This is a genomic window from Bacillus sp. NTK071, assembly GCF_017303315.1.
Taxonomy (GTDB): domain Bacteria; phylum Bacillota; class Bacilli; order Bacillales; family Guptibacillaceae; genus Guptibacillus.
This window is the reverse complement of the sequence record NZ_JAFKOI010000005.1, coordinates 1-57,671: the sequence shown is the minus strand read 5'-3', so window position 1 is coordinate 57,671 and position 57,671 is coordinate 1. Positions and strand designations below refer to the sequence as shown.

The following is a 57,671-nucleotide window of genomic DNA, read 5'->3' as shown; positions in this document are numbered from 1 at the left end:
GATGAAAACACCTATTAAGAAAAAGATTTTCTTATAGACAGGGAAAGGTGCTGAATCTTTAAATTTACTTTTCAAAGGTCCTGTAATTAGTAAATATAAAACAGCAATGCCGATGGCTATCGCTAAAATAACGGGACTCCAGAGAGCAGAGAAAGAAAATGTGCTCGATAATTGTTCCCACATCAGGAACACCTCCATATATCTTCATAATACCTGACAGTAAATGAGTAACGTTTTCATCATACCATATGATGCTCGGCCATCCTATCACCTTGAGAGCATATATGATTGATAGGGCTATTACTATTGTAAGAAGGATTGACCTTTAACTCAAGGATGGTAAGGAAGAAAGTGTGAAGGAATCGTGACAGGTAGACATTTATTAAGTTGACAATAAGCGCAAGTTTTTCATACAATGACAGCAGACTTATATATGAATAAGTGTTCATATAATGAAGTGGAGGGGAAGCACATTGGATAACGAGAGACACGACATAACAGAAGAGGCCATGGACCTTGATGAAGAAACGCTTTTCATTGTTTCTCAGACATTTAAAGCACTTGGTGACCCGACACGAATTAGAATTCTAAATTTACTTGCTGATCGAGAATGCGCTGTTAGTGAAATTTCCGACAAATTGCATCTTTCTCAGTCCACGGTATCCCACCAACTTAGGTTTCTAAAAAATTTACGATTGGTTAAATTTAGAAGAGCAGGAACGAGCATATTTTATTCCCCCGATGATCAGCATGTGATGGCACTACTTCATCAAGCAATTCATCACGCATGTCATGACTAGGATGAAGAGTTGTGTGGTAGAATCGTACGGGAACGTTCAATAAAATCATCATCATGTGTTTAAAAACCAGTTATAATTGGGTGTAATTACTGAAAGGGGATCTGCTTCGTGTTAACTAAAATTAAACAGCATAAAACGGAATCCGCTGTTATTTTTCTAGCATTTGTTCTGCCTTTTATAACAATGGTCGTTATTGGGGCATTCTCTATTTATTTATCGTATAGTGGTTAACTGACTTTGTAAGGAAAGGTGGACAGGTAACTATGGATATTGGTTCAATCCTTGTTTATATGTCAACTTTGCTCTTTTTTGTAGTGTTTGGCTTATTTGGATTCTTTTTGTACATGTTGAAAAGAAAAGAAAGGCTGAATGAACAGAATGAGCAGGGGGAGATAAAAAGAAATGAGAAATAAAAATATACGTCTGCTGATCTTCTTACTTGTGCTAAGTGCTGTGTGGGGAGTTATTTATTGGGTATGGGCGTTTAGTAATGGATGAGGTGCCTTTTCGTGACATCGAGAGGGCTTTTTCTAATGTGAAGGAAGGCTAATTGATAAAGGAGAAATTTCAATGGGACATCACCATCATGAGCATAACCATTCTGTCAAAAATATTCGTGTAGCTTTCTTTCTGAATTTTAGCTTCACAATCATTGAAATTATCGGAGGATTGTTGACGAACAGTATGGCAATTCTGTCTGATGCCCTTCATGATCTTGGGGATTCGCTCTCACTAGGTATTTCGTGGTATTTGCAGAAGAAAGCGGATGGGAAAGGCGAAGATAAGAACTTTACCTTTGGATATAAACGGTTTTCATTATTAGGGGCGCTAATTAATAGTATTATACTAATAGGTGGATCGCTATTTATTCTTACACAAGCGGTTCCACGTCTACTAGATCCCGAACCAGTTGAAGCGGGTGGAATGTTAATCCTCGCTATTCTTGGTATAGCGGTGAATGGTATGGCTGTACTTCGTCTTCAACGCGGTAAATCTATGAACGAAAAAGTTGTTACGTGGCACCTTCTTGAAGATGTTCTTGGTTGGGTTGCGGTACTCGTTGTAAGCATTGTGTTATTATTTAAAGATTTACCCATTCTTGATCCGATTTTATCTATCACGATTACTGTGTACGTGCTGTATAACGTCATTCGAAATCTTAAGAAAACGCTTATGATCTTTCTAGAGGCTGTACCAGAAGATATTGATTTCACAGAGGTAAAGAAGAAGATTGCCTCTCTTTCAGGAGTCGTATCAACTCATCATACACACCTATGGTCGCTCGATGGCGAACAAAATGCACTAAGTACTCATATCGTTGTGGAAGACTCATTGTCTCGAGCAGAGGTTATAGCAATTAAACAACAAATTCAGAAATTTGTTGATGAGCTGAACTTACAACACTTAACTATACAAGTTGATTATGTGGACGAAGTTTGTTGCATGGATGATCAGGCTAATAAGAAGCTTCATTGAGGAGGAGTTATGGACTATATTAAACAAATTCGATCATTAGTTGGTAGTCGACCACTTATTTTACCTGGTGTCGCCATTCTTCTTTTTGATGAAAATGATGATAAGCTATTACTTCAAAAGCGGACGGATAATAAGCTTTGGGGCCTAACTGGTGGATATATGGAGCCTGGAGAATCATTTGAAGAAACGGCTCATAGAGAAACGTTTGAAGAACTAGGTGTTTCAATTAAGAACCTTTCATTCAAATCCCTTCTTTCAGGTGAAAGGCTATACTATCAATATCCAAATGGTGATGAGGTGTATAGTGTCATTGCTGTATATTCAGCAAAGTGTGAGAAGGCTGACTTTAAGCTAGATTACGAAGAAGTTTCTGAAGTGAAGTATTTTCATCCGGAAGAGCTTCCGAATGAAATAAACCCTAATCATAGGATAGTACTAGAGGAATTAAGTTATTTAAAGAAACTTTAAAACAAACTGGTAACAAAACAGAAAGATGTATGCAAGACGAAAAGTAAGAACACGCCTGAATCGCTTTGATTCAGGTTTTTTTCGTTCAAGAAATGCTCATAACCAATCCTGTAATCTTGTGGTAACTTTTATGCTTTTAAGATATTGTAGAGGGAGCATATGATTATTTATCTACTGGAGGTCACTGTAATGAGAAAACGTTTACTATTCCTAACAGGTTTACTGAGTATGCTTGTTATCATAGCAGCTTGTGGAAAAGATGTTCCAGACGATCTCGATTGGCAGGTTGAAGATTTTACATACACTGATCACACAAATAGTGAATTTGGACTGAATGACTTGGAAGGCAGCGTTTGGATCGCTAATTTTATTTTCACAAATTGTGAAACGGTTTGTCCGCCAATGACAGCGAATATGTCTCAGCTTCAGGATAAGCTTAAGAAAGCAGATGTAGATGTGGAATTTGTATCATTTTCAGTTGATCCTGAACGTGACACACCTGATGAGTTAGTTGCCTTCTCTGAAAAATTTGATGCTGATCTTTCCAATTGGCATTTTCTAACTGGTTATAGTGGAGATGACATTCAGGAGTTTGCTCAAAACAGTTTTCAAACATTAGCTTTACCTGATCCTAACTCAGACCAGTTTACACATGGAACTTCTTTCTACCTTATTAATAAAGAAGGAGTTGTAGTGAAGAAGTATTCTGGTGTTTCAAATGTTCCTTATGAAGAAATCGTTAGCGATGTGAAAGCACTTCAATAGAGAGAGATCAGTCCTATGAAAAGGGCTGATTTTTATGTTAGGAGGACTTTATGACTTAATCGCTATATTCTCTGTTAAATTGACAAAAAAGGACAGGATTTCTATAATAATCTTTGGAAAGCGATAACAAAATGTTGGTTTATCCTACTAGTATGGGCTTAGTTGCTCCATTGGCAGGGGATATTGCGATCGTAGAAAAAGGTAATTGCTCAATTGGAGTTTACCCGCTTTTTCGATGTGTCCTTATAGACCAGAGAGAAGGAGAGAAGATCATGGCAGACAAGCGTCAAATTACAGTAGCGACCGGAGACGGAATTGGTCCTGAAATTATGGAAGCTACATTGCATATTCTAGAACAGGCCGGTGCTGAAATCGAACCTGAATTTATCGATGTAGGGGAGAAAGTGTACCTAACAGGAAACTCTACAGGTATTCCTCAGGAAGCGTGGGATTCACTCCGTCGCACAAAAGTCCTTTTGAAAGCGCCGATTACAACACCACAGGGGGGCGGCTACAAGAGCTTAAATGTAACGATTCGTACTGCAATGGGTCTTTATGCAAACGTTCGCCCTTGCGTATCCTATCACCCGGTTATTGAGAATAAACATCCTGATATGGATCTTGTCATTGTAAGAGAGAATGAAGAAGATCTTTATTCAGGAATTGAACATCAGCAAACACCAGATGTCGTTCAGAGTTTGAAGCTTATTTCTCGTCCAGGATCTGAGCGCATTATTCGTCACGCCTTTGAGTATGCGAGACAGAACAATCGCAAGAAAGTGTCATGCCTTGTTAAAGACAATATAATGAAGTTAAGTGATGGTCTTTTCCACCAGGTATTTAAAGAAATTGCTGCAGAATATCCTGATATTGAATCGAATAGTTACATTGTTGATATTGGAATGGCACGAATCGCAGATTCTCCAGAAGAATTTGATGTCATTGTTACATTGAATTTGTATGGAGACATTGCATCTGATATTGCAGCACAAATCGCAGGTAGTGTTGGGCTAGCAGGGTCTGCAAATATTGGCGATGAAATTGCAATGTTTGAAGCGATTCACGGAAGTGCTCCTGATATAGCGGGTAAGGGAATTGCTAATCCATCAGGACTCTTGCATGGTGCAATTATGATGCTCGTTCACATTGGCCAGCCTGAAGCGGCAGAGAAAATTCATAACGCATGGTTGAAAACAATTGAGGACGGCGTATTGACTGGTGATATGGCGAAAGGAAAAGAGACTGTTGGAACGAAAGAATTCGCTCATGCGGTCGTTGAAAGACTTGGACAGTTCCCTTCAACTCTTGAGCCTGTCACGTATAGTAAGGAACAAATCGAACAAGCAGAAAAGAATATTCGTCCAAATTACGTTCCAGAGCGTGAACTTGATGGGACAGACGTTTTTCTATTTAACAATACATTAACAATTGATGAACTAGCTGAAAAGCTTGAGCGAGCAGCTGGAAGCAATCATGAATTTGTAATGATGACAAATCGAGGTGTAAAAGTATATCCGAACGGTTTCTCGGAAACGTTCTTATCTGATCACTGGCGGTGTCGTTTCCAACCAGTTAAAGGTGTGAAAGAAACACAGGCAGGAATTAGAGAGTTACTATCACGAATAGAAGGTGAAGAGCTAGACTGGATTAAGATCGAGAACCTATATCGTTTTGACGGTAAGATTGCCTATTCCTTAGCACAAGGTCAATAAAGCAGTAAGCACGCCAATTAGGGCGTGCTTTTTTTGTGTTTTTTTATAACTGAGTAGATCTAAAAGGATAAATTGAAGAATCCTGCAAACACTACAAAAAGAATCACAGATTGCGTGGTGAAAGACTTTGTTTCGATGGTTTAAGAAAACCCAATCTCCGGATAAATTGAGAAATTTACCTGAATTAATTAAGAACTTAAAAGAATCTGGTGATTTTTTTCACTTTGAAAGCAAGCAACATGGTAGTTCCTTCTTTCTTTATTATTTTAAAACGCTTATTCATGAAACCCCTCTCAATGAACATATTTTGAGGTTTCTTTCTCGGGAACCTTTAAATAGCCTGAAAGAAATTAAGGATAAAGTACCTATTACGGGCATCATCATTACAGAAGATCTGAAAATCATTTGTGAAAAAGTAATGACAGGATATGTCATTGTACGTCTAAACGAAAATTCAATCGAATGTGCTCTAATACCATGCCAGGTGAAGAAAGCACGCCCAGTTTCACAACCAGAAGTTGAATTTACTGTAGTAGGTTCAAAAGAAGCTTTTGTAGAATCACTAGATACGAATATGCACCTCGTCAGAAAACGATTGCCGGTACATGAGTTAAAAGCATATGAATTAACACTAGGTAAACTTACAAATACAAAAGTAGTCGTTATGTATTTAGAAGGAATCGCGAACGAAGAGAATGTTAATACAGTAAAACAGCGTCTTGAAGATATCCACGTCGATCAAGTCGTTGATAGTTCGGTTATCATGCAACTTATTTCAGATGATCGAAATTCGCCTTTCCCACAGCTCATCGATACCGAACGACCTGACCGAGTAGTATCCGTTCTATGTGAGGGGAAAGTGGTCATTCTATCTGATGGATCTCCTCAAGCTTTAATTGGTCCTACGACTCTTGTAGAATTCTTCTCTGCTTTTGAAGATTATTTTGTTAACTGGATTGTAGCGTCATCAGCAAGACTCATCCGCCTTTTCGCCATTCTCTTTTCTATTCTAGTTACACCAATATATGTTGCAACGTTAACTTACCATTACGAATTGATTCCAAGTGATTTGCTGAGTACATTAGTTAGCTCAAGACAACGAATTCCACTTCCGCCTATATTAGAAGCGATTTTTCTAGAATTATCAATTGAATTATTAAGAGAAGCGGGAGCACGACTGCCTACAAAGGTTGGTCAGACCATTGGTATTGTTGGAGGTATTGTTATTGGAACGGCATCAGTAGAGGCAGGACTTACAAGTAACGTTCTTCTAATTATTGTTGCACTCTCTGCATTAGCCTCCTTTACAACACCGGTTTATCGAATGAGTAATACGATCCGACTAACACGATTCCCGTTTCTCTTATTTGCACATCTATGGGGACTACTTGGTATTACACTTTGTTTTAGTTTTCTCATTGTTCATCTTCTAAAGTTAAAATCACTTGGCCGTCCGTTTCTTGAGCCACTATATCCACTAAGAGTAAAGGATTTAAAGGACGCCATCATTAGATTACCCCTAAGATTCCAGGGGACAAGACCTATCCAATTACAAACTGAAGATACAAAACGGTTTAACACACGAATACAGAAAGAGAAAAACGATTTCCATGAATAAATTGAGAAGGGAGATGCTCTACATTGTCGGGACCTATAGTAAAAGACCAATATAAGGTATCTCCGTTCTTAGTCTTCTATCTTGTGCATTCTGTTCAAGTAGGAGTTGGTGTGATGGGATTTCAGAGAATCAGCGCTAGAATCGCCGGAAATGATGCTTGGATTTCGGTTTTAGGAGCCGGTTTGAGTATTCATATCGTTATCTTTCTTATTTATAAAATTCTTAATAAAGAAAATGGGGATATTATTTCGTTACACAAGAACCTCTTTGGTAGGTGGATAGGAGGCTTACTAAGCTGGATCGTAATCGGCTATTTTATTGCCATGAGTGTAACTGTTCTCAGAACATATATCGAAGTTATCCAAGTATGGATGTTTCCAGATTTGAATAAATGGTTTTTTGGCAGTGTATTTCTTCTTCTAACTTACTATTGTTTATCTGGTGGATTCCGAGTGGTGGCAGGTATTTCGTTCTTTGGAGTTGTGTTACCATTTTATCTCGTATTAACGATGCTTTTTCCAGTGTTTTATGGTCATTTTCAGGATCTTCTGCCCGTTTTCAACCACTCTGTGAAAGAGATATACGAAGGAGTAAAGGGAGCATCACTTTCTTTTTTAGGATTCACGACGCTCTTTATGTACTATCCATTTATTAAAGAGCCAGAGAAATCTCATCGATGGGCACAGGGAGGCCATTTGTTAACAATTATTATTTATACGGTCGTTATGATTGTAACAACGGCCTATTTTAGTACAGCTCAGTTAGAGAAAACAATTTGGGCCACGCTAACCACTTGGAAAATTGCTGAGATGCCTTTTGTACAGCGGTTTGAGTATATCGGCATTGCTTCATGGGCACTGGTTATCCTTCCTAATCTTTGTATCACTGTTTGGGCAGGTGGTAGGGGCATAAGAAGATTGTTAAAAGTGAGTCAACAGTCAGCAACTGTACCACTATTAATCCTTATTTTGATAGCAAGTAGTCTTTTTGCTAAACGTGAAAACATTGATCTTTTAAATTCCTACACAAGCAAAATAGGTTACTATTTTGTGTACGTTTATGTCCCACTCCTTTTTGTTACACAGTACATCAAAAGTAAAGTGGTGAAAGCAAAATGAGACGTTTACTCTTTTTTTTTCTTTGTCTATTTCTACTAGCCGGATGTGTTCAACAGAGTATTCTAGATGACATTCAAATGATTACAATAGTTGGATATGATGTACCAGAAGATGATGAATCTGATGGTCTCATCAAAGGAATAGCTGTAGCACCACAATACCAAGCGGATGGAAGAATTGATAATACTGTGTTTATTGAGACGGCTGAACTTAGTAAAGAAATAAGAAGTCAGTATAATTCTGAATCCCCAAAACCAATTGTAAGCGGGAAGTTAGAAGTAGGTCTCTTCAGTAGAGAATTGGCAGAAACAGACGGCGTTATTGGGCTTGTTGATACATTACAAAGAGATCCGTCAATCGGATCGAGGGTCTTCCTTGGTGTAGCAAATGGCAATATAGAGGAGATGCTCAGTGCAAACTACGGTAACGTAGATACTGGCACCTATTTTCATGATGTTTTAACACACAATAGTAAGCATGGAATGCTACCAGAAACGAATCTTCATAGCTTCCTTTACTCATATTTCTCAGAGGGAAGCGATCCATTTCTACCTTTGCTTGAAATGGATGGTGATAAGGTAAAGATATCCGGAATTGCACTATTAAATGGAGGTAAAATGGTTGGAGAACTAGACGCAGATAGCTTATTCACATTCAAAATCCTTTCCGAAAGATTTAGTAGCAACGATTCTTTCTCTGTCAAGCTAGGTCCAGGTAAATACGCAGCGATTTACAATATTGCTTCAAAGCGTAAAATTGAGTACAAACGAGCTGGAGCTAATAAAATTCATATAAAAGGTAATGTTCTTGGAGTAATTAAAGAGTATTCTGGGGAAGAATTATCTCCTGAAGCTCTTAATGAAATTAAATTGACCATGGAGAAAGATATAGAAAAGAGAGGGTTAGAAATGATCAAAACCTTTCAGGAATTGGAAATTGATCCTCTAAGTCTTGGTAATGCTGTTAGGAGCAGAACAAGAGGCGAGTTTAATCGTGACCAATGGATAGACGAATATAAGGATATGGACATTTCTTTTGATATGGATGTCAAAATAACAGAGTCCGGAATTATTGAGTAGAATAAAGAATTTAAAAAGGCATCCTAAGATGGATGCCTTTAAGGTTAGTTCATTTCAATCCGTTGTTCAACGGTCTTTGTTAATGCAACAAGCTCTTCAACGACAGTAGTTAGTCGTTCCTTCGCTTTCACATCAATCATATAACCTTTCTCATCAAAGCACGTCGGATCCGCGCAAAATTGATCAGGTAGAACAAGCGCATAAAGTCCACGCATAACGGTTCTCATATTATTCAGAGCGTTAATCCCACCTTTTCCGCCCCCTCCAACAGAGGCTAGAGCTGTAGGCTTATGCTTAAAGTGGCTTCCACCTAGAAAGTCAAGGGCGTTTTTGAGAGCACCGCTCATGCCATTATGATATTCTGGTGAGCAAATGACGAAAGCCTCTGCGTTAGTAGCATGATTCATCAAACGCTGTACTTCTGGATGGTTAAGATCTTCCTTGCTGCCTTTAAAAAGCGGAAGTTCATGAAAACCCGCATCAAATGTTAAGACCTCAATTCCTTTTTCGTCTAGTTGATCCGTAATCGCATTTGTTAAATTACGCGTCATTGATTTTTCTCTTGGACTCCCATTGATTACAAGTATTTTCATAATGAAACTCCTTTCCTGCTACTATTTACTTTCTCAGTTATGACTAAGGTAACTCAGTAGTGATCTTGTTCATCTACTACAAGTATATGTGAAATATGAACTTACCAAATCGTCTGAAGGTACGAATGTAGTCTCATACTTTAGTCTTATGCTTATTCACCAGACCAGTGCTTCTTTGTAGCAAGAAGTGCTGCTTGCGTGCGATCATGAACATTCAACTTTGAAAGAATACTGCTTACATGCGTTTTAACGGTTTTTTCTGTTATATAAAGAGAGGAAGCAATTTCTTTATTACTTTTGCCAAGAGTAATTTCTCTTAATACATCTCTTTCTCTTTTTGTAAGAGCTTCAAAAAGAGTTTCTTCCTCATCCTTCCCTGTCATATGAGACATTAACTGATTAGTAGCCAGAGGGTGAAGGTGACTCTTGCCATTGAATGCAGCTCGAATTGTATATATGAGTTCATCAGGATCGATGTCTTTTAATTGATAGCCTTCTGCACCAGCTCTTATAGCAGGGAGGACATGATCTTGATCAGAAAAACTAGTTAAAATAATGATTTTCATACCTGGATATTTCTGTTTCAGTTGTTTGGTTGCTTCAATCCCATCCATTTCTGGCATAATTAAATCCATTAAAACAACATCTGGTTGTAGTTGTTCTGCGAGTGTCACGGCTTCTAACCCAGTTGAAGCCTCTCCAATGATTTCAATATCCGGTTGTGATTGCAAAAATAACCTTAAACCTTTTCGGACCATAAGATGGTCGTCTGCTAGAAGAAGTTTCATTCCCATCATGTCTCCTCTTTATATTAGGCTGTGTCGTAGACGGTGTTGCTTGAATTGGTTAAATTCCGCTCCAATTAGCTATGTGTGGTTTTTATTCAGAAATTCTTTTAGAACAAACTTCTTCTAGAAAAAGACTTCTATTTAAAATGGAAGAATTACTGTAATTTTGGTTCCTTTATTTACTTCACTCTTTATAGACAAGTGCCCTCCAAGGACATCTGCTCTTTCTCTCATCCCTTTTAATCCAAGTGTGTAACTTCCAACCGTCTCGAGATTAAACCCCTTACCTTTGTCTTCAATGATTAGTGTAGCATTATGGTCATCAATTTTTAGGAAGAGACTGACCTTGTTCACACTTGCATGTTTTTGGACGTTGTTAAGGGATTCCTGTCCAATGCGAAAGAGCGCTTCTTCGATCGGTGCTGGCAGAATCTTAAATCCAGATATATGACAGTTAGGTTTGAGGTCTAAACCAACCGCATATGTTTCGAGAGATGTCATAATCCCAGCTTTCATTCCAACCGGACGAAGTTGCCAGATTAGTGTTTTCATTTCTCGCATAGCTTCCTGAGCCATTTGCTGAATGTCCTTAAGAGCATCGCGTAAGATAGGATTCTCTTCTTGCAAGTCACGCGCTCCTCTTGCTGTCATAGAAAGGGAGAATAGCTTTTGACTAACAGAGTCATGTAAATCTCTTGCTAATCGATTACGTTCTTCTGAGATGATTAGTTCCTGTCGCTTTTCGTTAATTCTAGCGTGTTCAATTGCAAGAGCAGTATGATCAGCTATGGCTTTTAAGACATCGCCTTCACTTTGATTAAAGTCTGTGTTCTTATGGCTTACCGCAAAGAGAATGCCAATGTGATTACCTAGGATTGACACATTTCTAGCAATAATGAAACCTGTTTCTGAGAAGAAGGGGGATTGTTTTGATAGAGATATAGGTTTCTCGAGTTGAACAGCATCGATTAAGTCTTGAAAGTTATCCAATCTATACAACTGGTGGTCTGTTTGTAAATGTCCATCTTCATAAACAGAGTGAACGATAATATGATTCTCTTCTTGCGAACAATAACCAACAATTGGCCACTCAAAGGAAGTGGCAGTTTGCTCCACAATACCATTGATGATGTCCTTACCTTGTTCGCGCTTCCACAATTCTCTTGTTAATGTTTCAAGCTTCGCATAATGTTCAGCTCTTTTTTGCTCGTTTTGATATAATTTTGTTCGTTTAATGGCTGTCCCAATTTGGTAAGCAACCGATTCAAGTAATGTTAATTCTTCTTCATTGAATTGCTCTTTACCTGGAGAGCCGACATTCAATAGTCCAAAAGTTTCACCTGCAGCTGTTAATGGAACGGTTGCATGGTGAGTAAGTCCTTCGGTATCTCCAAGGTCATTCTTTACTGCGTCTTCCAACCGTTTGCATTCTATAATATTAAAAGCTTGATTTAATTTACCATCCCAGTACTTATTTAAACACCAGCAAGTACCTGAGCACATTGGATGTTTATTGTTCATGGAAAGGGCATGTGGAAGCCGTACGTCTGCGGTGCAAGTGAATTCATGTCTACCATCAGATAGAAAAATCCAACCAGTTTGAAGCCCAGTTACGGCTAGAAGTTCTTCAAGAACGGATTGGAGCATAGGCTTCAAATCGCTTGATCGATTTAATGTTTCTGCGATGGTTTTTAGAGTTAATAATTCACGTTCATGCTGCTGATCATTCACATATCATTCCCCCAATATTCAAACAAATCGACCGTGTTTATTATACTATAAACACGGTTATTCTCTAAATACCGTTTATTCTAATAGTAGCATGATGTAGACATTGTGTTTGATTCAACAAATGTATGGAAAAGTTATTAAAAAGGTAGCTTTTGTTTGAAGCGTCGTCATATATAATGAAGTAGAGAATGAAGGGAGGATAAGATGAAAATTAAAGAAAAAGCGACAGAGCTCTCGTCTGTACAACTGATCGTTCTTTTCTATTTAGCGGCAGTAGTTCTATCGACGGTTCTTTTAAGTCTACCAATTGCACACCAGAAGGGCGTTAATTGGAGCTTTATAGATGCTTTGTTTACAGCTGTTAGTGCAATTAGTGTTACAGGCCTTACTGTTGTCTCAACGGCAGACACCTTCAGTACCACTGGAACCTACATATTGGCTTTTGTTCTCCAGTTCGGAGGAATTGGAATCATGACGCTTGGAACGTTCATTTGGCTTATTATGGGTAAGCAAATTGGAATGAAAGAGCGACAGCTTATAAGTACAGACCAGAATCGAGGCACACTTGCTGGTCTCGTTAAGCTCATGAGACAAATACTTGGCTTGATTCTCCTATTTGAAGCAATTGGAACGGTTATTCTAGGTCTATATATGCTTAAATATTATCCCACCTGGCAGGAGTCATTCTTGCAGGGGTTCTTTGCTTCTGTAAGTGCTACTACTAATGCTGGTTTCGACATTACTGGAAATTCACTCATTCCTTACGCAAATGATTATTTTGTCCAAACGATTAATATGATTCTTCTTATACTTGGTGCTATTGGTTTTCCAGTGCTCATTGAGTTAAAGGACTATTTGTTTCAAAGAAAAGAAAAGGTGGCTTATCGGTTTACATTATTCACTAAAGTTACGACGGTTACCTTCTTTTCTCTCGTTGTGATTGGAGCAGCCCTTATCTGGCTTCTTGAGTTGGGTAATTTTATGGAAGGTAAGACGTGGGACCAAGCTTTGTTCTATTCTCTATTTCAATCTGTGACAACACGAAACGGCGGTTTAGCCACCATGGATGTTAGTGAATTTACATTATCTACTCAGCTCGTTCTAAGCTTGCTGATGTTTATAGGTGCTTCACCAAGCAGTGTTGGTGGTGGGATTCGAACGACGACTTTAGCTGTAGCCATTCTAAGCGTTGTTCACTTTGCAAGAGGTAGAAAAAGTGTCAAAGTGTTTGGGAGAGAGCTTCTGAGTGAAGATATTCTAAAGTCTTTTATCGTTATATTTACAGCAACAGCTCTTTGTGGACTGGCAGTCGTTATTCTAGCTGCAACTGAACCTTTTTCATTAACAGCTATCATTTTTGAAGTAACTTCTGCTTTTGGAACGACTGGGTTAACTCTTGGCATAACTTCTGAATTAAGTACAGCTGGTAAATGCGTCATTATTTTCTTAATGTTTGTAGGAAGAATTGGTATCATTTCATTTCTATTAATGTTGCGAGGAAATGTGCATGTCGAGCGATATCACTATCCAAAAGAACAAATTATTACTGGATAATGTATGTTTTATGACAAATGTATCGTTATGAATACGCTTTCACTTATACTGTTATTCTCAACTTGTGCCGGGGTATATCATTATTACTTCAAACTTTGAGGAGGAAGAGATGATGTACAATAAAATCTTAGTGGCATATGATCGTTCTGAAGATAGTGAAAAGGCGCTTCATCAAGCTGTTAAGCTTGCTGAACTGAATCATGCTTCGATTCATTTGGTGCATGTCTCGAAAGAGTCACATAAATTCTCTAATCAGCCTGAGATAAGAATTCCTTACGGGACAGGAAGTATTGGTAATGAAGGCCATGCAGGCGTTCCATCTCCAGTGCATGAATCGGGCAGGGATGGTGCTCTCATTGAAAAAAGTGAGGGAGAAGCAATGGTAAGAGAAGTGAAAGAAACTCTCTATCATATGGGAGTCAATGTTGATTCAGATGTGAGAGTTGGGGATCCAGCTAAAGAAATCGTCGACCTTGCTGTGATGACAGAAGCTGACTTAATTGTTATTGGGAGCAGGGGGCTGAGTGGTATTAAAAAGTGGATGCTTGGTAGTGTTAGTCAAAAAGTAGCTCAGCAGTCTCCATGTCCTGTCTTAATTGTTAAATAAAAAGATTAAGCCCGGTGCACGGTGCAGCCGGGCTTTTTGATGTAGATAAAATAAGAGTTACTACATATTACCAACAGAGTTTTACCGTTAATTCACTACAGTTATCCCCATTACCAGCAGTAAGGTCAATTCGAATCGCATCCGGAGTGTAAGCTGTATGAAAGGAAGATGCCACACCTGCACGTCGAATAACCTTTTCCATATGCGAATGATCATTCTTTTGTGCTGCATCTTTTAACTCATGTGCAAAGTTAGTGTCCTGTTGAATTTTTTCAAGAAGTTTACGTGCTTCACTCATGAGTTGACAGGAAGTATTGGCAGATCTTTGAAAGCGAGTTACTTCTATAGGTGGATAACGCAAGAACGGATAGACGGGAGGATAAGAATAATAGGGAATCCAATTAAGTCTGTATTGATCGTTATACATCTTTGTTCCTCCCAAAAACATGATATTAATACCGTATGGGTTTCGTGGTGAAAAGTGTATATGAGAGGATGATTTGAGAAATCCATTTCAAACAGGTTACAATAGCAGGGAAGCCGTTTTTGAAGGGGTAGGGCCATTTGAAGAAATATATCATTTTTACCATTAGCTTAATTTGTTTTTATTTTATTGTAAATTTACTTATGAGTGCTATCGTAAATACAGTATTCCAGTCTGGATGGTTGGGAGCATGGAGTAAAGGCCAACAGCTGACCGAAAGTTTAACCTTTGGTCTGCTCTACAATCCAATTGATTTAATCAGTTTAATCATCTCATTTGTAATAAGTTTATTCGTAACATCCAAAGTTAAAGTCTCTTAAACCATGTTCATTGCATGGTTTTTTATTATGTGAACAAATGGATCTCCGTTTGATAGTCCTTTACTCTCGAATTGAATGAATAGTATGATAAGTTAAAGGGAGAGTAATCAAAGGAGAATGGAATGAAAGCCACTAAGCGAAAGAAACTAGCTATTAAGCTTATACCCGTACTAATTCTATTCGGAGGGTTTCTTTTTTATCTTAATTGGAGTCAGAATAGTGAACCAACCTTTAAGATAAATGAGAATTTCAATGAATTACAAAGTGAATCAGAGGTGTTTAAACAAATCAGTCAAGGACTTACTGGGTCCTATATTCCTTCAGAATATAACTTATTTCTAGATGTCGAACTTGAAAAATTATTAGTGGAAGAACGACGTACCTTGAAGATTGAGAAGGTATGGAGTCAATACGATTTTCTTTTTCTGATCTACAGCATAGATGTTCTACAAGAAGATCAACGTAATGAAGATCTCCCACAATTTACATTTGATGAGCTATCTCTTCATTCAGGAGATAACACCATCTCAATAGAAGTTAATTCAACTTCGGTTATGAGGCCGAATGAAATCTCCAAGGACTACGTATATAAGCACCGCATGTATAGAGGAATAGCTGTTAATATGGCAGGTTCTGAGAAAGCATATGATGATCTGCAACAAGTTTACCAATGGGACAATATTGACCAAATTACGGTTAAGAGGCCAAAGATGTTATATGATTCTTCTAAAGGACAAGCATTCGAGTCCTTTTCTTTTGAAACATCGTTAAATTTACAATATAATCAAACTCTTGAAGTGTTTGATCTTAATAAGACAACGAATATGGACAATAATCTTCAATTGACATGGAAGAAGTTAGAGATGAAAATGGATCGCCTGACTCTTACTTTTCAACTAGAGAAAACGGATGAACCTTTGCAAGGGATAACACTTGCTACAGCTACAAAAGGCAAGGTTATGACGGAACAGTATCATCCAGTAGTGAAGAAAGATGATCATTATGAATTGAGTTTACCGACATTCGAGAGTACTCCTGACACCTTTCAAGTTCAGGTGCGAGCATTAGATTTCATCGATCGTAGTGAACCACTCTCCTATACAATTAGCAATGAAATGATTATGGAGGGACTTTCGTTATCTAAAGGACAAAAGGTAGATGTACTTAAAGAGCTAGGAACAAGAAATGGAATGACCATCTCTTATGCTGGTTTATCGAATGCACTACCTGGTTATGAAGTAGATGAAGGACCGAGCGATGTGTTAGGCATAGTAATTCAACTTGAAGACATTCCTGGAGAGCGGTTTCGGATGTGGTTTAACACTGTAACAAAAGAAATGCAGAACTTAAAGTACAATAAAACTGAGTCGCCTTCAGATTCAGGAGCTTATCCCAATGCTGGGCCACTTATTGAAATCAGCAACGATAAAGGAGAACTAGCAGAGGCTTATGGCAGTTCATCTGAGACGATGCCAGATAAAGAGAGTCAGGCTTTTCATGTGAGGAAAGAGTTCTTCGAGCGGTCGGATGAAATAATAGTGAAGTTGAGTCAGTTTCCAATTCATGAAAAAGTAAAAGCTAATAAAAGTACCTTTAATCTTCGATGAAAGCAGGTGATTGTCTTCATGCTAATAGAAGAAACAGAGAATTATCCATTTGAACTTCTTCTTGAAGCTGATCCATCTATTCGAAAGATAAAAGAATATGTTGAAACGGGAAAGTGTTTTATAGCAGTTGATCAAGAGGTGCAAGGTGTCTATATTTTAATGGAACAAAAACCTAATCAACCAGAAATAATGAACATCGCTGTAAAAGAGGAGAGCAGGGGAAGAGGAATTGGGAAACTGCTCTTGCAGGATGCTTTGAACCGTGCAGAAGAGATGGGTGCTACTTCTGTCGAAATCGGTACAGGTAACTCGAGCATTGCCCAACTTGCCTTGTATCAAAAATGTGGGTTTCGTATGTGCGGTATTATTAAAGGTTTCTTTGATGATTACCCTGAACCAATTGTAGAGGATGGAATTCGTTGTCGAGATATGATTCGTCTTTCTTATCAATTTAGCTAATGTAGAAGCTGCCGATTTAGATTCGGCAGTTTTTTTGATCTAAATGAGCAACCTATGAGAATGATACAATAGAAGATAGAATTACTAAAGGAGTGGCTGAGGTGAAACCCGGTGAACTTACATTAAAATGTAGTATGCTAGAAACAATAATTGATAGCGCTTACGAATGGCTTGTAGTCGTTGACGAAGACGGCATAATCGATTACATGAACAAAACATATTGTGAATTTCTAGATGTGGATCGTGAATCGGTTGTTGGCATGCACGTAACAGATGTGATAGAAAATACTCGCATGCATATTGTCGCAAGGAGTGGAAACATAGAGCTTGCTGATTTACAGTACATTCGTGGAAATTATATGATAGCTAATCGAGTCCCAATTTACCATAACGGTGAATTAATAGGAGCAGTAGGGACTGTTATTTTTCGTGACACAGAACAATGGAAGCAAATGAATACTCACATTAAAGTGCTTCTTTCTGAGTTGGAATATTACCGAAGTGGATCCGCCAAAGAAAATGGAGCTAGCTATTCCCTTTATGACATTGTTGGAACATCTGAACCAATTCGAAGTCTTAAAGAAAAGGTGAAGCAGGTTGCAAGCGGGAATATCTCCGTTCTCATTCGTGGAGAAAGCGGCACGGGAAAAGAGTTGTTTGCCCATAGTATTCATCAACTTAGCGAACGAAGCAATCGCCCATTTATCAAGGTGAATTGCGGTGCCATTCCTGAACAATTGTTGGAGTCAGAGTTGTTTGGTTATGAAGAAGGAGCTTTTACCGGGGCGAAAAAAGGTGGGAAACTTGGGAAGTTTGAGCTTGCGGATACGGGTACAATATTCCTGGATGAAATTGGTGACATGCCAGCAAATATGCAGGTGAAGCTGTTACGTGTATTACAGGATCGAGAAGTAGAGCGAGTAGGTAGTTTGGCAACTAAAAAAGTAGATGTAAGAATTATTGCTGCTACTAATCGTCCATTAGAAGCAATGGTAGAAGAGCGGCGCTTCCGGGAAGATTTGTTTTATCGCATCAATGTGATCCAATTATCAATTCCTCCATTAAGGGAGCGGGTGCAAGATGTTAAGCCATTAGCAGAAACGTTCGTTAGAAATATTTCTGCGAAATCTGGAAAGCGTGTCATTGGTATTGAAAATCATGCAATGCAATTACTTCTTCAACACAATTGGCCTGGAAATGCGCGTGAACTTGAAAATGCTCTTGAGGCATCCGTTCATTTAACTCGAACAGAAACAGTTGATGTTGCTTCCCTCCCAGATTACTTAAAGGAGAACGAAGGACTTGTTACAGGTAATCGTAAGCTTAGGGATATAGTAGAAAAAGCAGAATGTGAAGCGATACGTAAAACCATTATCCAATGTGAGAATGATAAAATTGCTGCAGCAAAGATTCTTGGTATTGGAAAAACAAGCTTATACGATAAAATCAATAAGTATCATTTGTCTTAATATCATTCCAGAAAACCGGAAATCATTCCGGTTTTCTGGAATTTCTTTATTTATAGTAAAAGAATTTGAGAAGTACCTTAAGACCCTAGTAAATGCAATGCGCTATTTCCGGATAAGCGGAATCTGCCAATGCTTCTTTTTATCCAACATTCAGTAACCGCTTACAATTCGTTGGATTTTCTAACATTGGCATGTAACTTGCATCTTAAATAGGAGAAAACAAAAGGGAGTTGTGAAAATGAAAAAACAATTTGTTAATGGATATGAAGCTGTAAAGTCCAGGTCCCCACTCATCCGCCTAACAATTATTTACTAGAATTATTTAACACATGTTTCAATGTGACGAAAGAAAAATTAGTAGTTCGAGAAATGGCAAAAGGGCTTACGTTAGAAGAGATAAAGGATTTAACAGAACCAGATCTCATTGTACTATCATCAATTCGCTATGATCCGTAATAAAAAGGGGGAAAAGTCATGTTAAGTATGATTGGGTTAATTGGTGGGTTACTACTTCTCATCTATCTTACTATGAAAGGTATGAATTTACTTGTTGCAGGACCACTTTGTGCTATCGTGGTAGCTTTACTAAGTGGATTACCACTTTTTCCACAGCTTGTGGAAGAAGGAGCACCTAACTTTGTTGGTAATTATATGGAAGGGTTCTCAGGGTTTGTTGCAGCATGGTTTCCGATGTTCCTACTCGGTGCTATCTTTGGAAAGGTAATGGAGGATAGTGGTGCAGCCGACAGCGTATCGAAATGGGTTGTGGAGAAGCTTGGATTAAAGCAGGCCGTTCTAGCGATCGTACTTGCCTGTGCGATCTTAACTTACGGCGGTGTTAGTCTCTTTGTTGTTGCTTTTTCGGTATATCCAATGGCAGTGAGTTTGTTTAAACAAGCAGATTTACCACGACGGTTTATTCCAGCAACTCTTGCATTTGGTTCTGTTACGTTCACTATGACTTCTGCAGGTTCACCTGAGATTCAGAACTGGATTCCGATCGAATATTTAAATACGAGTCCGTATGCAGGTTGGGAAGTGAGCTTGATTGTTGCTCTATTCATGGCTTTGTTCGGCTACTGGTGGCTGAAACGAATGATTACAAAAGCGGTTGCTAAAGGAGAAAGATTTGAAGGACGAAAGGAAGATCCAGAAATTGAAAATCGTCCGCTCCCACATCCTTTTCTTGGTCTTGTCCCACTAGTAATTGTCTTAATTATTTCATTTATATTCCACGATGACTTAAAGCAATCTGCGCTTATTATTGCATTGCTAGGTGGTATTCTATCGACGTATTTATTAAACAGGAAATACTTTGCTAACTTTGGCCGAGCTGTTTCTGATGGCACACTCGGTGCATTAATTGCAATTGGTAATACGGCTGCAGTTGTTGGCTTTGGAGGCGTTGCCAAAGCAGTTCCTGCATTTGAGACTGCTGTTAATATCATGACAGGTATTCCAGGGAGTCCTTTAATTGGAGGAGCTATTGCTGTTAGTGTGATTGCAGGATTAACAGGATCTGCATCAGGTGGTCAGGTAATTGCTTTACCAATTCTTGCACCTCATTATATTGATGCAGGTGTGAATCCAGAGGCATTGCATCGAACAATTGCGATTTCTTCTGGTGCACTCGACTCTCTACCTCATAATGGTTATGTTGTTACAACGATTCGGGCTATTTGTGGAGAAACGCATCAGGATGCATACGGTGCTGTAGGGGCATTAACAGTCATCGTTCCTCTTCTAGGGCTTGTACTGGCAATCGTGTTATTCAGTCTTGGACTTGGAATTTAAAAAGATGGAGGTTGAACAATTTTGTTAGTTGAGAATAAGGTAGTTGTGATTACTGGAGCAGCAAGTGGAATCGGTAAAGAATTAGCAGCTGTTTTTACGGAAAATGGTGCTCATGTCATTCTAAGCGATTTAGATGAACAGAAAGTAAAGCAGGCAGCTTATGAACTGAATGATAAAGGTAGAAATACGATCGGTATTCGCTGTGATGTTACGAGCGAAAAAGAAGTTGAAGAGTTAGTGTTTCAAACGCTTAATCACTATAATCGAATCGACGTATTCATTAATAATGCAGGGCTTCAACATGTTTCGGACATTGAGTCTTTTCCAACAGACAAATTTGAACTGTTAACAAAGGTGATGCTTGTTGCACCTTTTATAGCCACCAAACTAGTATTTCCAGTTATGAAAAAACAAAAGTTTGGTAGGGTAATTAACATGGCATCGATCAATGGACTTGTTGGTTTTTCTGGTAAAGCGGCATACAACAGTGCGAAGCATGGTGTCATTGGTTTAACAAAGGTAGCAGCACTTGAAGGAGCAGAGCATGGGATTACTGTGAATGCAGTATGTCCAGGGTATGTTGATACGCCACTAGTGCGTGGACAACTTGAAGACCTCGCCTCAACGAGAGATGTTCCGCTAGAAAAGGTACTTGAAGAAGTCATTTATCCACTTGTACCTCAAAAAAGATTACTATCAGTTCAAGAAATAGCAGATTATACGATGTTCTTAGCTAGTGATAAAGCAAAAGGTGTAACTGGGCAGGCGGTTGTGATTGATGGTGGATATACAGCACAATAAACTTGTAAACGCTTTCCTTTTATTTGTAAAATAGAGAAGAATGGAGGGAGAAAGATGAAGGAAGTATTTATTCTAGAAGGCGCCAGAACACCATTCGGAACGTTCGGGGGCTCTCTAAAAGATGTTAGTCCAACAGATTTAGGTGTAGTGGCAAGTAAGGAAGCATTAAAGAAAAGCGGTGTCGAGGCTTCAGAGATCGACCTTTCAGTGATAGGGAATGTAATTCATTCCACTTCGAATGCGTCGTATCTCGCTAGACATATAGCGTTAGGAGCAGGTGTGCCAATTGAAAGTCCAGCACTGACGGTAAATCGTCTATGTGGATCCGGTATGCAGTCCGTAATTTCAGCTGCGCAATCCATCATGATGAATGAAGGAAAAACGGCACTTGCAGGTGGTGCTGATAACATGAGTTTATCTCCTTATGCACTACGAGGTAGTCGTTTTGGAGCAAAAACAGGAGCGCCGAAAATCGACGATATGCTAATGGCAACTTTGACAGATGAGTATACAGGTTTTGGCATGGGAATAACAGGTGAGAATTTAGCTGAAAAATACAACATTTCTCGTGAGGATCAAGATCAATTCGCAGCTGAGAGCCAGCAAAAAGCGGCGCAAGCAAGGGAACAGGGGATTTTTGCTGAAGAGATCGCATCAGTAGAAGTTAATAGTCCTAAAGGAGTTAATCATATTTCGATCGATGAACATATTCGTGAAGGAACAACTGTAGATAAGCTAGCCTCATTGAAACCTGCTTTTAGGAAAGATGGAACGGTAACGGGTGGAAATGCAAGTGGTATTAACGATGGCGCAGCAGCCGTTGTGTTAGCAGGAGAAGACTATGTATCATCTAATAATTGTGCACCCCTTGCGAGAATCGTCTCATGGGGGATAGCTGGTGTAGATCCTTCTATTATGGGAATTGGGCCGGTTCCTGCCATTAAAAAAGCATTGCAGAAAGCGAATATGACTCTTCACGAAATGGACCTTATTGAAGTAAACGAAGCATTCGCAGCTCAGTATTTAGCTGTAGAAAAAGCGCTCGAACTTGATCGCACAAAAGTGAATGTTAATGGTGGAGCGATTGCGCTAGGTCATCCAGTGGGAGCAAGCGGCACACGAGTATTATACACGTTAATTAAAGAATTGAAGCGACGAAATGGAAAGCATGGAGTAGCCTCCCTATGTATAGGTGGCGGGCAAGGAATTGCCATGGTTGTCGAAGTGCTGTAATTAGTCAGAAAACATTTGCAATTATTAGTGACTTTAGTATAATAGACTTAACAAGTATCGGAAAGGGGTTGTGCATTATGGTGAATTTCAATAATCATTTATTGCTAATTGCATATTGTGCACAGTCCGAATTGGTTCTTTGAGGGAAGTAATCTTTCTTATGATTAATAAGGATAAAACCATGGACTGTGCACTCCTGTCCATGGTTTTTTTACATTGCTAGCATGCTAGCATGCGATATCTGTATCGAAAAAGCCGGCTAAACAGTACGGCTCTTTTTATATGGTAAATTACTTATTAATCAGGAGGCTTACAATTGAATTTAATTAATTTAGGTTGGAATTCATTTCATGAAGAAGCGTATCAGGAATTGAAACAGGAAGGTCTTGAAATAGCAAGAGTTAAACTCGAACACAGAGGTTCTTATGAAGTGTCAACAGAGAAGTCAACATATATGGCAGCGCTATCAGGAAAACTTAGATATGACTCAGAGGCACGAGACGATTTGCCAGCGGTGGGAGACTGGGTTCTTATTGCACCGCAGGAAAATCATCGAGCAGTTATTCATTATGTACTACCTAGGAAAAGTAAATTTTCAAGAAAAGTAGCAGGGCATACAACAGAGGAACAAATTATAGCTACAAATATTGACACCGTCTTCCTTGTGAATGCATTGAATCAAGATTTTAATCTTGGTAGAATCGAGCGTTATCTTGTTATGGCGTGGGAGAGTGGGGCTAATCCCGTAATTGTTCTAAGTAAGGCAGATTTAGGTAAGAACATAGAAGAAAAAGTGGAAGCACTGGGTCGGGTTGCAATAGGTGTTCCGGTTCATGTAGTGAGTTCAGCTTCTGATACTGGAGTTGATGAACTTACATCTTATCTTGCGAGCGGAACAACGACTGCTCTACTCGGTTCTTCAGGCGCAGGGAAATCAACACTTATAAATAAATTATATGGAAGTGACGTTCAGACCGTTCAGGATATTAGAGAAGGAGATGGAAAAGGAAGACATACGACAACGAGTAGGGAGCTTATTGTTCTTGAAAGTGGAGGTGTCCTGATCGATACGCCTGGAATGAGGGAATTACAGTTATGGGAAGCAAGCGATATGTCGCATAGCTTTCACGATATTGAAAGTCTGGCACAGGATTGTCATTTCCGAGACTGCAAACATAATGGAGAGCCTGGTTGCGCAGTTGAAGAAGCAATACAGGATAGAAAGCTCGAGCGGAGACGCTTTCAGAACTATCAAAAATTCCAACGGGAACTTTTTTTTCTTGAAAGACAAACAAATAAAAAAGCCCAACTAGAAGAAAAGAAAAAGTGGAAGAAGCTAGCAGGGGATCGTACAAGGCAGCATCGTCGGTAAGTTTGTTAATTCAGGAAGGAGTCGATCAGATGACAGATCAACGTTCTGTATTATATGAATACGCTTCTTTAACGGACTGGCTACAAGAAACAGCAATGAAAATGAGTGAAGAGATATTTTTTAAGCCCATAAAGCCTGGAAAATGGTCTCCTGCTCAGATTATTTATCATATTAGTGCATGGGATGCCTACCTTATGCAGGAAAGAATTCCTTATCTCAGTAGTGAAGCGTCCCTTAAAGGTCTTGCTTTCTCAGTAGAAGAAGTAAACAGCAGTGCTGCAAGACATGCTCATTCTGGTCTTTCTATGGTTGAGCTTATTAATGAAACAGTTAAGGAAAGACAGAGAGTTGTTGACCACCTTAACCAACTGGACAGAAAGCAATGGACTGATACGTTCTACATCGATAAATTCCCCTTATGTCTCACAAGTTATATTAAAGGGTTAATTGAGCATGATGAGCATCATAAACTCCAAATCGAAGTATTTATGAGTGAACAGGGACTTTCGCTATCTCTTAACTCATAATATTGAGGATAGGATAATGTGAGCATAACGTGGAAAGGCTATACGGTGGAGGTGAGAAGAATGGCGAAACATAAAGCAAACCCTACTACAAATAGCCTGGCTTCATCTCAGCCTGAAGGTCAGGGAACTGGAATTGAAATGGGATTACCTAAAGAGTCAGCAAGAAAAAAGAAAAAGAAATAGAGAAAGAAGGCACCGTTACTTTGACGGTGCCTTCTTCATTATTTATTTTCATTAATAAGTTTCTGCGAATTGCATAATGTGCAGGCGATTCAGAACCGCAATGAGACGGCTTGTTCCCTCTAACAGGTCTTCTCTTCTAACATACGAAAGAGGGATTTTCATTCTAACAGCATGTTCTTGTCTATAGAGAAGTAATAAAACGTTGGCTTCTAGTAGTGCATCAAAAACTTCTTGCTGATTAAGGGCTGGAGTGAAATCAAACCAGATTGCTGTCGGGTCTTCTTTATCAAGTATCGTAATGTGATCTTGTAGTGTATTAAGCTTGTGCAGCACTTCGTGTTTTCGCATAGTTAGTTCGTTACTAACTTTTCCGAAATGGGCATTCATTTCGTTCGAGTTCAAAATATTTTCTACTAATTCAAGGAGAATGGGTGGAGGACTTAAACTTAACTGTACTTGAAGGTCTAGCACACGTTCCATGACATTCTCTGGCCCTAATATCCAGCCTATACTTATCCCAGGTGATATACCTGTAATATGTCCAACTTGAAGAACGATTTTACGATCTTGTGCAAGTTCATAATAAGAGAGTAGTTTCTCACTCGAAGATTGCGTGAAAAATGGCGTATCATTTATTTCAAGAATAGGGATTTTCCATTTCTCACAATGAGAAAGAAGTTTTTTTCTTTTCTGAATGGTTGAAGATGTATAGATTGAATGATCGTAAAGTGAACTTGTGATAACTAGTTGTATATTTTCCTTAAGGACCAGCTGATTAGTAAGAGGTCGTTCTGTTGAAAACCAGTTTATTTTAATACCTGAAGCATGCAATATGTTCAGATTGGAATAATTAACGGGTTCTTCCACCGCAATTGTATCTCCTGGATTGAGAAAACATTTCACCGCGATTAGCAAAGCATGCTCAAGACTAGATGTAATCACCATATTATCAGGTGTTACTTCTTCATCCAATAAGTGACAGATCGAATGAGCTACATGTTTAGTAGTAGGAGGGTAACTCTCTGTTCGAGTTGTGAATGGTATCAAGTCATGAGCCGTTCTCGCCAAGCATAAATCAGGTGCTACAGATCCAGAAAGGAAATTAATAAATGATGGTTCATTCATATAATTTGTCACTTTACTGAAAATAGAAGAATTCTCTGCTAGATGATGATTTCTTAGTTTACTCCAGGTAATGGAGTGATCAGGAAGAAGGTCTGTTGCGTCATCACTAACGCGAGTTCCACTCCCCTGTTTAGAAGTTATTAGACCATTGGCACGAAGTTCTGCGTAAGCAGTTGTAACTGTACTACGATTTACGCCGAGCTTCAGTGCAAGATCGCGTTCAGTAGGTAGCAATGTACCGGTTTGTAGAGAACCATTTATAATAGAATTTTCATAGTAATCAACGATTTGCTTGTACAACGGTTTGTTGCTTTCTAGGTTCAGTGTAAATCTCGCCATTGTCCATCACCTCACTTCCTATTATAGACAAATATTTTGAAAATTGTATAAATTATTCAATATATTTACGTTTAATATTATCTTGAACATACAGGTTTTAAGCCATTTGGAGGAGGTTTTTGTAAAAATAGACAAATTGGATGGGTCTTTTTAGTTCAATTGGATGGTTACAGAAACTTTTCTGAAATTTACAATAAGTTTAATCATTCAGAAAATTGTCGATTGTGGGAACCGGTTGCAAACATGGTATACATAAGTTGAGTGACATGACCTCCCTGTTATAAAGCTCACAAAAGGTTCCGTAGTTCGCACACCATTTTCATAATGGACAGTAAAAGGTCAACGTGTCTTTGACCTGAATGGTACAAACAAATAGGGGGTAACACAATGAAGAAAAAGTTTTCACTACTGCTTTCGGTCATCTTGTTGTTAAGCCTTTTCCTTGCTGCGTGTTCAGGTAACTCAAACACATCTAGCAACACGAACAGTGAAGGAGAAGCTGCAAGCGGATCAGATGGTGATAGTTCAAAGGGGTCAGCAGAGCAGGTCTTAAATTTAACGGATACACAAGATATACCAACGATGGATACAACCCAAGCTACAGATCAGGTAGCGTTTAATGTAATCAACCAGGTATTTGAAGGTTTGTACAGATTAGATAAAGATAACAAACCAGTACTTGGTATGGCGGCTGAAGAGCCACAAGTAGAAGAAAAAGACGGTGAAACAGTTTACACATTTAAACTACGTGAAGATGCTAACTGGTCTGATGGTACACCAGTTACAGCAGGTGACTTCGTCTATTCGTGGCAAAAAATTATTCACCCAGATACAATGGGCGGATACGCTTCTATGATGGGTGCTGCTGGTATTAAGAACGGAAATGAAATCGTCACTGAAGGAGATCCGCTTTACGGTAAAGTGGAAGAGCTAGGAGTTAAAGCTGTTGACGATAAGACGCTAGAAGTCGTTGTCACTCAACAGGTTCCTTATTTCTTTGATCTTCTTACATTTGCTTCTTTCTATCCACAACCTCAGAAATTCACTGAAGAACAGGGAGAGGACTACGCTTTAGAAACTGACGCTATGCTTTACAATGGTCCATTTACACTAGCTGAATGGAATCATGGCGACGGTTGGAAGTTAGCGAAGAACGATGGGTATTGGGATGCTGATACTGTTCAGCTTAAAGAAGCGAATTACAAAATTGTTAAAGATGAAGCAACACGTGTAAATCTTTATGAAACTGGTAAGATCGATCGCGCTGGTCTTAGCGCAGACTTCGTAGATCAATTTAAAGACAGAGAAGATTTCTCAACTGTTCTTGATACATCTATTTTCTTCCTTCGTATGAACCAGAAGAACGAAGCGCTAGCGAACAATGATATCCGTAAAGCATTGTTCCTTGCTTATGACCGAGATGGGCTTGTAAACGTATTACTTAACAACGGTTCAGTAGCAGCTCGCTACCTTGTTCCGAAAGATTTCTTAACTCTCGATGGTGAAGATTTCCGTGCACCAGCTCCAGATGGTTATCTTGCTGATAAAACAGCTGAAGATGCAGCGGAATACTGGAAGAAAGGCCTTGAAGCAATTGGTAAAGATAGTGTAGACCTTGAATTCCTTACAACCGACAGTGATCTTGCTTCGAAAATTGCGGAATACGCTAAAGACCAGTTTGAATCCAAGCTTGATGGACTTAATGTGAAAATCAATAAGCAACCATGGAAGCAATTCCTTGATCTCGAGGATTCTGGGGACTATGATATTTCAACTGGTGGATGGGGACCAGACTATCCAGATCCAATGACATATGTGTACATGTTTGAAACTGGCGGAGCATACAACCGTATGGACTACTCAAACGAAAAGTATGACAAGTTAGTTTCTGATGCAAAAACAGAATCTGATGAGCAGAAGCGCTGGGAAATGATGCAAGAAGCAGAGCGTCTTCTAATCGAAGAAGATACAGCGATCATTCCTACTTATCAAGCTGGAAGAGCCATTCTTATGCAGGATTATGTGAAGAACTATTACGTTCATAAGTTTGGAGCTGATTCTTCTCTTAAATGGGTAACGATTGAAAAGTAATACAAGAAAAGCGTGGACCAAATGGTCCGCGCTTTTTTCTATACTTAACTAATCGATTACCGTTAGAGGTTCGGGAGTTTACGATAGTTAGTTTGTTGTTCATATACATAGGCTAAATTAATGAGTTGTGTTTCGCTAAAACCTTTTCCGGTGAACGTAATGCCAAATGGTTTGTTATTTGAAGTAGAACCTGCTGGGACGGTGATAGAAGGATAACCTGCTTTAGCAGGTAGAGTTGAACCATAGCAACCAGTAAATAGCAAGACGTCCAAACGCTCAGTCTCCATGATATGATCAAGTCCTTCTTCTTTTGCGTATTTCAGATCGAAAAGCCTGCTCTTTAGGTAGTCCGAATCACTTAACTGCCCACTCGTTTGATTCGCTTCTACTAAAAGAGGATGACCGTAACGCAAGGCCGTATCTTTATTAGCATTATTGAAAGCAATGATTGATTCAAGTGTCATGTTTGTCGAGTTTGTTTCTTTAGCAAGATAGTTATTGATACCAGATTTAAATTCATGAAGAAGAACCTGGTAGTCATTCTCAAGATCTTCCTGGCGAGCGCTTATTTCTTCTATTTCTACAATAGAACACCCAGCTTTCTTAAGTTTATCAACTGCTCGGTTCATTTGCTCTTGTTCTTCAGGGTGCATGTCATTGTAGTAACCTTTCTTCACGATTCCAATCCTAAACTCTTCAAGTAACGTTTGGAGAAGGTATGGGGTGTAATCATGATAAGAAGGAACATGAAAGGTGGATGGATCTGCTACATCAACCCCAGAAATAACGCCAAGAATGATTGCAGCATCCGTTACGTTACGAGTAATGGGTCCTGCGATATCCTGTGACAGTGATATGGGAATAATCCCTTTCCTGCTAACCGTACCTATTGTGGGTTTTATTCCAACGACAGCATTTGAACTTGCCGGGCTAAGTATTGATCCATTTGTTTCAGTTCCAATCGCAGCTGTAGCGAAGTGGCAGGCAACTGCTGCAGCAGAGCCAGAACTCGATCCTCCAACGTCAAGAGTGCCTGGGCCATAGGGATTAAGAACCTGACCTCCCCTTGAACTATATCCATTGGGCATTGAGTCACTCATGAAGTTCGCCCATTCTGTCATATTCGTTTTACCTAGTATAACTGCTCCTGCCTCACGAAGCTTCTTGACAAGAAAAGCGTCTTCCTTACCAAAAGAATTGGATAGGGCGGAAGAACCCGCACTCGTATGCATATTATCTCCAGTATTGATGTTGTCTTTTAATAGTATTGGAATGCCATGAAGAAGTCCTCTTGATCCCATTTGTTTTCTTTCTCGATCAAGACCTTCTGCAATAAAAAGGGCATCAGGATTCACTTCTAATACAGCGTTTATATGAGAATTGTGTTTTGCAATTTGTTCAAGATAGAAACGAACTAGCTGGTGTGATGTGAGTTCTCCTTTAAACATTGCGTGCTGAAGATCTATAATTGTTGATTGTTCAAGCCACTCTATTGCTAACATGATTAGAAACCTCCTGAACCATTTTGTAATTTATTCTACAAATTATGTCAATTTTCCTTTATTAGAATTGTACTATGACGGTAGAGCTTGGTATATTCCAAATTAGTTAAAGAAAGCATTCAATAAAAAAACCAGAATCTAAGTTAAGATTCTGGCTTTCAGATTATATTGTTCTGGCTTGCCTAACAAACCAGGGTTTTAATTTAATAAAGAAGGCAATAAAGATCCCTGCTACAATTGCACCTTTAATTAGGTTGAATGGTGTAATACCAGTTAACACAAGTGCCTGGCGAGCTGATGCTGACATTTCTTCAAAGCCCATAAACCAGGTATATGCAGGTAAAATAATTAAATAGTTCAACAATCCCATCATTGCTGACATGAGAATAGTTCCGAGTGTAAGTCCCAGTGTTAATCCTTTCTGGGTTTGGTTAAACTTACGGAAAATAAGAGATGTTGGTACGATAAAGAATACTCCCGCAATGAAGTTGGCAAGCTGACCGATCGGAACGCCTGTAAAACTTCCTTGAATACCAAAATGGATAAAATTCTTAATCGCTTCAACAAGAATTCCTGCTACTGGACCATACAGGATGGCCACAAAAAGTGCTGGTATTTCACTGAAATCAATTTGAAGAAAAACAGGAAAACCAGGTAGTGGAAAATCGAGTAACATCAGTAAGTATGAAATACTACTGAACATAGCAACGACGATCATTCGTTGCGTTTTAGATACACTTTTCATTTTGACATTGCTCCCTTTTTTTTCGAACCACCGAAAAAGGAGATGTGGCCCCAGTGCACATAAAAAACCATGAGTATGGGGCTCATGGTTACGGCATGGGGAAATAAGCAAGCACTTTCTTGAAATGAAAGCAACTTACTACTCCACCATCTTCTCCCATCCAGACTATACTGTCGGCTCTGGAATCACACCAGATCCTGCCCAAAATACAGGCTCGCGGGCTTGAGGAATTGCATATCCTTCACCGCCGGTCGGGAATTACGCCCTGCCCCGAAGATAGTTCGCTATAATGTTTACATGTTCATTATAGCGCGGTGGTAGAGATATCTCAATAAAAACATCTTGAAACTAAGCTATTTTATGATAACGCTTTCTTTTTCGTATTTTAAAAAACCTTCTGTTCGCTCGAACAGAAGGTTTTTAGGTAAAGCGCTCTCATGCAACCCTAAAGGGACAGTAAAACCCCCTCTAATGGAAGCTCACTTTATTTCTTTTCAGAAAGCCATGTTGCTACTAACTCAGCTTCTTTTCCTTCGATTACTCCTGCTGGCATTCCGCCGCCTTTTCCATTCTTAATGATACCAAGAATTTCATCTTTGGAATATTTGCCACCAACTGCTTCAAGTGCAGGTCCTGCACCACCACCAAGGTTTTCTCCGTGGCATGAAGCACAATTTTGTGCAAAAATTTGCTCAGCTTCTCCTCCAGCAGAGTCACCGCCTTCTTCAGATTGCTCACTGTGACTACCTTCGCCACCTCCAGCATGTTCTTCGGTTGTGGAAAGCCAATATGTAAAACCTACAACCAAGACAAGGAACAAAATTGTTGCACTTATATATGCGGATGATTTACCCATTCTGTTCACCTCCTGTATCCTCATCTTAATCATACTTTTCACACATCCAATTATCAAATATATTTTGGTTCTACCTTTCTGAAGGATGGAAGGTATTCTATGTTTGCTAGTAAAAAAATCTTCTAATTTGAAGATCCATTTCATAGAAATAGAATATGAAAGAAAGGAATGGTGGGAGGGAATTAGGAATGAAAAGCAACTCAATTAAGTTGTTTAGTGATAGAAGCAGCAATCAAATTAGGGCATTTTCTTTTTTTACGATTATTGGACTAGTTATATTATTTATTCTAGCTGGAATTATTTCATCTTCAGAAACAAAATATCAACTCTCATCTTCTATGATTCATGACTGGATCACGAGTTTTTCTACAGAAGCAATGGTATATGGGATGGGGACTGAAAATCATTATCTGACTCAGGTTTTACCTGAGGAAAGTGAGCCGCCTGCTTTTTCACTCGTTGCGTTCCAGTTCATTACGAGCATTAAACCGGGAGATATTAGAAGTCTGGTTGGCGGAGAGCTACCAGGATTTGCATTATACGATGCGAAAATTCATGTAGCTGGAGAAGGAACAAATTTCACAAACCTACCGGTAGAATCAGCACCGCCACTTAATGAGTTATTGAAAGAGCGTGACGTATCTTCTGATAAGCTTCAAATTCAAGATTCAAAGGATCAGGTAACTCCACCACTTCACACAACGAACGGACGCAAAGTGGCTTTTATCTATCATTCCCACAGTTACGAATCCTATCTTCCGTTACTGGGGCTAGAAGGAGAGAAAAATGCAAATCTAGCTAACGATGGTAAAACGAATATAACACTAGTAGGTAAGATGCTTGGTGAAGAGCTTGAAAACAGAGGAATTGGAACACAGGTGGATGATTCCAACATAGGAGCTCTCTTAAATAAAAAAGGGTGGGAACATGGAAAAGCTTACGATGTATCTAGAACGATCGTTCAATCTGCGATGGGTGGAAATGATGGGTTAGATTTATTTATTGATATTCATCGGGATTCATTAAGAGAGAAAGATACAACAGTGACAATCAATAACAAAGAATATGCTCGTACTGTATTTGTAATAGGAGAAGAAAATCCTAACTATGAGAAAAACCTGGCGTTAGCGAAAGACTTACATGAGGCATTAAAAAAGGAATACCCTGGATTAAGTAGAGGGGTTATTGGTAAGAAAGGGCAGGGAGTGGATGGAATTTACAACCAGGATTTATCTCCTAGTGCATTGTTGATTGAAATTGGTGGCGTTGATAACAATCTAGAACAACTAAGCAGAACGGTAAAAGCTATTGCAGACGTTATGAGCGAAAATTATTGGAGTACACAAAAAGTAAGTAATTAGCCTGTAAAAACGCAATCTAAAGCGCATGTCCACAGGGCATGCGCTTTAAGTTGGTTGTTTATGAAGTGTTAAGAAGCTTGTTGCAAGTCCAACGGCAAAAATAGTTACAGCTGAATACATTGTAGCGTTCAAACCAATGGTCTTTGAGCCGATAATAATAACAAAGCCATCAATAAGGAAAATAATCACTCCAACGTTTAAAGAGAGTACACGTGAAATAAATTGGGCAAGGAGATCTGTTCCACCGGTACTTGTTTCAAATTTAAGCATTAAGCCTATACCAGAACCGACAAATAGTCCACCGAGGATGGCGCTTATGAGTATGGAGAAGGAAAAGGTGTGACGAAGTGGTGAAAGAACATCAATGAAGAAGGAAGATAGTAATAAGCCATGAAGACTGTTGTAGAAATAGGGTCTGAAATAAAAAAATGCAATAATGTAGAGCGGGATACTTAAGCAGATAATCGTTAGTCCTGTCTGGTAACCCCACATGTATTTAATAATTAAACCAATTCCAATCATTCCACCATCTATTAAATGATTCGGAACAAGAAAACCGTTAATGCCAAATCCAACTAGAATACTTCCAAAGAAAACAGCTGTCATTTTCTTATACATAAGATGCTCACCTGCTTGTTCATGGTTGTTCCATATCTATGTATGAAATGTAGCTTTCATAACGCGATCATCATTATTTACTCAATCGTTTGAGATCATATAAAAAGTTATCGTTTGGTAGCAGAAGGCCGGGTGTTTAAATGAATTCATTACTTTCTCTGTACGACATTGGATATTTATATACGTTATCGGCATTTTTACTAGCTCTACTTTCCTTCTACGGAGGGATGTCTGTAATTGTTGTAATAAAAAAAGACAATCTAGTTCATGCGAATAAATTGATTATTTCAAGTGCAATGATTATGGGATTTTCGTTTTATGCGATTAACTTATTAGTGAATTTATCAGTCTCCTCAGCTGGTAGTATTAAGATTTATTTTCTCCATGCTGTTATTTTGATTTTGTTAAGCGCATTAAATAGCTATTTGATTTTACGAAACATTTCACAAAACACAATGAAACATCGTTTTCACTTGAGTAATGGATTGACTTTAGCTACAGGGATTCTAGTTACTTTTTCGGCTGGAAACCTCGTTTACTTTAGGAGAGTTATTTCATTTTATCCATTGCATCTGGTGTTAGCGGTTATTGTTATCACTGGATTCTCTATGTGCCTTGTTCGTTTTTTATATTTAATTAACGTTGAGGAGAAGTTGAATCATGATAAAGGTATGAAATTTGCTGGTGCTCTAGCAGCTGGAACCGCCTTTCTGTGTTTACCATACCTATTATTCTATGGAATGATTGATCAAACGACCTTTTCAAATCCTAACGGAACCTTTGATCCTTATCTCGTTTCGCTTGCCTTTATTCTGATTTGTATAGGAGGACTCATTTATATCCCAGATCGATTAGGAGTCATAAGACAAATGGAGCAGTCAGAGAGACTTGCTAAAAATGAGCAACAGTTTCAATCTCTATTTCATCATAATCCTGATGCTGTGTTCTCAATCAATACAGAAGGAAAGTTTATAAGTGTTAACTATATTGCTTCAGAATACACTGGATACTCGATTTCTGAATTAAAAAAGATGACCTTTGATCAAGTTATATCTCCTAGTGATATAGAACTTGCTAGAGGAATGTTTCATAGGTCTTTACAGGGGGAAGTTCACCAATTCGAAGTGAAAATCCAAACAAAAAAGAAAGATTACAAAGAACTTTATATCTCAACAGTACCGATTATGATTAGTGGTAAGATCGTTGGCGTATATGGGATTGCAAAAGATGTGACAGAAAACAATCGAGCAGAAAAGATGATTCATTATTTAGCTTATCATGATGAGCTTACGGGTCTACCAAACCGTAGGTACTTCAATGAAAAGCTTACTGAACTTCTTAAACGAGAAAAACCTATGCCATTTGCTGTTATGCTCATTGACTTCGATCGATTTAAACGAATTAATGATTTATTTGGTCATGAGTTCGGTGACCGAGTAATTCAAGCAATTGGAAAGCGTCTTGAGCAAGTTCTTAATGACAGGTTTGTGGTTGCTAGATTAGGAGGAGATGAATTTACAATTCTTGTGACTGAAGAAGAACAGTATGTTGCTAGAATTGCAAAGCAGGTTCTAGAGTCATTTCATCAGCCATTACTAATTGATAACCAGGAATGTTTATTAACAGCTAGTATAGGCATATCTCTTTATCCTCATCATGGGAGGGATGCAGCTGAGCTAATGAAGCATGCAGACATGGCCATGTACGATGTGAAGGATAAAACCACTAATAATTTTGCTTTTTATATAGAAGAAATGAGTAACCAGACCCTTCATAAAATCATACTGGAAAACGATCTAAGGAGAGCAATCGATGAAAATGAACTTATTGTTTATTATCAACCAAAAATCAATACTCTTCTAGGCAAGGTAATTGGATTTGAAGCACTTGTAAGGTGGCAGCACCCTAACATTGGATTAATTCCTCCGGATGAATTTATTCAGGCAGCGGAAGAAACAGGGTTAATTATTCCGATAGAAAAGTGGGTAATGAGACAGGCATGTGAACAGTTAAAGCAGTGGCATCTTATTTTTGAGAAAGAGTTAACGGTTGCAGTGAACTTATCACAAAGACATTTCAATCAAGAGGATATTGTCTGTACGATTCATACGATATTAACAGAAGTAGGACTAGAACCGAAATCTCTTGAAATTGAAATTACTGAAAGCATGGCCATGTTTAACGAGGAAGAAACAATTGAAAAGTTACATAAATTAAGGGAGCTAGGACTTGAAATTAGTATGGATGATTTTGGGACAGGATATAGTTCATTAAACTATATGAAGAAACTACCCATCAATCGTTTAAAGATTGATCGATTATTTATTAAAGATATTACAATGAATTCGTGTGACCTTGCAGTAGTAACAACAATTATTTCGATGGCTCGGCATCTTGGTTTAGACATTATAGCAGAAGGAGTGGAAACAGAAGAGCAATTGTCTGTGTTGAAGGGGCTAGAGTGTTATGAAATTCAGGGCTATTTGTATAGTAGACCAGTTCCTGCTAATGAAATAAAACCATTCATGGAAACATATGTTGTTTAATGAGTGGCTTGCATTCAAAAAAAGAGAGTCGATGTGCGAATCCTTTATTGCAGCAAGCATAGCAAGCTTTAAAAGATTGGCTATGTTAATGAACAGTGTGGAGTTTTGGCTCATTCGAGTGAAACTGAGCTTTCACTCGAATGAGCCAAAAACCGAGATATCAACAAGATGAGCTAACATAGCCAAAAGATCAAAAAGGTATATGAGCTACAATATAGTACTAAGGTTTCACCCCTTAACATGATAAGTCAGAAAGGCAGGCCATTGGCCTGCCTTATTTACATGTAGTCACCTAATTATGTAATTATTTTCCAAATACTAATCTCGTAAATACAGTATATCACTATTAAACCTAAAATGTTATTGGGAAATGGTACGCGAAAAAGCTAACTATAACCCTGTGAGTTCTACTATATTTCCCAATACAAACATGAAAAAATCTGTGATAATCTACTAATGTACTAAAAATTCTAATTATTCCGAAACGGAGGAAATGAAAATGAAAAAAGGAATCGCCGTTGTTCTTGCGACTGGTCTTGCATTTGGTTCAGCCCTACCTGCTGCTTCTGCTGCTTCTTCAAAGGATTTAAATCCGGAACAAAAGCAGGCACTAGAAAAAATGGAAATTGTGAAGCAAAATTGGGAAAATGAGCGTAAGGTGCCATCTTTCCTTTCCGGAAAACTATCGGAAAAGAGTGTTAAAACTGAGAAAGCAGTTAAAGAATATCTAAAGTCTAATGAAAGTTTATTTAAAGTAAAAACAAAAGATCTTAAACTTGTAAAGGAATCGACAGATGATCTTGGAATGACGCACTATGAGTATGTTCAAACAGTAAAGGGAGTTGCAATCGACGGAGCGAGATTCATCGTACATACTGATGAAACAGGCGAAGTTGTAGCGGTCAATGGAGATCTTCACCCTGCTGCAGAAGAGAATTTCAAAGGTAATTCGAACGTAAAGCTATCGGAAGACGAAGCTGTTAAAAAAGCTTGGAAGTCAATCGATGTGAAGCCTAAGAATATTGTAGATGAAAATCCTAGCTTCGTAAGAAAATCTGAAGCTACTGACATGACAGAGAAAAGTGAAAAAGTAGTTTATGAAAAAGACGGAAACTACTACATGACCTATAAAGTTCAACTTCAGTTCATCGATCCATATCCTGCAAACTGGCAAATTTTTGTAGACGCACGAGATGGATCGATCGTAGACTCGTATAACGCTGTAACCGAAGGAGCAACAACTGGATATGGTTATGGTGTACTAGGTGATTACAAATCACTAAATACGTACTATTCGAATGGCACGTACTATTTATATGACACAACGAAGCCAATGAGTGGTGTTATCGAAACGAGAACAGCTAATTCCGGATCTTCTCTTCCAGGTAGCTATTCAGTAGATAGCAATAATGCTTTTACTGCAGCATCTCAGGGCGCAGATGTTGATGCAAACTATTATGCTGGTACTGTTTATGATTATTATTACAACACACACAACCGAAACAGCTATGACAACAATGGTGCGACAATACGCTCCACTGTACACTACGGCTCAAACTACAACAATGCATTCTGGAACGGTTCACAAATGGTGTATGGTGATGGAGATGGTACTACATTCGCCCCGCTATCTGGCGCACAAGACGTTGTTGCGCATGAAATTACGCATGCTGTAACGGAAAGAACGGCAGGACTTCAGTATCAAAATCAATCAGGCGCATTGAATGAATCTATGTCCGACGTTTTCGGGTATTTCGTTGAGCCTGGTGACTTCCTTCTCGGTGAGGATGTTTATACGCCTAATAAGTCAGGGGATGCGCTACGAAGCTTATCGAATCCAGAAGCATATGGTCAGCCTTCTCACATGAATGACTACTACAATACTACTTCCGATAACGGCGGTGTTCACACAAACAGTGGAATTCCAAACAAAGCAGCTTATCTAACGATTCAGAGCATTGGTAAAGCAAAAGCTGAGAAGATTTACTACCGCGCGTTATCCGTTTATTTAACACCTACAAGCAACTTTAGTGCAGCTCGTTCTGCTCTTTTGCAGGCAACTACTGATCTTTATGGCACAGGATCAACGTACAATTCAGTTGCAAGTGCTTGGAGTCAAGTTGGCGTCAACTAAATCATATTACTTGGAAGAGTTCCCAACTGGGAGCTCTTCTTTTCTTTTTTACGCGATTTTCCATTCTTATAACATTTTGGTTATAATAGGAGAACAATAAAGAATCGGAGGCAGATTATGGAACATTTAGATATGCATCACATATTCGAACTGGGATTAATTCTGACGATGATAGCAGCTGGTATTACAGCAATCGCCAAAAAGCTAAAACAGCCGTATCCGATTGCACTTGTTATAATTGGAACTTTAATTGGGCTATTGAATATTCCTGTTCTTGAACCACTTAAGATGTTTATTACGGAGGGGGACATTTTTAATTTCGTAATTTTAACGATTTTTCTTCCAGCTTTATTAGGCGAGGCAGCTTTAAAGCTCCCGTTCTCTCATCTCAATGAGAACAAGAAACCAATTATCGCCCTTGCTTTTGGAGGGACATTTCTTTCCTTTATTGTAATCGGGTTTTCTACCCATTATTTGCTCGGTCTTTCGATACCGGTAGCGTTTGTGTTTGCAGCATTAATGAGCGCGACAGATCCAGTTAGTGTTCTGTCTATCTTTAAGAGTATGGGCGTAAATCATAAGCTGTCTACAGTCATTGAAGGCGAGAGTTTGTTTAATGATGGTCTTGCTGTTGTCCTTTTCAAAATATCTGCTTTCTCCCTACTTGCCTATATCGATATGGGATTAGGCGGGCTTACAAGTGGTTCATTTGAATTTATTAAGGTTGTTATTGGAGGAGTACTTGTTGGTGGGGGACTTGGGTATGGGATTTCCATTTTGACCAAGTATTTTGATGATTATCCACTAGAAATTATTTTCAGTATCTTGTTGTTCTATGGATCGTACATAATCGCAGAAAGCATACACGTATCAGGAGTAATTGCTGTCGTAGTAGGTGCCTTAACATTTGGTAACTTTGGATCAAGAGTTGGCATGAGTCCAACGACACGATTGAATATTAATAACTTCTGGGATGTGGCAGCGCTTCTTGCAAACTCCATTGTGTTTCTTATGGTTGGACTCGAAATTACTAGGATTAATTTCGCAGATCAATGGGGCACCATAGGTTTAGCTCTCCTTATCGTTTTAGTCGGAAGAACGATTGCTGTTTATGGTAGTACATTACCAATTAGAAGCCTACCTTGGTCATGGCGCCATGTTCTGAACTGGGGAGGATTAAAAGGATCTCTTTCAATTGCTTTAGCATTGAGTCTACCTAGTGATTTTACTGGAAGAGATACGGTGCTTATTCTAACATTCAGTATTGTTCTTTTCTCTCTAGTTGTACAAGGTTTAACCATTAAACCATTAATTAGTTACTTCGGTTTAAGGGCAAAACATAGCGGTTCAAAAGAGTATGAGGACATTGTGGCAAACTTACATCGACACGAAGCTGGTATTGCCGAAATTAGAAAGCTGAAAACCCAGTTATTCGTGCCAGAACCCGTTTTCTCAGAAATGTTAACAAGTTATCAAAGTGAAATTGATAAGAGCCATACTGAACTTGACCGATTACTAGAGGAGAATCCAGAACTCAAAACGAGTCAATTAATTACACTGAAAAAGCACTCGCTTTATGCACAATACGATAAAATAACTGAACTTGAGCAGGAAGAAATCATCTCTGGCGAAGTTGCTTGGAAGTATAAAGAGATTGTGAATAATGGTCTTTCAAATCTTGAAGAAACAGATGTTGTAAAGGCTTCAAAAAGGACTCACTAAGTTGCTACGATTTGTGGCAGCTTTTTCTTATGAACTGCATATCCTAATAAAGTAAGGGACAAACAACAAAAAGAATATTCCGTTTATTTAAGAATGGTAGGGGTATGGTTTACAGTAAGTAAAGCATTAAGGTATAGTGATTAAAGTCATTTTCATACTGCAAAGAAAATAACTCACAAGGAGGATTTTTGAGGAAAATGCCTTACCTTCAGACCGATCGTCTGACCATTATTCCTTTTTCCTTTGACTTAATCAAAGCAATGGCAAATAAGAAAGAACTAGAAAAACTTCTAAATGTCGATGTTCCAGAAGAATTCGAGAGTGTTCAATTTGAGGAATTCTTGCCTTTTCATTTAAAAGATTCATCTGTTTCAAGAGTGAGTCATACGTGGGAAGGTGTTCTTATTCACACATGTGATGAAAAAGTAATTGGGACGATGGGGTTTAAAAATGTGGAATCGTCAAATAACCTTGAAGTGGGATACCAATTAATACCAGCATATCGAAATAAAGGATACGCTGTTGAAATGGCCAATGCGCTTGTAAATTGGGCGTTCCCAGAAAGAAAAACAGACAAAGTAACTAACGATGAAGTGAATGAAATCATGAAACGATTAGGTTTATCTAGACTTACAGTTGAACCACATATCGTCAAAGATCGAATAGATGAAGAAAAGTTTAAAAAAGAGAATGAATATATGTAAAACCCTACAAATCCTGTAGGGTTTTTTCTTTTATGAACCTTATTCTATGTTTGAAAAATATTGGGGGTTTTGTCGAATGAGTTATGCTATAATTAGCTTGTTTTGTCTCATTTGCAACCAAAAAACAAGATGTAAGGAGATCTAATGGAAATGGTTCCTCGCAAAGAAATTGACCTAAAAGAGGAAAAGCGAGCTAACACATTATTCTTTTTCTTATTCTACTTAACTTTTATATTTTTTGATGTGTACAGGTTCGGTATTAGACCACTTCTAAATCCAGATTCAGAACCTATCTTATTAAGCAGTCTAACCATGATGATTGCGTATATTGTGAGTTATGTTATAACAGCGGCTTTGTTCCCTCTATCGATCTATCTTTCCAAAAAGCAAAAGCCTTTTGTCATAAAGTATTTATACTTCTTTGTTTTCATGGCAGGAGCTCTCACAACTGAAATACTAGAATACTTTGGCACAAAAGACGTATATGCCAGTGGAAGTCCAGTTGAATTAGTCTTTGTTTTATTCTCACCAATTTTTGTAGATAGAACGTACTATTTTGTAATTGTCCTAGGGTTAATATGTAAGTACGCTTTTATGGGGATTTTCACTTTCTCCCCTGAAGTAGCCTTTCCTATCATGCTATTGCTGTTATTCTCAGTAGTGACATTCATCATTCTAAACCGATTTATAAGTTATCTTAACGCAGTAGAGAAATCATACGAACATTCTTCCCATAATGAAAAACTAGCACTTATTGGACGAATTGCGACTGGTGTTACTCATGAAATAAAGAACCCCCTTACTTCGTTGAAAGGGTTCGTACAACTACAGGAAGTTGAACAAAAGTATAATCCAAAGTACTCAAAAATTATGTTACAGGAATTAGATCGATTAAATATTATCGTCAATGACATGATGGTACTTGGTAAACCACAGGCAGTTAAGCTTAAATCACTTGACCTAAGTGGGTGTGTGACATACGTCGTAGAACTGTTCCAACAAGAGGCTGAAAATAAGCAAATAACAATTTATACTCATTTTGAAGAGCAGGGACAGGTGATGGGAGAAGCAGGAAGAATTAAACAAGTTCTGCTTAATATACTTAAAAATGCGATCGAAGCAATGCCTAATGGAGGAGAAATTAGAATTAGACTAGTCAAAGATCAAAAGTGGACAACTGTTCAAATAATCGATAGAGGAATTGGAATACCTGAGAAGGATATACCTAATCTTGAGAAAGCCTTCTACACTACAAAAGAGAATGGAACTGGCCTTGGGCTAATGGTCAGCTATAAAATTATCGAAGAGCATGGAGGCAAGATTAGTGTTGATAGTGAAGTAGGCGTGGGTACTACCTTTTCACTTTGTTTTCCTACTCCCATTTAATAAGGAAAATGACGTAAAAATATCAAATAATATCAAAACTCTCACATATTTGTGTTATGACCCATATCTCTCGTTACAATAGGTTTATAAACAAATCAAAGGGGAGAAAGGGTGACCAGATAATGGGTTACTATGATGAGAATAATAATATGAGAACAAATCGGCAATCGAAAAGAGGGATGAGCTGGTTCCTTCCAAGCACGTTCGGTGCAGTCGTTGGAGCGTCGGTAATGCTTGTCGCAGGCCCGTTTGTTTCAAATATAGAGCAACCATCATCAAATCAAGCAGCTGTAACGACGACAGCAAATGAAGATGTGGCAGCATCAAATGTTTCGTATAACGTTTCTTCAGATATCACTTCAGCTGTTGAAAAAGCGCAGGACGCTGTTGTAAGTATTACAAGCTATCAAGGTGGTTTTTCTCTTGAAGATCCTGCTAACCAGTCAGGTCAGGCCGCTTCTTCAGGTTCTGGTGTCATTTACAAAAAAGAGAACGGCCAAGCCTACGTTGTCACAAACAATCATGTTGTTGAAGGTGCATCTTCTGTAGAAGTAACGTTAAGTAACGAGAAGAAAGTTGAAGCGAAAGTTCTGGGAACAGATCCTTTAATGGATTTAGCTGTTCTTGAGATCGATGGCAAGAAGGTCGAAAAAGTGGCTGAGTTTGGGTCTTCAGATCAACTGAAAACAGGAGAGCCTGCAATTGCAGTAGGTAACCCACTAGGTTTTCTACAAGGATCGGTTACACAAGGAATCATTAGTAATCCGAACCGCTCTATTCCAGTAGATCTTGATCAAAATGGGCAACCGGATTATGAAGCTGATGTAATTCAAACAGATGCTTCTATTAATCCAGGAAACAGCGGTGGCGCTTTAATTAATATTAAAGGACAATTAATCGGAATTAACTCATCAAAAATTGCAGAAGCTTCGGTAGAAGGTATTGGATTCGCCATTCCGATCGATGATGCACAGCCAATTATTAAGCAGCTTGAAGAAACTGGTGAAGTGAAGCGACCAGTCATGGGTATAACACCTGCTTCACTAGCAGAAGTGCCTACACAATATTGGACCGGAACGTTGAATTTACCTAAAGATGTAGAAGCTGGAGTTGTAGTGATGGGAATCTCTCCTAATTCACCCGCTTCAGAGGCGGGATTGAAAGATAGAGACGTTATTGTAAAGTTAGATGATAATGAGATCAATTCTTCTGCCGCGCTTAGAAAGTATCTTTATTCAAGTAAACAAGTAGGCGATGAGATGAACGTAACATTCTATCGTAACGGAAAGCTCCAAACCGTTACAATGACATTAGCAAACCAAAATGGTATATAAGAAAGTAGAAAACCGTCATTTTTGACGGTTTTTTATTTGATTTGCATTTCTTTACTGGCAGGAATTGGAGTTTTTTTGTCCAATTATAGTTAAATACGAATGTGATACGGAAGGAGTACGCTCATGAGTATCTATTTCATTACCGGTTTTCCTGGATTTCTTGCCATTCATCTTGTGGAAGAATTACGAAAGCAGAATTCAAATTCCTTTTATTACCTTCTTGTACAAGAAGGTCAATTAGAAAAAGCACAGCTGGTGAAAGAGGATCTCCAGCTATTAAATGCTCAACTAGTTGAAGGGGATATTTCATTGAGAGGCTTAGGGATTGACCCAGTTAGTAGAGAAGTGATCAATGAAACTGTCACACATGTTTTTCATCTCGCAGCTATTTATGACCTTGCTGTCCCTGCAGACATAGCTTGGCGAACAAATGTAGAAGGAACAAGTCATGTAGTTGAACTATGTGAAGACTTATCAAACCTTAAACGTCTTATATACTTTAGCACTGCTTATGTCTCAGGTAATCGAGAAGAATTGATTTTTGAGCACGAATTAAGCAAGGGTCAAACGTTCAAGAATCACTATGAACATACAAAATATGAAGCAGAAGTCATAGTAGCCGAATCTTCTCTTCCTAAAACAATCGTAAGACCTGGAATTGTAATTGGGAACTCGAAGACAGGAGAAACATCTAAATTCGATGGACCGTATTATATATTACGATTTTTCGATCAAGTTCAAAGGTTACCAATCCCATTCCTTGGTAAAGGAGATGCTTTTGTTAACCTTGTTCCCGTTGATTTTGTGATATCTGCCACAACATATCTTGCTCACTGTGATGAAGCTGAAAACCAAACGTTTCATTTAACGGATCCTGCTCCATATCCTGCCAAAAAGTTATATGAAATGTTTTGTGAGCTTCTACTTCATAAGAAACCATCGTGGGTACTTCCGAAATTCTTTGTTCTAAATGCCTTATCAGTGAAATTACTTCGAAAGCGACTTGATGTGGTGAAAGAAACAATTGATTATTTTGATTGCAATGCTCATTATGACAGTACTTGCTCAAGCGAATTGCTTTCTAGTGTGGGCATTACTTGTCCTGATTTGAAGACTTATATTGAAGAAATCGTTCACTTCTATGTACGTAATCGAATTGATGACGAGAAAAAACAACCAATTCAATAAACAAGCCTCTGGAGCTAAGTCTCCAGAGGCTTGTCTATGTTTAATTGCTTTTGGTCCTGATTCGAGAGTCTTGTAAGCAAATAGAATATTGGTGTATCTAATAATGCAAGCACCATTTTGATAACGAATTGGGATAAGATCATAATCCAAATATTTGGTACAGTACCAATAAAAGCAATGGTGATAAAAATTGTTGTGTCGATCAACTGAGAGCCGAAAGTACTGGCGTTATTTCTAAGCCATTTATGCTTCTTTGCAGTTCGTTCTTTAATTTTTGAGAAAATGTATACATCCACGTGCTGAGATACAAGGTAGGCAACAAGACTAGCTAGAACAAAACGGTAGTTCTGTCCAAGAAGTATCTCATATGCAGCCTGCGTATCGTAGGCAAATGGAGCAACTGGTAGAAGCATACCTAGAAAAATCATGATACTTGCAAAGATTTGAGCTGCAAAGCCATAACGAATGGTACGAGTAGCTTCTTCTTTCCCATAACGCTCATGAATAATATCTGTAAATAGAAACGAAAAGGCGTACATAACGACAGCAGCTGGAATGACAAAACTCCCAATCATTACCACTTTGCCTGCAAGTACATTTGCTATCACGATAGAGGTAGCAAATAGTACATTGAACAGAATAAGACTACGGTCGATGAGTTCACTTTGCATATTAAGAAGTAGCCTTCTCTCGTACAGCGGTTGTTTTAAGTTCGATACCACCTCGAGCAGATTGATACACAGTTATGGTTACTTTCAATGGATCAATAGCATATACCACATCATCAGCAATACGAGCTGCAAGCGTTTCACAGAAACTACCTTCGTCACGATAAGACCAAAGATAAAACTTCAGTGATTTGGATTCAATACATTTTTCATCTGGTACGTAAGAAATTTCCACGCGTCCAAAGTCAGGTTGTCCTGTTTTAGGACAAACAGCTGTAAATTCAAGTGCATTAAATGTAATCTCTTGAACATTCGGTGCATCAAATGCTTCATTTTTAATCACTTCTCTTGCTTGTTCTACACTTTCTGGGCGAGGCATCGGTCCAGAAGATGGTAGCCAAGCTTTATCCATACTATTCATATTTATTCCTCCTTTAGTTTTGTTGAAGCAGGAAGGTTACGAACTGCTGTCATACAACGCTGTCTATTATAACAGAGGCGCTTTACGATGCGAAGAAGGAAGTTCATGTCAAATCATATTCCACCCTTTGGGGGCAGTAAGATCCTCGACCTCCAAGTGTAAGTTTCGCATTGTTAGTTTAGCATTTACCACAAAGGGAAATAGCAAACTAGCTAAGTAAATTACGATAAATATACAGGAGGAATAGTCATGCAAACAACAACAGTTAATCAAGAGAAGAATGGTAAACTCGTAAAAGGTATTCTGGTTGGTGCGATTGTAGGTGGAGCAGTCGCTATGCTTGATTCCACGACACGTAATAACGTGCGTTCAACTGCGGGCAACGTAAAGAGTTCATCAAAAGGCTTCTATACGCGTGTGAAAGAAAATCCAAATGAAGTCAAAGATGACTGGATGGATCGTATTCAATCAGCATCAACTGTATTAAAGGAAGCAATGAATGATGCACAGTCTCTTTACGAGAAAGTAAACGATGAGGTAGTGGAGCAGGTTAATCAGGTCAAGGAAGATTCAACTGAAGTACTTTCCTCTGCGAGAGAAGCGGGAGAAGACTTGAAAGATATTGGAAGTAAAGTAAAAGACGCTGGACATGAAGTATCTGGTGAAGAAGGATATGAGCCAACAAATGTACCTGGAAGTGAAACTAGAACGCCAGGAAGCACCTCGGGCAATCCGAATACAACATTTTAATTAAAAAAGGCGTCCGCTCTAATTATGCGGAAGCCTTTTTTGTATGATGTCATCAACTTTCAATTAATAAATATACGATGCGCCAATAATAATTAAAAGAATAAATAGAACTACGATTAACGCAAAACCTTGACCATACCCACTCATGATATTTCCTCCCGTCAATGTACGTTTCTTCCCTATTAACCTATGTTAAAGAAAGGAAATGCGGAATTAGGCATATGCACATTTTGGGTGGGCCAGGTTAAATTGATTGAATACATGAGCCTGGAAAGTCAGTGAAAATGGCTTCGCAACCAAGTTTTTTTGCTCTTAGAATCTCTTTTTTACCATTAACAGTAAATGCCCGAACAGGAATTCCTCGTTTTTGAGTATGCTCCATTAAATATTCGTCTATTGATTGCCATTCAATGTGAATGCCATGAGCTCCTACTTTCTTTAGATAGTCCCACGGTTCAACTAACTTCTCCATAATCAGAATTGCCGTTTCAAGTTGCGAATCTTTTTGATTTACTTGTTTTACACTATAGTGATTGAACGATGAAATAATACAACGATCTTTAAGTTGATAATGGTTGAGAAGGGCAAGTACTTTGTCTTCAATCCCCTCATAAGATACATAGCCAGTCTTCAGTTCAATGTTCAAAGATAGAGATGTAGAAGTAATCCATTCAAGTACCTCATCTAATGATGGTATAGGTGTTCCTTGAAAACGACTCGAGAAAGCATGACCTGCGTCAAGTCGAATTAAATTCTCGTAAAGATAATCCTTAACCCATCCAACTCCGTTGGTCGTTCGATCAACGCGTTCATCATGGATAACGACTGGTACACCGTCTTTCGTTAATTGTACATCCAGCTCAATACCATTAGCCCCTGCTTTGTTAGCAGCTTGAAAAGAAATTAGCGTATTCTCAGGATGAGTTCCAGATGATCCACGATGTCCAAAGATTGTTAAAGAAGAAGCCATACTTCACCTCTTTTTTTAGACTCTTTTCGTAACCGTTGTTGCAATAAGCGTGGGTTGATTTTCGCTCCTGGATTCACGCTTTCCGCTCCAATTAGGTAAGTGTGTTTTTTTACTTAAAAAGCTTTCTTTTATTTTCTAGTATAGGTTCGTTCTTTTACTATTCGATGATGAAAGTGTGCTTCCTTGTGGATGACTACATTTTTATTTGGCTATGTTAATCGTTTAATTAAAAAATTGGCATTTAAGATGAAGTTTCGCATAGAAGTTTGTATAGATAAAGGGAGGAGGAGACTATTGTAGTGAAATCTAGCGGTTTGCCATTCGCACATTCACATCATTTTAGAGGGCGTATTGAAAACCGTAAGGACCATAACCATTCCATTCTAATCGGTTTTTCGTTTCCCGTGAATGGAAATGGCTATGATCAGCATGTTCATCAAATTGAAGGGTTAACGATTGAGGAAGACGGGCACCAGCATAGGTATAGTGTTCAATCGGGCCCACCAATTCCACTTCATTCAGGAGACCATTTTCATTATTTTGATGGAGAGACTTTTTCTGAAGATAACCATAAACACTTTTTCTCTGGAAGAACAGGTTCGCAGATAGGCAATTATCCTATTGATTGGTAAAAGGCGATGCTAATGCAGCGCCTTTTTGATATATTTTAATTTCCTGTTTATTCTGATAGAACGTAAATGCAAGGGCTGCATGGTGGTATACATTCCTAAAGTTTCTTTAGTATCAGGTGTAAATATCTGGCCGGCGATCTTCGAAAATTGGAATGCGACTTCTAATTGAAGAGATTTCACCTTCGTCAATTGAACCTACGAGGATGGATTCATCGGTTCCTGCTTCAGAAATGATTTTTCCCCATGGATCAATGATTAAGGAATGACCACCGAACGCATTGTCGGGATCTGAGCCTACTCGGTTGCAGGCAATTACATAACACTGGTTTTCGATTGCCCTGCTAATGAGTAGCGCTCGCCAGTGGTCTGTTCGTTGTTTTGGCCATTCAGCAGGTACGAATAAAACCTGTGCACCTTCAATTGCATGAAGGCGAAGCCATTCTGGAAAGCGAATATCATAACAGATGAACCCTGCACACGGAAGATTCTCTAATGTGAAGTGACTCTTTGAATTTCCAGAAACAAGATATTTTTCTTCGTTCATTAGGCGGAAAAGATGCGCCTTGCTATATTCGTGCACAAGCTGGCCATCTCGGTTGAAAACAAGCATAGTGTTTGTAACATCATTGTTTTGCTGTTTCGCGATTGACCCACCAACGATGTTCACTTTATACTCCTTTGCTAGACTCGACAGAAAGGCAATCGACTTTTGGGCGTCTGTATCACCAATTTCATCAAGTCTCGATAAGTCGTATCCCGTCGACCACAATTCTGGTAAAACGATGATATCTGGTTCGCTAGCTACAGCTTCAGATACGAGTTGCTTCACTTTCTCAAAATTCTTCTCAGGACTTCCAAATGCAATATCAAATTGCAACAGAGCAATCTTTTTCATCCCAACGACCTCCTCAAACTTTTAGAAAATTTGCTTTACATGATTGTGTATCCAAGATAACATAAATTACTAGAATTTCACGAAAATTTTAACAGGATGTGATTGACCATGAAACAGTTTCAGGCTTCAGATGCTCTCAAGCGTTTGCCGGAACAATTTTTTGCTAAGCTTGCTGGGAAAGTGAACCGCTATGTTGAGGCAGGATATGACATTATTAATCTAGGACAAGGAAATCCTGATCAGCCTACACCGCCACATATTATCGAATCATTACAGGCTGCTGCTGAAAAGCCTGCTTATCACAAATATCCGCCATTTCGAGGGCAGCCTTTTTTAAAAAAAGCTATAGCCGATTTTTATAAGCGAGAGTTTGATGTCGACCTTGATCCGGAAACAGAAGTAGCAGTCTTATTTGGTGGAAAGGCAGGGCTTGTTGAAGTTAGTCAGTGCTTACTGAACCAAGGAGATGTTGCATTAGTTCCCGATCCAGGCTATCCCGATTACTGGTCTGGCGTATCAATGGCTGAAGCAGATATGCATATGATGCCACTATTAGAGCAAAATGACTTTCTACCAGACTATGGAGCCATACCTGATGAAATACTTGCGAGCGCGAAGCTGATGTTCTTGAATTATCCTAATAACCCCACTGCCGCTCAAGCGACCGAAGCTTTTTTCAATGAGACAGTGGCATTCGCCAACCAGCAAGATTTATGCGTTGTACATGATTTTGCTTATGGGGCGATTGGATTTGATGGGAAACGTCCGATGAGTTTTCTTGAAACTGAAGGAGCAAAGGATATTGGGATTGAAATTTATACGCTTTCGAAGACTTACAACATGGCAGGGTGGCGTGTAGGGTTCGCAGTTGGTAACCCATCTGTTGTTGATAGTATTAATCTTTTGCAGGACCATTTCTATGTTAGTCTGTTTAGTGCGGTTCAAGAGGCAGCTGCAGAGGCGCTACTTGGTTCGCAAGAGTGTGTCGAGGAACTTCGTGCTACATATGAATCGAGACGGAATGTCCTTATTCATGGATTACATGAAATTGGATGGAATGTCACTTCACCATCAGGGTCATTCTTTGCCTGGTTAAAGGTACCTGATCGCTTTACTTCAGAACAATTCGCAGACTATCTATTGGAGAACGTGCAAATCGTAGTCGCACCAGGTAATGGCTTCGGAGAATATGGTGAAGGGTATGTCAGAGTAGGACTACTCACATCTGAAGACCGACTTAAAGAAGCTGTAGAACGAATCAAAACGCTAGATCTTTTTTGAATCAGAAAGTTCAAAAAGAAAAAGTCGTGAAAACCACGGCTTTTTCAATGTTTATCCATTTAGTTGTTTCTAACCAGTGTATTTAAATCATCCCAGCCGAATGCTGTTTCCTTTAATGTTTTACCGCCAATTGTAACCTCTTCTTCTGCAATCCGAATTGGATGTAAATGTTCGTAGAATTGGGCAGCTGGGTTACCATTCAGCACCCAAACAAGCATAGACTGAAACCCTTCCTCTATTAAGTGTTCTGCAACATGAGCAATTAACTGACTACCTGCTCCTTGTCGTTGTGCTTCTTCTAACATGTAAATCGCATAAAGTTCACTGTCATAAGGGTAGTTCGCATTTCTATTTTCCCCACCATTTGCAAAACCTACGATACTATTTTCATAATTTACAACGACAAATATAGTATTTCCTTCTTCTAAGGATTTTCGCCACCGAGCTTCACGAATTTGAATATCTAATGAAGCTAGATAATCATCAGGAATAAGGCGCTGGTATGTCGTTCTCCAACTGTTTACATGAACATTTGCAATTTCGGAAGCATCCTCTACTACAGCTTTTCTTATTTCCATCTTATACCTCCTGATGCGTTAGTATTTCTTAACAAACTCATTTCTAGGTAAAGGGAATGATTCCTCCTAGTCGAATAGGTTAATTATGGATAAATGAAAGGGTGATAGCATGAAGGAGTTTGATATTAAGGTATTTGGAAAAAACGTACATGGTGTCAAATGGGGAGACGCAGCGAACCCCCATGTGCTTTGTCTCCACGGTTTGACTAACAATGCCTTAGGATTTAATGAAATGGCTGAATTTCTTAAAAAGGATTTTCATCTAATGTCTATTGATCTTCCTGGACATGGGAAAACGACTGGTTTTAATGATGAACAATCCTACTTTTATGATTCAATGTCTGATTGGGTTCATAACTTCGTTTCTTGCGTAAGTAATTCTCCAGTATATATTCTTGGTCATTCGTGGGGAGCTGCCATAGCACTCCATTATAGTAAGCGATATCCACACATGGTAAATGGTATCGTCATGCTAGATGGAGGGTATGTTGAACTTTCAGATGATCCATCCACAACACTTGAAGATTTGTTGGAGGAAATGTCCGAATGGGTAAATGGAAATCAATTTAGTTCAATAAAAGAATATGAAGACAAGAAAAGAGTAGAAATTGGTAGATGGAGTAGTGCAATAGAGCAAATGGTTCATGCTGATATGACTATTGAAAATAACCAAGTTAGAATGAAAGCAAGTGAAGAAACAGTACGTGCGATTATGAAGGCAATGTACATGAATCCATTTCGTGAAGTACTGAGCGAAGTAGACGCACCGGTGTACCTCTTGAGAGCAACACAGCCTCCTGAAGCAGAAGCTATAAGAAGCGAAGGTGCCGATCTATTAAGGGCTGAATTAAAAGGTGATTGTCGAATTAGCGCAATACCAGAGACTGGACATGTGCTCCACTGGCAAAAACCTGTTGAAGTCAATCAAGAAGTGAAGAATTGGTTAATTGCTCAGACTACATATCAAGTAGATGTACATAACCCCCGTTAAAAGGGGGTTAAAGTGAAGGGCTTCTTGGGAGAGTAATTGAAACTCTTGTACCTTCTCCATGCTTACTTGTAATTTCTAAATCTCCATTATGCTTATTAATAATTCGTTTACATATGGCAAGGCCGAGTCCGGTTCCATTCTTCTTTGTTGTAAAAAAGGGGGAGCCGAGTTTCGCAAGTTCTGATTCCGTTATTCCTGTTCCGTTATCAATGATGTTAACCATTAATTTATCCTCGAATTCCTTAGCATCAATCCTAATTTCTCCATTAGTATTTTCCTTAGGTATAGCTTCAATGGCGTTTTTAATTAAATTAATGAAAACCTGCTTTAATTGATTGCTTTCACCATATACGTGGGAGAGCATCGGAGAATAGTCTTTTTTTAAGATAATTGATTTCATGTTCGCCTGGCCATTCAGGAGTTCAATGACCTCATCTAACAGCTGATCAAGCATCTCATGAGTGAAATTAGACTTATTAGGTTTCGCTAGAATAAGAAACTCATCAATAATCTGTTCTATTCTATGAAATTCAGAATCCATTACTTGAATGTAGCGCTCAACCTCTATATCCGTATTTTTATTATCTATGAGTTTCAAGAAACCTTTTAATGAAGTTAGTGGATTTCGTAACTCATGAGCAATTCCTGCGGCGAGCTGTCCAACTACAGATAATTTGTCCGATTGAGCAATTTGTTCTTCATTTAATCGTTTTTCAGTAATATCCTTTGCGGCTCCTATAAGTTTTGAAATAGTACCATCTTCTACAATTGGAACTAGCGTTATGTCGAACACTCTATATCCTTGCTTAGGGAAGGAGTATCCTTCTTCAAATCGAATGGTTTTTTTGTGAAAAATCGCTTCTTGAAATCGCTTTATCGCTTGTAGACCTTGATTGACTCCAAGAAATTCTTCTATTCTCCTACCTGAAAGATCATTTTTAGAGGTATTATAATTGGATAAATAAGCTTCGTTCACAGCTTCAATTTCATAATGATGAACATCAACAACACGAATTTGAAAAATGAGGTCTGAAAGATGATGAAAAATTAATTCTATATTCGAAGTAGCTAAGTCATTTCCTTTTTCCATAGAAATCCCCCATTATCTGCTTTTAAATGAGCACTAAATTGGATATTTCTACAGGATATTCATATCCACTCTTAAAAATGTTAGTAAATATGAAAAAAGTGTAGTTTGGTGGCGAAAGACAGGCTTATTTATAAATAGAAGACATTGCTATTGCTTTGGGTATGCTATAGAGTAATTGAGAACACCATTTGCTAAAGAGAGAGGTGCTCTCGAAATGAAAAAAAGGGATTCGGTTTTCTATCTTAGTTTATTTTTATTCTTTTTCCATGCTTCAAACACAATCATAATTAGTTATATGCCTGTCTATTTTCAACATTCTGGTATGTCTGAATCCAAAATCGGCTCCATCCTTGCTATCGGACCACTATCTGCTATTCTCGCCCAGCCATTCTGGGGCTACATTAGCGACAAAACTGGAACGATTAAAAAGGTACTACTAGTTACGTTGATTGGTGTATTTATTGTTAGCGTCTTCCTTCTCACAAGTCAAAGCTACATATTTATATTATTTTCAGCAGCTTTTTTCTATGTTTTCATGTCTCCAACAGGAGCGCTTGGCGATAGCCTTGCTGTCAAAACGGCTGACCGCTTTAATAAGAGTTTTGGAAGTATACGAACTTGGGGATCGATCGGATTCGCTTTCTCCACTCTTCTTATCGGTCAGTTTTTTTCTTTAGCTGGAATTGAATACATCCTACTTCCTTTCTTATTTATGATTACAATTGCATTTTTAACAGCAGTTAAAATTTCAGATGTAAAGACGGATAACAAACCAGTGACTGTGTTGGATGCAATAAGGATAGGTAAGAATCCGAGATTTCTTTTCTTTCTTGCTGCGATCATGTTTTTGACAATTCCTCACAGGGCAAATGATAGTTTTATTGGAATCTATTTAACTGAGCTTGGAGGCAATGAGTCACAAATTGGATTTGCGTGGTTTGTAGCTGTCGCAAGTGAAGCGGTCATTTTTGCTACAAGCCAATATTGGTTTAGAAGATATAATGAAGTAGTTTTTATTTTAATCGCAGGTTTGTTATATACACTAAGATGGATCATCCTTGCTTATGTTACTGGTCCAATAGGAGCAATTCTTATGCAGGTGCTTCATGGTGTTACATTTGGTGTGTTTTACGTTTCGGCCTTCCAGTATGTGACTAAGTTGGTTCCTGCAAATCTGCAAGCTACGGGCCATTTGTTATTTATCTCTGTCTTTTTCGGTTTATCTGGAATATTAGGTTCATTGTTCGGAGGCATAATCTTTGAAGAAGCTTCTGGTTCTGCTTTATATAGCTTGATGGGGTACATGTCTCTAGTTGGATGCGTTGTTATAATTGCTTATATGTTCTTCGATAGGAAAATGTCTAAAACAAAAACAAGTTATGCTTAGAATGAGGGACATCCTCATTCTTTTTTTATTCAAATAGTCAATTACTTCTTACCCAAATTGTTAACAAATGAAACTGGCTTAATTGTGCTCTTAAAAAGAAGAAAAGATGGATACACTAATGAATAGTGAAGTATTCATCAGCAGAACCAATATCTAAACTCATGATGATTAGAAATGGTGAAAAAATGGCGAATTATATTCCATATCTTTTGTTAACAGTTGTAAGTATAGGAGTGCTTATTTCGATTTTTATTAGCACAAAAGACTTATCTTATTTAACGCATTACTTTTTTATCGCTGGCTTAGCCTATGTATTTGAATATATCATTTTAATCCTCTTGGATAGTTATACCTATAAACCTCATCTCCTATCCATTGTAGTATATGACAGCATTTTAGGAGATTTGTCTTCACAAGCCTTTGCGGTCCCGGCTGCAGCTATTCTAGTAACAGCTTATCAAGTACGTTTGAAGGGCATTCTTTCACTTGTCATCCTTTTCATTGGGATTGAGGAGCTTTTTATCAACTTAAACATTTATGACCATAACTGGTGGCGTACGTATTATACGGGAATCTTTCTATTCCTTACATTCGTTCTTGTTAAATCGTTTTATGGACTGATTCTCCACTTTACTTTTATTCGATTTGTTGCGCTATATTTTTCTCTTGTATTTTTTCTTTCTAATGGAATTCTTGTATTGTTCCTAGCCATTCCAGACTTCTACTTTCAGGTAGGATGGTTTGAGAACAGCTTCAGAGATAATATTGCATACTCTACTTTATTAATCTTATGTAAGTCCTTGTTTCTTGTTCTAGCCGTATATATTAGAAGGTACAGTGTAATAGGATTTCTTTTGGTGTTCACTCTTTTTGACTACTACTTAGTTAAAATCGGTACTCTTCATGTGCCTAATGGTTATATTTATCCTATTCTTTTCGTTATTACGTTATCTTCGTACTTTTTCATTATAGCGACAAATAACATTTGGATAAAAAAATTAAATAAAAATGTAATATAATGTAAAGAGGCTTAGTGCTAGGCGTAGAGAACATGGTTTAGTGATGAAACATTAGGAGGCTGAACCATGATCAGTATTTTCAAGGAAAATGAAGAGCGCTATTTAGGTTGGCATCAACTAAATCCCGAGGGATATGTTTTCAATCATTTTAAAGGTTCGGATCCTGGATACAACAAAATTCATACAGCAGATTGTCGGACACTATGGCGAGAGAAAGATCATGGAGCAAGAACGAAAGTAGAGAAAATATGTTCAGATGATCTTGAGGAGCTTTTGAATATGAGTGATGTTATAAGAAAGAACAAAGGGTATTCTTTGTGTAAAATATGTATGAGAGAAGAACAGTTAAAGCGTTTTAGGTCAACTGCTACCTTTCTACATCGTTAATATAGTTAACATCGATTGTCATAAATGGTTTGCTACTACTAGGTTCAAGATTAGGGCATAGGGAGATTTAAAAATGAATTCTATTCAGGTTAAAGGAAAGATTTACGATGACGAAACGCGATGTGAACATTATCATACTCAATTAGATATTATTGCAATCAAGTTCTATTGTTGTAAGGAATATTATCCTTGTATTACATGCCATGAAGAAACTGCGAATCATGAAGTTAAAGTTTGGCCAACGGACAAGTTTAATGAGAAAGCCATAGTATGTGGAAAGTGCAAAACGGAAATGACCGTTCATGAATATCTGTCTTCTGATTCGCAATGTCCCTACTGTAAAGCAAACTTTAATACAGGGTGTAAGCTTCATCAACACTTGTATTTTCATATCCAAAACAAATAAATAATGTTCTTTACTTGTTCTGATGCTTCGATGTATTATTATCTCATTCATAAGAGAGTGAAGGTAGTTCTTTGAAAGCAGAGGGCAATTTGCATAACATTATAAGGTGTAACTTATCTTTGGTAGAGTAATGCAAATTTCAAGGGACAGAGTCTTGTAAAAACACAGCGCCCCTGTGTTTTTTATTTTGTTCTTCTTACTGTTGTATTCGTTATAACATTTAGCAAGTGTACTTAATGTTAAGTGGGCTATTTTAAACGATTCTTTATAAAGGAAGAAGGGCTAAATTTGAAACTTGCCAAACCATTACTGAATCCACCTCGTACTTTACTCTTTCTTTTCCTTATTGTTAGTACGTTAGGGACGATATTGTTAAAGCTTCCACAGGCTACAACTAATTCTGTCACGTGGTTGGACTCTTGGTTCACAGCCATATCAGCTATTACAGTCACTGGCCTTGTCGTTGTGGATACTGGTTCTACTTATACGATGTTTGGTGAAATCGTTATTTTGTTGCTCATTCAAGTTGGTGGTCTGGGAATTATGTCTTTTGCAGTAGTCATATTTATTCTAATTGGAAAGAAAATCGGGGTCTCTCAAAGGTTATTGATTTCTCAGTCACTGAACCAAAAGGGGTTGGGAGGAGTCATTAATCTCGTAAGGAACCTTTTTATCTTCTCTCTATTAATTGAAGTTATTGGAGCAGTCATCCTTTCTGTCAGTTGGATTCCGATCTACGGAGTAGGTAACGGAATATATGCTGCTATCTTTCATTCCATTTCTGCATACAATAATGCCGGCTTCTCAATATGGGCCGATAGTTTATCAGCATATGTAAGTGATCCGGTGGTGAATATAACAATTCCATTACTATTTATTCTTGGGGGAATAGGTTTCACTGTTTTAATAGATCTAAAAGAAAAAAAACACTTCCGGCATTTAAGCTTGCATACAAAGCTTATGGTGGTTGGGACTGTGGTAATAAATGTAATAGCTTTTGTTGTCATTCTTACTCTAGAATGGAATAATCCTGCAACACTTGGTCCACTTAATGCTGTAGGAAAAGGGTGGGGGGCATTCTTTCAAGCAGTATCTCCTAGAACAGCTGGATTTAATTCGGTTGATATCGGCAGTATGGAGGAAGCATCACTCTTCTTTACAGTTTGTTTAATGTTTATAGGTGCAGGTAGCGCCTCAACTGGTGGTGGAATTAAATTAACAACCTTTATTGCTATGCTTCTATCAGTTAATACTTTCCTAAAGGGAAAGAATGAAATTACAGTCTTCCACAAAACGCTAGCTTTTACGATTGTCATCAAGGCGCTTGCTATAACAGTGATATCAACAGGTATAGTATTCATAGGAGTTTTTATTCTTGAATTAACTCAAGAATCTTCATTCATGGTTAATCTTTATGAAGTTGTTTCAGCATTTGGAACAGTTGGACTTTCAATGGGGTTAACAACTCACCTTGATGTTATAGGAAAAGTGACATTAATTATGATTATGATGGTAGGTAAACTAGGACCATTAACACTCGCCTTTATTTTCGCATCAAAGAAGACTCCTAAAATCAGATATCCTGAAGAAGAGGTTTTAACAGGATGACTTAAAACTACCTCTACATGTTTGTAGAGGTAACAATAAATTATTTTGGAATAATAGTTGACGAAGCTAAATAGGGATGGTAAGATGAATCTTGTCACTTCGGAACAACAATGTTGCTTGCAAAAACGATTTTAAAAAGTTATTGACAAGTTAATGAAGTGTTGATAAGATAGTAGTTGTCACTCGGCGAAACAAACCGAGCTTGATAGATTGAAAGAAACAAATCGATCTTTGAAAACTGAACGAAACGCCATGTAAGTAGTTGTTTCTACGGAAGCAAATTGTTTTAAAAGCTAGATTAAGCTTTCTATCGGAGAGTTTGATCCTGGCTCAGGACGAACGCTGGCGGCGTGCCTAATACATGCAAGTCGAGCGGAGA

The 57,671-nt window shown here is 38.4% G+C and carries 55 protein-coding genes, 1 rRNA gene and 1 riboswitch (1 of these 57 running past the window's edge); of the genes, 39 read left to right on the top strand and 17 right to left on the bottom strand.

The annotated features are described in order from the left end of the window. On the bottom strand, positions 1–183 hold the 5' portion of the coding sequence (gene ctaG / locus JI666_RS10460) for a cytochrome c oxidase assembly factor CtaG (protein ID WP_206891539.1). The gene continues 723 nt to the left of window position 1, outside the view; the window shows 183 of its 906 coding nt (coding positions 1–183); the start codon lies at positions 181–183; its stop codon lies off the left edge, out of view. 269 nt (positions 184–452) lie between these two features. On the opposite strand from ctaG, the gene JI666_RS10455 reads away from it, so the two are divergent. The 9 genes from JI666_RS10455 (at position 453) to JI666_RS10420 (ending at position 9,036) form a co-directional block, all read left to right on the top strand. Next, positions 453–800, top strand: coding sequence for an ArsR/SmtB family transcription factor (locus JI666_RS10455; protein WP_206891532.1), 348 nt, complete (start codon positions 453–455; stop codon positions 798–800). A gap of 108 nt (positions 801–908) precedes the next feature. After that, a complete protein-coding gene (locus tag JI666_RS21670) occupies positions 909–1,031 on the top strand; it encodes a hypothetical protein (RefSeq protein WP_286170734.1) in 123 nt (40 codons plus the stop codon). Positions 1,032–1,370: 339 nt separating this feature from the next. Beyond that, entirely contained in the window at positions 1,371–2,276 is a 906-nt protein-coding gene (locus JI666_RS10450) for a cation diffusion facilitator family transporter (RefSeq protein WP_206891530.1), read from the top strand. A 9-nt stretch (positions 2,277–2,285) separates the two neighbouring features. Next, positions 2,286–2,744: an NUDIX hydrolase gene (locus tag JI666_RS10445; protein WP_206891528.1), complete on the top strand. Its 459-nt coding sequence runs from the start codon at positions 2,286–2,288 to the stop codon at positions 2,742–2,744. 189 nt (positions 2,745–2,933) lie between these two features. Continuing rightward, entirely contained in the window at positions 2,934–3,509 is a 576-nt protein-coding gene (locus JI666_RS10440; RefSeq protein WP_206891526.1) for an SCO family protein, read from the top strand. Positions 3,510–3,781: 272 nt separating this feature from the next. Further along, the gene (locus JI666_RS10435) at positions 3,782–5,221 is read left to right on the top strand and encodes an NADP-dependent isocitrate dehydrogenase (protein ID WP_206891522.1); all 1,440 of its coding nucleotides are present in this window, start codon (positions 3,782–3,784) and stop codon (positions 5,219–5,221) included. Between the two features lie 127 nt (positions 5,222–5,348). Beyond that, the gene (locus JI666_RS10430; RefSeq protein ID WP_286170733.1) at positions 5,349–6,839 is read left to right on the top strand and encodes a spore germination protein; all 1,491 of its coding nucleotides are present in this window, start codon (positions 5,349–5,351) and stop codon (positions 6,837–6,839) included. A 23-nt stretch (positions 6,840–6,862) separates the two neighbouring features. Further along, a complete protein-coding gene (locus tag JI666_RS10425; RefSeq protein WP_206891521.1) occupies positions 6,863–7,957 on the top strand; it encodes a GerAB/ArcD/ProY family transporter in 1,095 nt (364 codons plus the stop codon). Continuing rightward, the gene (locus tag JI666_RS10420; RefSeq protein WP_206891520.1) at positions 7,954–9,036 is read left to right on the top strand and encodes a Ger(x)C family spore germination protein; all 1,083 of its coding nucleotides are present in this window, start codon (positions 7,954–7,956) and stop codon (positions 9,034–9,036) included. Before JI666_RS10425 ends, JI666_RS10420 begins: the two co-directional genes overlap by 4 nt. 44 nt (positions 9,037–9,080) lie before the next feature. Here the strand turns inward: JI666_RS10420 and JI666_RS10415 are convergent, their stop codons facing one another. From JI666_RS10415 to JI666_RS10405, 3 genes are all read right to left on the bottom strand, one after another. Then, positions 9,081–9,629: an NADPH-dependent FMN reductase gene (locus JI666_RS10415; RefSeq protein ID WP_206891519.1), complete on the bottom strand. Its 549-nt coding sequence runs from the start codon at positions 9,627–9,629 to the stop codon at positions 9,081–9,083. A 152-nt stretch (positions 9,630–9,781) separates the two neighbouring features. After that, positions 9,782–10,423, bottom strand: a complete 642-nt coding sequence (locus JI666_RS10410; protein ID WP_286170757.1) for a response regulator — start codon at positions 10,421–10,423, stop codon at positions 9,782–9,784. Positions 10,424–10,558: 135 nt separating this feature from the next. Further along, positions 10,559–12,148 carry a GAF domain-containing sensor histidine kinase gene (locus JI666_RS10405; protein WP_206891516.1) on the bottom strand — a complete coding sequence of 530 codons (1,590 nt, stop codon included), beginning with the start codon at positions 12,146–12,148 and terminating at the stop codon, positions 10,559–10,561. Between the two features lie 204 nt (positions 12,149–12,352). Here JI666_RS10405 and JI666_RS10400 point away from each other — a divergent pair, with 204 nt between their 5' ends. Continuing rightward, positions 12,353–13,702: a TrkH family potassium uptake protein gene (locus tag JI666_RS10400; protein WP_206891515.1), complete on the top strand. Its 1,350-nt coding sequence runs from the start codon at positions 12,353–12,355 to the stop codon at positions 13,700–13,702. A 109-nt stretch (positions 13,703–13,811) separates the two neighbouring features. Then, complete coding sequence (locus tag JI666_RS10395) at positions 13,812–14,309, top strand: universal stress protein (RefSeq protein ID WP_206891514.1); 498 nt, start codon at positions 13,812–13,814, stop codon at positions 14,307–14,309. Positions 14,310–14,376: 67 nt separating this feature from the next. Here the strand turns inward: JI666_RS10395 and JI666_RS10390 are convergent, their stop codons facing one another. Next, positions 14,377–14,736, bottom strand: coding sequence for a YuzC family spore coat inner layer protein (locus tag JI666_RS10390; protein ID WP_206891513.1), 360 nt, complete (start codon positions 14,734–14,736; stop codon positions 14,377–14,379). Positions 14,737–15,235: 499 nt separating this feature from the next. Here JI666_RS10390 and JI666_RS10385 point away from each other — a divergent pair, with 499 nt between their 5' ends. The 9 genes from JI666_RS10385 (at position 15,236) to JI666_RS10345 (ending at position 24,558) form a co-directional block, all read left to right on the top strand. Further along, positions 15,236–16,720: a hypothetical protein gene (locus tag JI666_RS10385; protein ID WP_206891512.1), complete on the top strand. Its 1,485-nt coding sequence runs from the start codon at positions 15,236–15,238 to the stop codon at positions 16,718–16,720. Between the two features lie 18 nt (positions 16,721–16,738). Next, positions 16,739–17,179: a GNAT family N-acetyltransferase gene (locus JI666_RS10380; RefSeq protein WP_206891511.1), complete on the top strand. Its 441-nt coding sequence runs from the start codon at positions 16,739–16,741 to the stop codon at positions 17,177–17,179. Positions 17,180–17,280: 101 nt separating this feature from the next. Further along, positions 17,281–18,648: a sigma-54 interaction domain-containing protein gene (locus JI666_RS10375; protein ID WP_414635138.1), complete on the top strand. Its 1,368-nt coding sequence runs from the start codon at positions 17,281–17,283 to the stop codon at positions 18,646–18,648. Positions 18,649–19,122: 474 nt separating this feature from the next. Beyond that, positions 19,123–20,442 carry a GntP family permease gene (locus tag JI666_RS10370; protein ID WP_206891509.1) on the top strand — a complete coding sequence of 440 codons (1,320 nt, stop codon included), beginning with the start codon at positions 19,123–19,125 and terminating at the stop codon, positions 20,440–20,442. Positions 20,443–20,463: 21 nt separating this feature from the next. Beyond that, the gene (locus JI666_RS10365) at positions 20,464–21,243 is read left to right on the top strand and encodes a 3-hydroxybutyrate dehydrogenase (protein WP_206891508.1); all 780 of its coding nucleotides are present in this window, start codon (positions 20,464–20,466) and stop codon (positions 21,241–21,243) included. A 54-nt stretch (positions 21,244–21,297) separates the two neighbouring features. Further along, entirely contained in the window at positions 21,298–22,476 is a 1,179-nt protein-coding gene (locus JI666_RS10360) for a thiolase family protein (protein ID WP_206891506.1), read from the top strand. A gap of 316 nt (positions 22,477–22,792) precedes the next feature. Further along, positions 22,793–23,848, top strand: coding sequence for a ribosome small subunit-dependent GTPase A (gene rsgA / locus JI666_RS10355; protein WP_206891504.1), 1,056 nt, complete (start codon positions 22,793–22,795; stop codon positions 23,846–23,848). Positions 23,849–23,877: 29 nt separating this feature from the next. Continuing rightward, positions 23,878–24,375, top strand: a complete 498-nt coding sequence (locus JI666_RS10350) for a DinB family protein (RefSeq protein ID WP_206891502.1) — start codon at positions 23,878–23,880, stop codon at positions 24,373–24,375. 60 nt (positions 24,376–24,435) lie between these two features. After that, positions 24,436–24,558: a YuzL family protein gene (locus JI666_RS10345; RefSeq protein WP_206891501.1), complete on the top strand. Its 123-nt coding sequence runs from the start codon at positions 24,436–24,438 to the stop codon at positions 24,556–24,558. A 51-nt stretch (positions 24,559–24,609) separates the two neighbouring features. Here the strand turns inward: JI666_RS10345 and JI666_RS10340 are convergent, their stop codons facing one another. After that, the gene (locus JI666_RS10340) at positions 24,610–26,022 is read right to left on the bottom strand and encodes a GntR family transcriptional regulator (RefSeq protein ID WP_206891499.1); all 1,413 of its coding nucleotides are present in this window, start codon (positions 26,020–26,022) and stop codon (positions 24,610–24,612) included. Positions 26,023–26,409: 387 nt separating this feature from the next. On the opposite strand from JI666_RS10340, the gene JI666_RS10335 reads away from it, so the two are divergent. Beyond that, positions 26,410–28,113: a peptide ABC transporter substrate-binding protein gene (locus JI666_RS10335; protein WP_206891498.1), complete on the top strand. Its 1,704-nt coding sequence runs from the start codon at positions 26,410–26,412 to the stop codon at positions 28,111–28,113. 62 nt (positions 28,114–28,175) lie between these two features. On the opposite strand, the gene JI666_RS10330 is transcribed toward JI666_RS10335, so the two are convergent. The 3 genes from JI666_RS10330 to JI666_RS10320 form a co-directional block, all read right to left on the bottom strand. After that, complete coding sequence (locus JI666_RS10330) at positions 28,176–29,615, bottom strand: amidase family protein (RefSeq protein ID WP_206891496.1); 1,440 nt, start codon at positions 29,613–29,615, stop codon at positions 28,176–28,178. A gap of 163 nt (positions 29,616–29,778) precedes the next feature. Continuing rightward, on the bottom strand, positions 29,779–30,360 hold the full coding sequence (locus JI666_RS10325) for an ECF transporter S component (protein ID WP_286170729.1): 582 nt from the start codon (positions 30,358–30,360) through the stop codon (positions 29,779–29,781). 144 nt (positions 30,361–30,504) lie between these two features. Next, a riboswitch (FMN riboswitch) is annotated at positions 30,505–30,642 on the bottom strand. Positions 30,643–30,844: 202 nt separating this feature from the next. Further along, positions 30,845–31,216: a c-type cytochrome gene (locus JI666_RS10320; RefSeq protein ID WP_206891495.1), complete on the bottom strand. Its 372-nt coding sequence runs from the start codon at positions 31,214–31,216 to the stop codon at positions 30,845–30,847. Positions 31,217–31,404: 188 nt separating this feature from the next. Between JI666_RS10320 and JI666_RS10315 the strand changes: the two genes are divergently transcribed. After that, positions 31,405–32,577 (top strand): stage II sporulation protein P, encoded by a 1,173-nt coding sequence (locus JI666_RS10315; protein WP_206891492.1) that lies wholly within the window; start codon positions 31,405–31,407, stop codon positions 32,575–32,577. Positions 32,578–32,622: 45 nt separating this feature from the next. Here the strand turns inward: JI666_RS10315 and JI666_RS10310 are convergent, their stop codons facing one another. Beyond that, positions 32,623–33,195 carry a YitT family protein gene (locus JI666_RS10310; RefSeq protein ID WP_206891491.1) on the bottom strand — a complete coding sequence of 191 codons (573 nt, stop codon included), beginning with the start codon at positions 33,193–33,195 and terminating at the stop codon, positions 32,623–32,625. 140 nt (positions 33,196–33,335) lie between these two features. Here JI666_RS10310 and JI666_RS10305 point away from each other — a divergent pair, with 140 nt between their 5' ends. The 7 genes from JI666_RS10305 to JI666_RS10275 all read left to right on the top strand — a co-directional run bounded on the left by JI666_RS10305 (position 33,336) and on the right by JI666_RS10275 (position 44,209). Next, positions 33,336–35,741, top strand: coding sequence for a putative bifunctional diguanylate cyclase/phosphodiesterase (locus JI666_RS10305; protein ID WP_206891487.1), 2,406 nt, complete (start codon positions 33,336–33,338; stop codon positions 35,739–35,741). Between the two features lie 499 nt (positions 35,742–36,240). After that, complete coding sequence (locus JI666_RS10300; RefSeq protein ID WP_206891478.1) at positions 36,241–37,875, top strand: M4 family metallopeptidase; 1,635 nt, start codon at positions 36,241–36,243, stop codon at positions 37,873–37,875. Positions 37,876–37,992: 117 nt separating this feature from the next. After that, positions 37,993–39,597, top strand: a complete 1,605-nt coding sequence (locus JI666_RS10295) for a cation:proton antiporter (RefSeq protein WP_206891477.1) — start codon at positions 37,993–37,995, stop codon at positions 39,595–39,597. A gap of 197 nt (positions 39,598–39,794) precedes the next feature. Beyond that, positions 39,795–40,301, top strand: coding sequence for a GNAT family N-acetyltransferase (locus JI666_RS10290; RefSeq protein ID WP_286170755.1), 507 nt, complete (start codon positions 39,795–39,797; stop codon positions 40,299–40,301). 144 nt (positions 40,302–40,445) lie between these two features. Beyond that, positions 40,446–41,687, top strand: a complete 1,242-nt coding sequence (locus tag JI666_RS10285; RefSeq protein ID WP_206891471.1) for an ATP-binding protein — start codon at positions 40,446–40,448, stop codon at positions 41,685–41,687. Positions 41,688–41,809: 122 nt separating this feature from the next. Continuing rightward, complete coding sequence (locus JI666_RS10280) at positions 41,810–43,021, top strand: S1C family serine protease (RefSeq protein WP_206891469.1); 1,212 nt, start codon at positions 41,810–41,812, stop codon at positions 43,019–43,021. A 123-nt stretch (positions 43,022–43,144) separates the two neighbouring features. Next, a complete protein-coding gene (locus tag JI666_RS10275) occupies positions 43,145–44,209 on the top strand; it encodes an SDR family oxidoreductase (protein ID WP_206891467.1) in 1,065 nt (354 codons plus the stop codon). Between the two features lie 14 nt (positions 44,210–44,223). On the opposite strand, the gene JI666_RS10270 is transcribed toward JI666_RS10275, so the two are convergent. Both JI666_RS10270 and queF read right to left on the bottom strand, forming a co-directional pair. Beyond that, positions 44,224–44,880: a queuosine precursor transporter gene (locus JI666_RS10270; protein WP_206891465.1), complete on the bottom strand. Its 657-nt coding sequence runs from the start codon at positions 44,878–44,880 to the stop codon at positions 44,224–44,226. Position 44,881: 1 nt separating this feature from the next. Continuing rightward, positions 44,882–45,298 carry a preQ(1) synthase gene (gene queF / locus JI666_RS10265; protein WP_136948278.1) on the bottom strand — a complete coding sequence of 139 codons (417 nt, stop codon included), beginning with the start codon at positions 45,296–45,298 and terminating at the stop codon, positions 44,882–44,884. A gap of 249 nt (positions 45,299–45,547) precedes the next feature. On the opposite strand from queF, the gene JI666_RS10260 reads away from it, so the two are divergent. Then, positions 45,548–46,048: a YtxH domain-containing protein gene (locus tag JI666_RS10260; protein ID WP_206891463.1), complete on the top strand. Its 501-nt coding sequence runs from the start codon at positions 45,548–45,550 to the stop codon at positions 46,046–46,048. A 63-nt stretch (positions 46,049–46,111) separates the two neighbouring features. Here JI666_RS10260 and JI666_RS10255 read toward each other — a convergent pair whose 3' ends face one another. Both JI666_RS10255 and JI666_RS10250 read right to left on the bottom strand, forming a co-directional pair. Next, complete coding sequence (locus JI666_RS10255; RefSeq protein ID WP_206891790.1) at positions 46,112–46,195, bottom strand: YjcZ family sporulation protein; 84 nt, start codon at positions 46,193–46,195, stop codon at positions 46,112–46,114. Between the two features lie 97 nt (positions 46,196–46,292). Then, positions 46,293–47,018 (bottom strand): glycerophosphodiester phosphodiesterase, encoded by a 726-nt coding sequence (locus JI666_RS10250; RefSeq protein WP_206891462.1) that lies wholly within the window; start codon positions 47,016–47,018, stop codon positions 46,293–46,295. Positions 47,019–47,317: 299 nt separating this feature from the next. On the opposite strand from JI666_RS10250, the gene JI666_RS10245 reads away from it, so the two are divergent. Then, on the top strand, positions 47,318–47,650 hold the full coding sequence (locus JI666_RS10245; protein WP_206891461.1) for a YmaF family protein: 333 nt from the start codon (positions 47,318–47,320) through the stop codon (positions 47,648–47,650). 112 nt (positions 47,651–47,762) lie between these two features. On the opposite strand, the gene JI666_RS10240 is transcribed toward JI666_RS10245, so the two are convergent. Then, positions 47,763–48,545: a carbon-nitrogen family hydrolase gene (locus JI666_RS10240; RefSeq protein ID WP_206891460.1), complete on the bottom strand. Its 783-nt coding sequence runs from the start codon at positions 48,543–48,545 to the stop codon at positions 47,763–47,765. 108 nt (positions 48,546–48,653) lie between these two features. Here JI666_RS10240 and JI666_RS10235 point away from each other — a divergent pair, with 108 nt between their 5' ends. After that, positions 48,654–49,826 carry a pyridoxal phosphate-dependent aminotransferase gene (locus JI666_RS10235; protein WP_206891459.1) on the top strand — a complete coding sequence of 391 codons (1,173 nt, stop codon included), beginning with the start codon at positions 48,654–48,656 and terminating at the stop codon, positions 49,824–49,826. A 59-nt stretch (positions 49,827–49,885) separates the two neighbouring features. Here the strand turns inward: JI666_RS10235 and JI666_RS10230 are convergent, their stop codons facing one another. Continuing rightward, positions 49,886–50,404, bottom strand: a complete 519-nt coding sequence (locus tag JI666_RS10230; RefSeq protein WP_206891457.1) for a GNAT family N-acetyltransferase — start codon at positions 50,402–50,404, stop codon at positions 49,886–49,888. 109 nt (positions 50,405–50,513) lie between these two features. Here JI666_RS10230 and JI666_RS10225 point away from each other — a divergent pair, with 109 nt between their 5' ends. After that, positions 50,514–51,395 (top strand): alpha/beta fold hydrolase, encoded by an 882-nt coding sequence (locus JI666_RS10225; RefSeq protein WP_206891450.1) that lies wholly within the window; start codon positions 50,514–50,516, stop codon positions 51,393–51,395. 7 nt (positions 51,396–51,402) lie between these two features. Here the strand turns inward: JI666_RS10225 and JI666_RS10220 are convergent, their stop codons facing one another. Then, positions 51,403–52,485 carry an ATP-binding protein gene (locus JI666_RS10220; protein WP_206891449.1) on the bottom strand — a complete coding sequence of 361 codons (1,083 nt, stop codon included), beginning with the start codon at positions 52,483–52,485 and terminating at the stop codon, positions 51,403–51,405. 214 nt (positions 52,486–52,699) lie between these two features. Here JI666_RS10220 and JI666_RS10215 point away from each other — a divergent pair, with 214 nt between their 5' ends. The 6 genes from JI666_RS10215 to JI666_RS10190 all read left to right on the top strand — a co-directional run. After that, positions 52,700–53,872 carry an MFS transporter gene (locus tag JI666_RS10215; RefSeq protein WP_206891448.1) on the top strand — a complete coding sequence of 391 codons (1,173 nt, stop codon included), beginning with the start codon at positions 52,700–52,702 and terminating at the stop codon, positions 53,870–53,872. 185 nt (positions 53,873–54,057) lie between these two features. Beyond that, a complete protein-coding gene (locus tag JI666_RS10210) occupies positions 54,058–54,891 on the top strand; it encodes a hypothetical protein (protein WP_206891447.1) in 834 nt (277 codons plus the stop codon). A gap of 66 nt (positions 54,892–54,957) precedes the next feature. Continuing rightward, complete coding sequence (locus JI666_RS10205; RefSeq protein WP_206891446.1) at positions 54,958–55,278, top strand: hypothetical protein; 321 nt, start codon at positions 54,958–54,960, stop codon at positions 55,276–55,278. Between the two features lie 73 nt (positions 55,279–55,351). Continuing rightward, positions 55,352–55,684, top strand: a complete 333-nt coding sequence (locus JI666_RS10200) for a CHY zinc finger protein (RefSeq protein ID WP_206891445.1) — start codon at positions 55,352–55,354, stop codon at positions 55,682–55,684. Between the two features lie 288 nt (positions 55,685–55,972). Beyond that, positions 55,973–57,292, top strand: a complete 1,320-nt coding sequence (locus tag JI666_RS10195) for a TrkH family potassium uptake protein (protein WP_206891444.1) — start codon at positions 55,973–55,975, stop codon at positions 57,290–57,292. 307 nt (positions 57,293–57,599) lie between these two features. Beyond that, positions 57,600–57,671, top strand: a 16S ribosomal RNA gene (locus JI666_RS10190); the annotation flags it as partial.

What these genes read in the sequence shown, in the direction of transcription:
- JI666_RS10415 (WP_206891519.1), bottom strand. Translation starts at nt 9,629, where the DNA reads ATGAAAATACTTGTAATCAATGGGAGTCCAAGAGAAAAATCAATGACG.
- JI666_RS10210 (WP_206891447.1), top strand. Translation starts at nt 54,058, where the DNA reads ATGGCGAATTATATTCCATATCTTTTGTTAACAGTTGTAAGTATAGGA.
- JI666_RS10275 (WP_206891467.1), top strand. Translation starts at nt 43,145, where the DNA reads ATGAGTATCTATTTCATTACCGGTTTTCCTGGATTTCTTGCCATTCAT.
- JI666_RS10380 (WP_206891511.1), top strand. Translation starts at nt 16,739, where the DNA reads ATGCTAATAGAAGAAACAGAGAATTATCCATTTGAACTTCTTCTTGAA.
- JI666_RS10225 (WP_206891450.1), top strand. Translation starts at nt 50,514, where the DNA reads ATGAAGGAGTTTGATATTAAGGTATTTGGAAAAAACGTACATGGTGTC.
- JI666_RS10410 (WP_286170757.1), bottom strand. Translation starts at nt 10,423, where the DNA reads ATGGGAATGAAACTTCTTCTAGCAGACGACCATCTTATGGTCCGAAAA.
- JI666_RS10315 (WP_206891492.1), top strand. Translation starts at nt 31,405, where the DNA reads ATGAAAAGCAACTCAATTAAGTTGTTTAGTGATAGAAGCAGCAATCAA.
- JI666_RS10445 (WP_206891528.1), top strand. Translation starts at nt 2,286, where the DNA reads ATGGACTATATTAAACAAATTCGATCATTAGTTGGTAGTCGACCACTT.
- JI666_RS10385 (WP_206891512.1), top strand. Translation starts at nt 15,236, where the DNA reads ATGAAAGCCACTAAGCGAAAGAAACTAGCTATTAAGCTTATACCCGTA.
- JI666_RS10220 (WP_206891449.1), bottom strand. Translation starts at nt 52,485, where the DNA reads ATGGAAAAAGGAAATGACTTAGCTACTTCGAATATAGAATTAATTTTT.
- JI666_RS10400 (WP_206891515.1), top strand. Translation starts at nt 12,353, where the DNA reads ATGAAAATTAAAGAAAAAGCGACAGAGCTCTCGTCTGTACAACTGATC.
- JI666_RS10215 (WP_206891448.1), top strand. Translation starts at nt 52,700, where the DNA reads ATGAAAAAAAGGGATTCGGTTTTCTATCTTAGTTTATTTTTATTCTTT.
- JI666_RS10335 (WP_206891498.1), top strand. Translation starts at nt 26,410, where the DNA reads ATGAAGAAAAAGTTTTCACTACTGCTTTCGGTCATCTTGTTGTTAAGC.
- JI666_RS10305 (WP_206891487.1), top strand. Translation starts at nt 33,336, where the DNA reads ATGAATTCATTACTTTCTCTGTACGACATTGGATATTTATATACGTTA.
- JI666_RS10285 (WP_206891471.1), top strand. Translation starts at nt 40,446, where the DNA reads ATGGAAATGGTTCCTCGCAAAGAAATTGACCTAAAAGAGGAAAAGCGA.
- JI666_RS10280 (WP_206891469.1), top strand. Translation starts at nt 41,810, where the DNA reads ATGGGTTACTATGATGAGAATAATAATATGAGAACAAATCGGCAATCG.
- JI666_RS10310 (WP_206891491.1), bottom strand. Translation starts at nt 33,195, where the DNA reads ATGTATAAGAAAATGACAGCTGTTTTCTTTGGAAGTATTCTAGTTGGA.
- JI666_RS10235 (WP_206891459.1), top strand. Translation starts at nt 48,654, where the DNA reads ATGAAACAGTTTCAGGCTTCAGATGCTCTCAAGCGTTTGCCGGAACAA.
- JI666_RS10340 (WP_206891499.1), bottom strand. Translation starts at nt 26,022, where the DNA reads ATGGCGAGATTTACACTGAACCTAGAAAGCAACAAACCGTTGTACAAG.
- JI666_RS10345 (WP_206891501.1), top strand. Translation starts at nt 24,436, where the DNA reads ATGGCGAAACATAAAGCAAACCCTACTACAAATAGCCTGGCTTCATCT.
- JI666_RS10420 (WP_206891520.1), top strand. Translation starts at nt 7,954, where the DNA reads ATGAGACGTTTACTCTTTTTTTTTCTTTGTCTATTTCTACTAGCCGGA.
- JI666_RS10390 (WP_206891513.1), bottom strand. Translation starts at nt 14,736, where the DNA reads ATGTATAACGATCAATACAGACTTAATTGGATTCCCTATTATTCTTAT.
- JI666_RS10240 (WP_206891460.1), bottom strand. Translation starts at nt 48,545, where the DNA reads ATGAAAAAGATTGCTCTGTTGCAATTTGATATTGCATTTGGAAGTCCT.
- JI666_RS10440 (WP_206891526.1), top strand. Translation starts at nt 2,934, where the DNA reads ATGAGAAAACGTTTACTATTCCTAACAGGTTTACTGAGTATGCTTGTT.
- JI666_RS10330 (WP_206891496.1), bottom strand. Translation starts at nt 29,615, where the DNA reads ATGTTAGCAATAGAGTGGCTTGAACAATCAACAATTATAGATCTTCAG.
- JI666_RS10455 (WP_206891532.1), top strand. Translation starts at nt 453, where the DNA reads ATGAAGTGGAGGGGAAGCACATTGGATAACGAGAGACACGACATAACA.
- JI666_RS10270 (WP_206891465.1), bottom strand. Translation starts at nt 44,880, where the DNA reads ATGCAAAGTGAACTCATCGACCGTAGTCTTATTCTGTTCAATGTACTA.
- queF (WP_136948278.1), bottom strand. Translation starts at nt 45,298, where the DNA reads ATGAATAGTATGGATAAAGCTTGGCTACCATCTTCTGGACCGATGCCT.
- JI666_RS10250 (WP_206891462.1), bottom strand. Translation starts at nt 47,018, where the DNA reads ATGGCTTCTTCTTTAACAATCTTTGGACATCGTGGATCATCTGGAACT.
- JI666_RS10325 (WP_286170729.1), bottom strand. Translation starts at nt 30,360, where the DNA reads ATGAAAAGTGTATCTAAAACGCAACGAATGATCGTCGTTGCTATGTTC.
- JI666_RS10360 (WP_206891506.1), top strand. Translation starts at nt 21,298, where the DNA reads ATGAAGGAAGTATTTATTCTAGAAGGCGCCAGAACACCATTCGGAACG.
- JI666_RS10230 (WP_206891457.1), bottom strand. Translation starts at nt 50,404, where the DNA reads ATGGAAATAAGAAAAGCTGTAGTAGAGGATGCTTCCGAAATTGCAAAT.
- JI666_RS10395 (WP_206891514.1), top strand. Translation starts at nt 13,812, where the DNA reads ATGATGTACAATAAAATCTTAGTGGCATATGATCGTTCTGAAGATAGT.
- JI666_RS10350 (WP_206891502.1), top strand. Translation starts at nt 23,878, where the DNA reads ATGACAGATCAACGTTCTGTATTATATGAATACGCTTCTTTAACGGAC.
- JI666_RS10450 (WP_206891530.1), top strand. Translation starts at nt 1,371, where the DNA reads ATGGGACATCACCATCATGAGCATAACCATTCTGTCAAAAATATTCGT.
- JI666_RS10200 (WP_206891445.1), top strand. Translation starts at nt 55,352, where the DNA reads ATGAATTCTATTCAGGTTAAAGGAAAGATTTACGATGACGAAACGCGA.
- JI666_RS10435 (WP_206891522.1), top strand. Translation starts at nt 3,782, where the DNA reads ATGGCAGACAAGCGTCAAATTACAGTAGCGACCGGAGACGGAATTGGT.
- JI666_RS10255 (WP_206891790.1), bottom strand. Translation starts at nt 46,195, where the DNA reads ATGAGTGGGTATGGTCAAGGTTTTGCGTTAATCGTAGTTCTATTTATT.
- JI666_RS10295 (WP_206891477.1), top strand. Translation starts at nt 37,993, where the DNA reads ATGGAACATTTAGATATGCATCACATATTCGAACTGGGATTAATTCTG.
- JI666_RS10320 (WP_206891495.1), bottom strand. Translation starts at nt 31,216, where the DNA reads ATGGGTAAATCATCCGCATATATAAGTGCAACAATTTTGTTCCTTGTC.
- JI666_RS10290 (WP_286170755.1), top strand. Translation starts at nt 39,795, where the DNA reads ATGCCTTACCTTCAGACCGATCGTCTGACCATTATTCCTTTTTCCTTT.
- JI666_RS10370 (WP_206891509.1), top strand. Translation starts at nt 19,123, where the DNA reads ATGTTAAGTATGATTGGGTTAATTGGTGGGTTACTACTTCTCATCTAT.
- JI666_RS10260 (WP_206891463.1), top strand. Translation starts at nt 45,548, where the DNA reads ATGCAAACAACAACAGTTAATCAAGAGAAGAATGGTAAACTCGTAAAA.
- JI666_RS10205 (WP_206891446.1), top strand. Translation starts at nt 54,958, where the DNA reads ATGATCAGTATTTTCAAGGAAAATGAAGAGCGCTATTTAGGTTGGCAT.
- JI666_RS10300 (WP_206891478.1), top strand. Translation starts at nt 36,241, where the DNA reads ATGAAAAAAGGAATCGCCGTTGTTCTTGCGACTGGTCTTGCATTTGGT.